General features: G+C 54.4%; 56 protein-coding genes and 13 pseudogenes. 48 read left to right on the top strand and 21 right to left on the bottom strand.

What is annotated here, in order from left to right:
- The 12 genes and pseudogenes from JCM15764_RS17910 to JCM15764_RS24975 form a co-directional block, all read right to left on the bottom strand.
- On the bottom strand, window positions 1-941 hold a 941-nt coding region (locus tag JCM15764_RS17910), incomplete at its 3' end, for an ABC transporter permease (protein WP_243689363.1).
- Entirely contained in the window at window positions 938-1624 is a 687-nt protein-coding gene (locus tag JCM15764_RS17915; RefSeq protein ID WP_054698170.1) for an ABC transporter ATP-binding protein, read from the bottom strand. The genes JCM15764_RS17910 and JCM15764_RS17915, both read right to left, overlap by 4 nt.
- 142 nt (window positions 1625-1766) lie before the next feature.
- Window positions 1767-2910 (bottom strand): annotated as a pseudogene (locus JCM15764_RS17920) (ABC1 kinase family protein).
- A gap of 14 nt (window positions 2911-2924) precedes the next feature.
- Window positions 2925-3212, bottom strand: a complete 288-nt coding sequence (locus JCM15764_RS28785; RefSeq protein ID WP_369412369.1) for a hypothetical protein — start codon at window positions 3210-3212, stop codon at window positions 2925-2927.
- A 53-nt stretch (window positions 3213-3265) separates the two neighbouring features.
- On the bottom strand, window positions 3266-4201 hold the full coding sequence (locus JCM15764_RS28790) for an AarF/UbiB family protein (RefSeq protein ID WP_369412370.1): 936 nt from the start codon (window positions 4199-4201) through the stop codon (window positions 3266-3268).
- The gene (locus JCM15764_RS28795) at window positions 4159-4458 is read right to left on the bottom strand and encodes an AarF/UbiB family protein (protein ID WP_369412371.1); all 300 of its coding nucleotides are present in this window, start codon (window positions 4456-4458) and stop codon (window positions 4159-4161) included. Before JCM15764_RS28795 ends, JCM15764_RS28790 begins: the two co-directional genes overlap by 43 nt.
- Complete coding sequence (locus JCM15764_RS28800; protein ID WP_369412372.1) at window positions 4443-4730, bottom strand: hypothetical protein; 288 nt, start codon at window positions 4728-4730, stop codon at window positions 4443-4445. Before JCM15764_RS28800 ends, JCM15764_RS28795 begins: the two co-directional genes overlap by 16 nt.
- Window positions 4720-4956 (bottom strand): TetR family transcriptional regulator C-terminal domain-containing protein, encoded by a 237-nt coding sequence (locus tag JCM15764_RS24965; protein WP_243689364.1) that lies wholly within the window; start codon window positions 4954-4956, stop codon window positions 4720-4722. Before JCM15764_RS24965 ends, JCM15764_RS28800 begins: the two co-directional genes overlap by 11 nt.
- A 137-nt stretch (window positions 4957-5093) precedes the next feature.
- Window positions 5094-5342 (bottom strand): TetR/AcrR family transcriptional regulator, encoded by a 249-nt coding sequence (locus JCM15764_RS24970; RefSeq protein ID WP_243689365.1) that lies wholly within the window; start codon window positions 5340-5342, stop codon window positions 5094-5096.
- Between the two features lie 143 nt (window positions 5343-5485).
- Window positions 5486-6841 carry an HDOD domain-containing protein gene (locus tag JCM15764_RS17935; RefSeq protein ID WP_243689366.1) on the bottom strand — a complete coding sequence of 452 codons (1356 nt, stop codon included), beginning with the start codon at window positions 6839-6841 and terminating at the stop codon, window positions 5486-5488.
- A gap of 92 nt (window positions 6842-6933) precedes the next feature.
- Window positions 6934-7374 carry a DUF502 domain-containing protein gene (locus JCM15764_RS17940; protein ID WP_243689367.1) on the bottom strand — a complete coding sequence of 147 codons (441 nt, stop codon included), beginning with the start codon at window positions 7372-7374 and terminating at the stop codon, window positions 6934-6936.
- On the bottom strand, window positions 7371-7523 hold the full coding sequence (locus tag JCM15764_RS24975) for a hypothetical protein (RefSeq protein WP_243689368.1): 153 nt from the start codon (window positions 7521-7523) through the stop codon (window positions 7371-7373). The genes JCM15764_RS17940 and JCM15764_RS24975 overlap by 4 nt, the downstream gene beginning before the upstream one ends.
- Before the next feature lie 151 nt (window positions 7524-7674).
- Between JCM15764_RS24975 and JCM15764_RS17945 the strand changes: the two genes are divergently transcribed.
- The 11 genes and pseudogenes from JCM15764_RS17945 to JCM15764_RS17990 all read left to right on the top strand — a co-directional run bounded on the left by JCM15764_RS17945 (window position 7675) and on the right by JCM15764_RS17990 (window position 17141).
- Window positions 7675-8112, top strand: coding sequence for a phosphate-starvation-inducible PsiE family protein (locus JCM15764_RS17945; RefSeq protein ID WP_054698173.1), 438 nt, complete (start codon window positions 7675-7677; stop codon window positions 8110-8112).
- A gap of 120 nt (window positions 8113-8232) precedes the next feature.
- Window positions 8233-9260 (top strand): annotated as a pseudogene (gene pstS, locus JCM15764_RS17950) (phosphate ABC transporter substrate-binding protein PstS).
- Window positions 9261-9407: 147 nt separating this feature from the next.
- Window positions 9408-10362, top strand: a pseudogene (pstC, locus tag JCM15764_RS17955) (phosphate ABC transporter permease subunit PstC).
- Entirely contained in the window at window positions 10359-11198 is an 840-nt protein-coding gene (gene pstA / locus JCM15764_RS17960; protein WP_054698176.1) for a phosphate ABC transporter permease PstA, read from the top strand. Before pstC ends, pstA begins: the two are co-directional and overlap by 4 nt.
- A gap of 14 nt (window positions 11199-11212) precedes the next feature.
- The gene (pstB, locus tag JCM15764_RS17965) at window positions 11213-11971 is read left to right on the top strand and encodes a phosphate ABC transporter ATP-binding protein PstB (protein WP_012647094.1); all 759 of its coding nucleotides are present in this window, start codon (window positions 11213-11215) and stop codon (window positions 11969-11971) included.
- Between the two features lie 213 nt (window positions 11972-12184).
- Window positions 12185-12856 carry a phosphate signaling complex protein PhoU gene (gene phoU / locus JCM15764_RS17970; RefSeq protein ID WP_054698179.1) on the top strand — a complete coding sequence of 224 codons (672 nt, stop codon included), beginning with the start codon at window positions 12185-12187 and terminating at the stop codon, window positions 12854-12856.
- Between the two features lie 304 nt (window positions 12857-13160).
- Window positions 13161-13655, top strand: coding sequence for an HAF repeat-containing protein (locus JCM15764_RS17975; RefSeq protein ID WP_054698182.1), 495 nt, complete (start codon window positions 13161-13163; stop codon window positions 13653-13655).
- A gap of 64 nt (window positions 13656-13719) precedes the next feature.
- On the top strand, window positions 13720-13881 hold the full coding sequence (locus tag JCM15764_RS24980) for a hypothetical protein (protein WP_243689369.1): 162 nt from the start codon (window positions 13720-13722) through the stop codon (window positions 13879-13881).
- On the top strand, window positions 13860-14396 hold the full coding sequence (locus JCM15764_RS17980; protein ID WP_279384546.1) for a hypothetical protein: 537 nt from the start codon (window positions 13860-13862) through the stop codon (window positions 14394-14396). Before JCM15764_RS24980 ends, JCM15764_RS17980 begins: the two co-directional genes overlap by 22 nt.
- A 525-nt stretch (window positions 14397-14921) precedes the next feature.
- Window positions 14922-16397 (top strand): Fic family protein, encoded by a 1476-nt coding sequence (locus tag JCM15764_RS17985; RefSeq protein ID WP_054698189.1) that lies wholly within the window; start codon window positions 14922-14924, stop codon window positions 16395-16397.
- Between the two features lie 102 nt (window positions 16398-16499).
- A complete protein-coding gene (locus JCM15764_RS17990) occupies window positions 16500-17141 on the top strand; it encodes a hypothetical protein (protein ID WP_054698191.1) in 642 nt (213 codons plus the stop codon).
- A 33-nt stretch (window positions 17142-17174) separates the two neighbouring features.
- Here the strand turns inward: JCM15764_RS17990 and JCM15764_RS17995 are convergent, their stop codons facing one another.
- The 3 genes from JCM15764_RS17995 to JCM15764_RS28805 form a co-directional block, all read right to left on the bottom strand.
- A complete protein-coding gene (locus JCM15764_RS17995) occupies window positions 17175-17480 on the bottom strand; it encodes a HigA family addiction module antitoxin (RefSeq protein WP_054698194.1) in 306 nt (101 codons plus the stop codon).
- A 9-nt stretch (window positions 17481-17489) separates the two neighbouring features.
- Window positions 17490-17771: a type II toxin-antitoxin system RelE/ParE family toxin gene (locus JCM15764_RS24985; RefSeq protein ID WP_243689370.1), complete on the bottom strand. Its 282-nt coding sequence runs from the start codon at window positions 17769-17771 to the stop codon at window positions 17490-17492.
- A gap of 164 nt (window positions 17772-17935) precedes the next feature.
- Entirely contained in the window at window positions 17936-18112 is a 177-nt protein-coding gene (locus JCM15764_RS28805) for an ArsR/SmtB family transcription factor (RefSeq protein WP_369412373.1), read from the bottom strand.
- A gap of 315 nt (window positions 18113-18427) precedes the next feature.
- On the opposite strand from JCM15764_RS28805, the gene JCM15764_RS18000 reads away from it, so the two are divergent.
- From JCM15764_RS18000 to JCM15764_RS18035, 8 genes and pseudogenes are all read left to right on the top strand, one after another.
- Window positions 18428-19087: a flavodoxin family protein gene (locus tag JCM15764_RS18000; protein WP_054698197.1), complete on the top strand. Its 660-nt coding sequence runs from the start codon at window positions 18428-18430 to the stop codon at window positions 19085-19087.
- 169 nt (window positions 19088-19256) lie between these two features.
- The gene (locus tag JCM15764_RS18005) at window positions 19257-19877 is read left to right on the top strand and encodes a TetR/AcrR family transcriptional regulator (protein ID WP_054698200.1); all 621 of its coding nucleotides are present in this window, start codon (window positions 19257-19259) and stop codon (window positions 19875-19877) included.
- Between the two features lie 85 nt (window positions 19878-19962).
- Entirely contained in the window at window positions 19963-22110 is a 2148-nt protein-coding gene (gene shc / locus JCM15764_RS18010) for a squalene--hopene cyclase (RefSeq protein ID WP_054698202.1), read from the top strand.
- Between the two features lie 84 nt (window positions 22111-22194).
- Window positions 22195-22443: a type II toxin-antitoxin system CcdA family antitoxin gene (locus JCM15764_RS18015; RefSeq protein WP_054698204.1), complete on the top strand. Its 249-nt coding sequence runs from the start codon at window positions 22195-22197 to the stop codon at window positions 22441-22443.
- Window positions 22443-22757, top strand: a complete 315-nt coding sequence (locus JCM15764_RS18020; protein WP_054698207.1) for a CcdB family protein — start codon at window positions 22443-22445, stop codon at window positions 22755-22757. The genes JCM15764_RS18015 and JCM15764_RS18020 overlap by 1 nt, the downstream gene beginning before the upstream one ends.
- Before the next feature lie 99 nt (window positions 22758-22856).
- Window positions 22857-23351, top strand: a complete 495-nt coding sequence (locus JCM15764_RS18025) for a class I SAM-dependent methyltransferase (RefSeq protein WP_279384547.1) — start codon at window positions 22857-22859, stop codon at window positions 23349-23351.
- A 165-nt stretch (window positions 23352-23516) separates the two neighbouring features.
- Window positions 23517-23597: pseudogene (locus tag JCM15764_RS30260) on the top strand (AbrB/MazE/SpoVT family DNA-binding domain-containing protein); the annotation flags it as partial.
- A gap of 166 nt (window positions 23598-23763) precedes the next feature.
- Window positions 23764-24087, top strand: a complete 324-nt coding sequence (locus tag JCM15764_RS18035; protein WP_243689372.1) for a type II toxin-antitoxin system PemK/MazF family toxin — start codon at window positions 23764-23766, stop codon at window positions 24085-24087.
- A 60-nt stretch (window positions 24088-24147) separates the two neighbouring features.
- On the opposite strand, the gene JCM15764_RS18040 is transcribed toward JCM15764_RS18035, so the two are convergent.
- Together JCM15764_RS18040 and JCM15764_RS24990 are read right to left on the bottom strand one after the other, a co-directional pair.
- Window positions 24148-24906, bottom strand: coding sequence for a M20/M25/M40 family metallo-hydrolase (locus tag JCM15764_RS18040; RefSeq protein ID WP_243689373.1), 759 nt, complete (start codon window positions 24904-24906; stop codon window positions 24148-24150).
- A gap of 8 nt (window positions 24907-24914) precedes the next feature.
- Window positions 24915-25256, bottom strand: a complete 342-nt coding sequence (locus JCM15764_RS24990) for a zinc-binding metallopeptidase family protein (protein WP_243689374.1) — start codon at window positions 25254-25256, stop codon at window positions 24915-24917.
- Between the two features lie 378 nt (window positions 25257-25634).
- Between JCM15764_RS24990 and JCM15764_RS18045 the strand changes: the two genes are divergently transcribed.
- The 15 genes and pseudogenes from JCM15764_RS18045 to JCM15764_RS27245 all read left to right on the top strand — a co-directional run bounded on the left by JCM15764_RS18045 (window position 25635) and on the right by JCM15764_RS27245 (window position 34789).
- The gene (locus JCM15764_RS18045; protein ID WP_012647085.1) at window positions 25635-25817 is read left to right on the top strand and encodes a hypothetical protein; all 183 of its coding nucleotides are present in this window, start codon (window positions 25635-25637) and stop codon (window positions 25815-25817) included.
- A gap of 276 nt (window positions 25818-26093) precedes the next feature.
- Window positions 26094-26773: pseudogene (locus tag JCM15764_RS18050) on the top strand (response regulator).
- A 98-nt stretch (window positions 26774-26871) separates the two neighbouring features.
- Window positions 26872-27900: a phosphate ABC transporter substrate-binding protein PstS gene (gene pstS / locus JCM15764_RS18055; RefSeq protein WP_054698213.1), complete on the top strand. Its 1029-nt coding sequence runs from the start codon at window positions 26872-26874 to the stop codon at window positions 27898-27900.
- A gap of 174 nt (window positions 27901-28074) precedes the next feature.
- A complete protein-coding gene (locus JCM15764_RS24995; protein WP_243689375.1) occupies window positions 28075-28422 on the top strand; it encodes a CBS domain-containing protein in 348 nt (115 codons plus the stop codon).
- 26 nt (window positions 28423-28448) lie between these two features.
- Complete coding sequence (locus JCM15764_RS25000) at window positions 28449-29174, top strand: PP2C family protein-serine/threonine phosphatase (RefSeq protein WP_243689376.1); 726 nt, start codon at window positions 28449-28451, stop codon at window positions 29172-29174.
- 102 nt (window positions 29175-29276) lie between these two features.
- Window positions 29277-30239 carry an ATP-binding protein gene (locus tag JCM15764_RS18065; protein WP_054698215.1) on the top strand — a complete coding sequence of 321 codons (963 nt, stop codon included), beginning with the start codon at window positions 29277-29279 and terminating at the stop codon, window positions 30237-30239.
- 58 nt (window positions 30240-30297) lie between these two features.
- Window positions 30298-30576 (top strand): STAS domain-containing protein, encoded by a 279-nt coding sequence (locus JCM15764_RS18070; RefSeq protein WP_243689377.1) that lies wholly within the window; start codon window positions 30298-30300, stop codon window positions 30574-30576.
- Between the two features lie 19 nt (window positions 30577-30595).
- Window positions 30596-30742 (top strand): hypothetical protein, encoded by a 147-nt coding sequence (locus JCM15764_RS25005; protein WP_012647079.1) that lies wholly within the window; start codon window positions 30596-30598, stop codon window positions 30740-30742.
- A gap of 28 nt (window positions 30743-30770) precedes the next feature.
- Entirely contained in the window at window positions 30771-31145 is a 375-nt protein-coding gene (locus tag JCM15764_RS18075) for a hypothetical protein (protein ID WP_054698219.1), read from the top strand.
- Window positions 31142-31516: a hypothetical protein gene (locus tag JCM15764_RS18080; RefSeq protein WP_054698221.1), complete on the top strand. Its 375-nt coding sequence runs from the start codon at window positions 31142-31144 to the stop codon at window positions 31514-31516. The genes JCM15764_RS18075 and JCM15764_RS18080 overlap by 4 nt, the downstream gene beginning before the upstream one ends.
- Window positions 31492-32043 (top strand): EAL domain-containing protein, encoded by a 552-nt coding sequence (locus JCM15764_RS18085; RefSeq protein ID WP_054698223.1) that lies wholly within the window; start codon window positions 31492-31494, stop codon window positions 32041-32043. The genes JCM15764_RS18080 and JCM15764_RS18085 overlap by 25 nt, the downstream gene beginning before the upstream one ends.
- A 69-nt stretch (window positions 32044-32112) precedes the next feature.
- Window positions 32113-32604: a hypothetical protein gene (locus JCM15764_RS28815; protein ID WP_369412374.1), complete on the top strand. Its 492-nt coding sequence runs from the start codon at window positions 32113-32115 to the stop codon at window positions 32602-32604.
- Entirely contained in the window at window positions 32571-32966 is a 396-nt protein-coding gene (locus JCM15764_RS28820) for a hypothetical protein (RefSeq protein WP_369412375.1), read from the top strand. The genes JCM15764_RS28815 and JCM15764_RS28820 overlap by 34 nt, the downstream gene beginning before the upstream one ends.
- Window positions 32950-33195 carry a hypothetical protein gene (locus JCM15764_RS28825; RefSeq protein ID WP_369412376.1) on the top strand — a complete coding sequence of 82 codons (246 nt, stop codon included), beginning with the start codon at window positions 32950-32952 and terminating at the stop codon, window positions 33193-33195. The genes JCM15764_RS28820 and JCM15764_RS28825 overlap by 17 nt, the downstream gene beginning before the upstream one ends.
- 2 nt (window positions 33196-33197) lie before the next feature.
- A pseudogene (locus tag JCM15764_RS27245) lies at window positions 33198-34789 on the top strand (GH3 family acyl-acid amido synthetase).
- A gap of 154 nt (window positions 34790-34943) precedes the next feature.
- On the opposite strand, the pseudogene pstS (JCM15764_RS18100) reads toward JCM15764_RS27245, so the two are convergent.
- The 4 genes and pseudogenes from pstS (JCM15764_RS18100) to JCM15764_RS25025 form a co-directional block, all read right to left on the bottom strand.
- A pseudogene (gene pstS, locus JCM15764_RS18100) lies at window positions 34944-35970 on the bottom strand (phosphate ABC transporter substrate-binding protein PstS).
- 13 nt (window positions 35971-35983) lie between these two features.
- Window positions 35984-36181, bottom strand: a complete 198-nt coding sequence (locus JCM15764_RS18105) for a hypothetical protein (protein ID WP_054698225.1) — start codon at window positions 36179-36181, stop codon at window positions 35984-35986.
- A gap of 473 nt (window positions 36182-36654) precedes the next feature.
- Window positions 36655-36903: a porin gene (locus JCM15764_RS25020; protein ID WP_243689378.1), complete on the bottom strand. Its 249-nt coding sequence runs from the start codon at window positions 36901-36903 to the stop codon at window positions 36655-36657.
- Between the two features lie 290 nt (window positions 36904-37193).
- Window positions 37194-37799 (bottom strand): annotated as a pseudogene (locus tag JCM15764_RS25025) (porin); the annotation flags it as partial.
- A gap of 204 nt (window positions 37800-38003) precedes the next feature.
- Here JCM15764_RS25025 and JCM15764_RS18115 point away from each other — a divergent pair.
- From JCM15764_RS18115 to JCM15764_RS25040, 14 genes and pseudogenes are all read left to right on the top strand, one after another.
- Window positions 38004-39346: pseudogene (locus JCM15764_RS18115) on the top strand (S41 family peptidase).
- A 7-nt stretch (window positions 39347-39353) separates the two neighbouring features.
- A complete protein-coding gene (miaA, locus tag JCM15764_RS18120) occupies window positions 39354-40226 on the top strand; it encodes a tRNA (adenosine(37)-N6)-dimethylallyltransferase MiaA (RefSeq protein WP_054698227.1) in 873 nt (290 codons plus the stop codon).
- A gap of 46 nt (window positions 40227-40272) precedes the next feature.
- Window positions 40273-41535, top strand: coding sequence for a glycosyltransferase family 2 protein (locus JCM15764_RS18125; protein WP_054698229.1), 1263 nt, complete (start codon window positions 40273-40275; stop codon window positions 41533-41535).
- Window positions 41536-41770: 235 nt separating this feature from the next.
- On the top strand, window positions 41771-42151 hold the full coding sequence (locus JCM15764_RS18130) for a response regulator (protein ID WP_054698231.1): 381 nt from the start codon (window positions 41771-41773) through the stop codon (window positions 42149-42151).
- Window positions 42046-42552 (top strand): GAF domain-containing protein, encoded by a 507-nt coding sequence (locus JCM15764_RS18135; RefSeq protein ID WP_369412377.1) that lies wholly within the window; start codon window positions 42046-42048, stop codon window positions 42550-42552. Before JCM15764_RS18130 ends, JCM15764_RS18135 begins: the two co-directional genes overlap by 106 nt.
- Entirely contained in the window at window positions 42549-43340 is a 792-nt protein-coding gene (locus JCM15764_RS18140; RefSeq protein WP_054698235.1) for a PAS domain S-box protein, read from the top strand. Before JCM15764_RS18135 ends, JCM15764_RS18140 begins: the two co-directional genes overlap by 4 nt.
- 20 nt (window positions 43341-43360) lie before the next feature.
- Window positions 43361-43804: a sensor histidine kinase gene (locus JCM15764_RS18145; RefSeq protein WP_054698237.1), complete on the top strand. Its 444-nt coding sequence runs from the start codon at window positions 43361-43363 to the stop codon at window positions 43802-43804.
- 97 nt (window positions 43805-43901) lie between these two features.
- Window positions 43902-44578 (top strand): annotated as a pseudogene (cysE, locus tag JCM15764_RS18150) (serine O-acetyltransferase).
- Window position 44579: 1 nt separating this feature from the next.
- Window positions 44580-45005 (top strand): Rrf2 family transcriptional regulator, encoded by a 426-nt coding sequence (locus JCM15764_RS18155; RefSeq protein ID WP_012647067.1) that lies wholly within the window; start codon window positions 44580-44582, stop codon window positions 45003-45005.
- Between the two features lie 48 nt (window positions 45006-45053).
- Entirely contained in the window at window positions 45054-46190 is a 1137-nt protein-coding gene (gene nifS, locus JCM15764_RS18160) for a cysteine desulfurase NifS (protein ID WP_054698239.1), read from the top strand.
- A 15-nt stretch (window positions 46191-46205) separates the two neighbouring features.
- A pseudogene (mnmA, locus tag JCM15764_RS18165) lies at window positions 46206-47311 on the top strand (tRNA 2-thiouridine(34) synthase MnmA).
- A 52-nt stretch (window positions 47312-47363) separates the two neighbouring features.
- Complete coding sequence (locus JCM15764_RS25030; protein ID WP_243689379.1) at window positions 47364-48098, top strand: radical SAM protein; 735 nt, start codon at window positions 47364-47366, stop codon at window positions 48096-48098.
- A 50-nt stretch (window positions 48099-48148) separates the two neighbouring features.
- A pseudogene (locus JCM15764_RS25035) lies at window positions 48149-48268 on the top strand (hypothetical protein); the annotation flags it as partial.
- A gap of 128 nt (window positions 48269-48396) precedes the next feature.
- Window positions 48397-48696: pseudogene (locus JCM15764_RS25040) on the top strand (hypothetical protein); the annotation flags it as partial.

A 48696-nucleotide genomic window follows, 5' to 3' on the forward strand; every position in this document is an offset into this window, starting at 1 on the left:
CCGATCACCAGCGCCTCCATGAGAAAGAGGGCCTGCACCTGCCGCGGCGTGGCCCCCAGGGCGCGCAGGGTGCCGATATCGCGACGCCTGCGGTTCACCGCCACGTTAAAGGCGTTGAAGATGAGAAAGGTACCGATACAAAGGGCAAAGCCGCTGGTAACATTGAAGCCCACCACGAAATTAGTTACCGTCTGCTCCATCTGTGCACCACGGCGGTCCGGCGTCTCCACGCGATAGGCCGGCCCAAGGGCCTTCTCAAGGGTTGCCGTCCCTTGGGCCACCGTTGTCCCCTCCGAAAGGCGCACATCGATGCGGTCGAAGCGGCGTCCCCGGCCGAACAGCTCCTGGGCGGCATAAACATCCACCACCATCAGGTTGCCGCCGAATGCCTCGGCAAAGCCCTTGGGAGACAAAAGCCCCCGCGCCGCAACCCGTTTTACCCCTGTCGGCACCCGCACGGGAATGGTGTCACCGATTTTGAGCCCTGCACGCCCAGCAAAGTCGCGGGTAAAGATGGCCGAGTCAGGCTGGGCAAGGAAAAGGAGCGGATCGTCCAGGTCGGCGTCCTCTCCCTCGAAGCCATATTCGCGCATCTCCCGGTCCCCCAGGAGGTCGATCCCGATCACCATCAGACTTCCCAGTTCCCCCCGTTCCGGCACCACGATCTGCTCGATGACCGGCGATGTGGCCCGGATTCCCGGAAGGGTCCGCACCTTTTCCTGTATCTCCTCCGGCACGCCCCCGGTCATGGTGATCTGCAGATGGGCCTTGCCGGCGACCCGATCCACGGTGGACCGTATTCCTTTGACGAGCGTTCCCTGGGCGCTCCGGATGGCGCTGAAGGTGGCAACGCCCACCACCACCCCCAAAAGGGTCAGCAAGGTCTTCATCAGGTGACGTCTGACGTAACTCAGGGACAGGGTGCGGAGCAGGAAATTCATTTCCCACCTCCGATGGCGCTGTCCCCTTCCACCCTGCCGTCCCGGAGCTTGATCAGCCGTTGACAGGCGGAAGCGGCATGGTGGTCATGGGTGACCATGACGATGGTAGTATTATGCTCCCGGTGAATGGTGCGGAGCAGGCTCAGTACCTCTTCGCCCCGAGCCGTATCCAGGTTGCCGGTGGGCTCATCGGCCAGAAGCAGCGGCGCATCGGTGATCAGCGCCCGGGCGATGGCGACGCGCTGGCGCTCGCCGCCTGAAAGCTCGTCGGGAAGATGATTGGATCGCGTTTCAAGCCCAACCTCTTGCAAGACACGGGCGACCTTCCGGGTAATCTCCCCGGAGGAAACGCCCGCCAGATGCAGCGGCAAAGCCACATTCTGGCTCACCTTCAAGGTCGGCATCAGGTGGTAGGCCTGGAAGATGTAGGATATTTTCGAGCGGCGAAACAGCGACCGGTCCTTCTCATTCTCCTTGGCCAGGTCCTGCCCCGCCACCACGATAGCCCCGGAGGTGGGAACATCCAGTCCTCCCAGCAAATTGAGCAGGGTGGATTTTCCGGAACCGGACGGCCCCATGATGGCCACCATCTCGCCCGGCTCAATAGTAAGCGTAATCCCTGTCAGGGCCGTCACTTCCGATTTTCCGTCATAGGTCTTGGTTACGTCGTGGAGCTTGAGCATTGTTAACTGTCTCCTTTTTGGGTGAAAAATTAACCCCTCCAAACCTCCCCTTGTCAAGGGAGGCTTAAAGGCTTCCCCCTGACAAGGGGGGATTGAGGGGGGTTAGTTTTAGATGTTCCAGGTATTAGGGGGAGCTAAGTCCCTACGCCGGATCCTGGCGGGCACAAGACGACTCCTGCAGAAAGATTTTCCTGAACTCGCAACGCCCTTTCAACTTGTAACAGAAGGCCCTCCCTCCGAACGTGAAACGGTTGGACCAGATGGTCATGGGCAGGCTTCGGGTGTAGCCTTTGCGAGTCGCTTCAATAGCGTTGTCAATGCCGCGCAGGAAGAAATCCCTGTCCCCGAAATCAAATACACCTTCCTGCTGCCATGGCTCCATAAACCAATAAAAGCCGTTCCGGATAACTTCCAGATGATCCGGTTCCATGTCGTCGGGGTTATCGAAGCGGCAGGCCCTGGCAATGGCGCGATTCAGGCTCGGCATATCCCGGTCGAGGGCCGCCTGGATCGCCACATTTGAAAAGAGCCACTCCTCGTCGCTTAAAGTCAGGGTGCAGCCGAAGTCGATCAGCCCGAGGCGGCCATCCGCCATGAAGATGAAGTTGCCGGGGTGCGGGTCTGCCGGGAGCCAGTGCAGACGGTAATAGAGCCGATAGGTAGCCACCGTCAGCAGGTGGGTAAAATGATCTCGCTCCCCCTGGCCGGGATCTGTCGCCAGGAAGTCGTTTATATGGCAACCATGCAGGTATTCGCTGGTCAGCACCCTGCCGGTGGAATATTCGTCATAAATCTGCGGCACAACCACCCGATCTGCGGCTGTAAATGCACTCCGGGCCAGCTTGCCGAACATGGCCTCCTGGCATAATCGGTCTCCATGAGGAGCATGCGCTCGATGTCGGCCAGCTTGGCGAGAGTGTCCTGCCAGTCTTTAGTCAGGCACAGCGGCTGGAGCAGAAAGCGGAGATTGCGCAGGTCGGCTTTGATGGTCCGGGCAATGCCGGGATACTGAATCTTTACTGCCACTTCCTCGCCTGTGTGCAGCCGGGCGCGGTGCACCTGGCCCAGGGAGCTGCGGCAAAAGCCTGCTGGTCGAAGGAGGCAAAAACCTCCTCCGGCTCGCGGCCAAACTCGTCGAGAAATACCTCGCGCACCATGGCAAAGTGCATGGGTGGTGCCTCGAAATGCAGTGCGGAAAGCACCTCGGCAAATTCCTCAGGCACGACTTCCGGCAGGTTGGCCAGCATCTGGCCGACCTTCATCACAGCCCCCCGCAGGTAGCCCATGGTTCCCAAAAGTTTCAGGGCTGCAGCAAGATGGGCCTCGCTTTTGAGCCGCTCTTTCTCGTCCGTGTCGGCAAAGCGGCTGTGGAGCCAATAGGCAGATAGCCGAGAGTAACTTTGGCCTGAAGGGAGCCCAAGGTCCAGATTCTGGAAAAGGAACTGGTTGGGACCCTTTTATCGGAGATGCTGGTGATGAACTTCGCCAACCGCTGTCCAGTCGGATCGGTATTTCTTTCCTTCGGCAGAACGTCGAGCAGAGCCCTCATATCCTGTGTTCCCGCGGTGGTTTTCTTCTCAGTTTGCATGTGCTTCTCCTGTGCCCGCTCCGACGGAAATCTTCTGGTACAGATGCGTATGGTTAGTCCGTTAAGTGCCGGTTTCCTTCTCGCCCGAACCAAACAGAAGATTCCTGCCGATGGATTGCTCTGAAGTCGCAGCGTCCCTTCAGGCGGTAGATGACGGCCCTCCCCCCGATAGTCAAGCGATTGGTCCAAAGGTACAAAGGAGAGCCGCGAGTGTATCGTTTGCGGGACAGGTTCATGAAACATTCGACACCGCGCCGGAAGAACTCCCGGTCGCCAAAATCGAAGAGGCCTTCTGCCTGATTCGGCTCCAACTGCCAGTCAACCCCTCGCCGAACCGTCTCCAGCCGGTCAGGTTCGATCTCTTCCGGATTTTCAAAGAGACAAGCCTGGGCGAGGAGCCGTTTAATTGCGGGTTCGTCCTGTTTCGATACCGCCAGCTCCAGGTCGCACATCAAACGCCATTCATCATCGGATATGGTCCGCGAACAACCGAAGTCGATAAGTCCGAGGCGGCCATCCTTCATGAATATGAAATTGCCGGGGTGAGGATCGGCTGGAAACCAGTGCAGCCGGTAGTAAATCCGATACACCGCTATGGTCATCAAGGTGGTGAAATAGTCACGATCCTCCTGGCTCGGATCGGCTGCAAGGAATTCATCCAGATGACAGCCGTCCAGATATTCCATGGTAAGCACCCGCTTGGTGCAGAAGTCATCGTATACCTGCGGCACGACTACCTGATCCACAGCTGTGAAGAGGCGACGGGCTTCCCTGGCAAAGCAGGCCTCTTGTTCGTAGTCGGTCTCCATGAGCAGCATCTGCTCGAGATCGGCCAGATTTTCGAGCATATTCTGGCCATCGCTGGTCAGACCTAATGGTTGGAGCAAAAGGCGGAGATTGCGCAGGTCGGCTTTGATGGTCCGGGCAATGCCGGGATACTGAATCTTTACTGCCACCTCCTCGCCTGTGTGCAGCCGGGCGCGGTGCACCTGGCCCAGGGAGCTGCGGCAAAGGCTTTTTTTTCGAAGAAGGCAAACACCTCCTCCGGCTCGCGGCCAAACTCGTCGAGAAATACCTCGCGTACCATGGCAAAGTGCATGGGAGGCGCCTCGAAGTGCAGTGCGGAAAGCACCTCGGCAAACTCTTCGGGCACGACTTCCGGGAGATTGGCCAGCAGCTGGCCCACCTTCATTACGGCTCCCCTCAGGTATCCCATAGTGCCGAACAGTTTCAGGGCCGCAGCCACGTGGGCTTCCTTTCTGAGCCGCTCTTTCTCGTCCGCATCACTGAAACGCTGCGCAGCCAGTAGGCGAAATAGCCGAGAGTAACCTTTGCCTGGAGAGAGCCCAGGTTCCACATTCGGGAAAAGGAGCTTACCGGCACCTTCCTGTTGGAGATGCTGGTGATAAGCTGCGCCAACTGCAGACCCGATGGATCGGCAGGATGTTTCTTCGGCAGGGCGTCGAGCAGAATGCTCATTTCGGCTGCCTCCCTGGTCTTTCCCTCCTCAACGTGCATGCGTTTCTCCCGTGTCCGCCCCGGTGCCGGAAATCAACTGCACGTAGTAGCGGATCGAATAGTCGATGAGTGCCCTGGTCGCTTCCTGATTTGTTGATTCATCATTGGTCCAGAAAGCAAGTATTCCCAGATAGAGGGACCAATACATGGTCACTGCCACATAGTCAGGAGCCTCGGTGAAGCCATGGCGGCCGATAATCTCCTGCACGGTGGCAAGATGTTCCAAGCGGGCAGCTTCACCCTCATGGCATATGGTTTTACGGGGAAAGGGACTTAAAGATCGCTCCAGAACCGGGCCGAGAAAAGGGCGCAATGGCCGCAGCCGCCTTAAGCCAGAGGCGATGAATAAAAAGAGATCCTCGGTCAGGTCCTCCGCACCGGTGCGACGACGCTGATAATCTTCGCGACCCTGGCTGAGTGCCTCGAAACCATGGTCATGGCCAGGGTTTCCTTGCTCGGGAAATAATTGAAGAGGGTACCTGTGGCCAGCCCCGCAGCCAGGGCAAGATCCCGAGTTGTGCAATCCTCGAAGCCCTTGGCGATGAAAAGCTCTGCCGCCTTTCCCAGGATACGGAGCCGGTTTTCCTGTTTAGTCTGTTCATTGATGCGCATTACTGTCTCCACAATATGACTGCGCTCATAATAGAGAACAAAAAAAGAGAACACAAGAATAAAGTGAGCGCGCTCACAAATTAATAAATAGGTGATGGGAGAAAATTAAGCACCGAGGACAAAAGGCCTCTGCACCAGCGTGATCAGACATGGGTTGAACAGGGGAGAATTGCCCTGTTGATATACGTGGTGACGGATAGGGGCAAAGGAGCCCGGCTATAAGCCTTTATCTGATTGAATGAAGCAATGGAGGTTTCATAGGTCTGGGTTAAAATTTCGGTGGGGATGGCCAGGGCAGCCAGGACTTCCGGATCGATGCCTTTTTCGGTACCGGTCTGGATGAAGTTGTCAGCGACCTGGACCAGGGCAATCATCCTGTTGACCATGCCGCCGAAGTTCTTTTTGTGATGGTAACGGATCAGGTTCTGGATCGACTCGGGATAATTCCATTTTTTGGCAATGAGGGAGCCGATCTGTGCATGCTGCTCGTTAAGCAGGTCATCCAGCAGGGCCTGATTGATGTTGAAGTCTTTTGCGACACTGAGGATTACCGTCTTCCCCAGGTCCAGGAGCAGCCCCCCCAGAAATGCCTCTTCCGGATCGAGCCGGCAGTGGCGGGCCAGGCCGCTGGCCATGAAAGCGGTCTTCAGGGCATCGTCCAGGATTGCCTGCAGCTTTTCCCTGGAAACATCGGTGAAATTGAGGGAATTGATCTGGATTGCGGTGACGATGTTCATGATCTCCCGCATGCCCAGGCGGACGATGGCGAACTGGATGGAATCCACCTGACCGGTGGCCGCATAAAACGGGGAGTTGGCGACTTTGAGGATCCTGGAAATGAGGACCTGGTCAGTCATGATGATCCGGGCCATATCCTGGAATGTGGATTTTTCGTCCTCCATTATGGAAATGAGCTGCATGAGCATGTTGGGCAGGACCGGCAGCTGGAAATCTTCCTCGTAGAGGCGTCGGCTGATCTTTTCTATGGACTCGTCCCGCTGCTGGCGGTCCCGGTTCAGCTCATCCAGCTTGCGCACGGCATCGAATACCAGCTGGCCGGTCTGCAGGTGGACCGGTCCGTTCAGGACAAAATCGGGGAGCGGAGACGTGACGGTTACCGAAGCCATGCCCACCTGAACAACTTCCATGAGCAGATCTTCCACCAGACTGGTGAAGACCTCGGTTAGAGCGGGAAGCCCTATTATCTTGTTGTCGGCCAGGTAACGGATAAGGGAGATACCGGATTTGCGGCTCTCTCCCAGGGTCTGGAGCACCCGGACCTCACTCAGGGCGCCTGTCTTTGCCAGATATTCCCCCAGACGAAAGCCCTTGTGCTGGGAAGCTGCATAAATAATGGTGCCATGCTCCATGTAGACGGTCATCTCCCGGTCGCCATCGAGAGTGATTGTCACCACGCAGGAGAGCCTGTTCATATCTATCCACTGCATAACATCGGGGACAGACATGAAATGAGTCTGTACCTGTAATAGCACACCCATACTGCGCTCCTTGACCCCCCTCAATCCCCCCGGTTTCATAGGAGGGAAGCGAACGAGAGTGAGCAGGGGGTAGGCATAAATAAAGATTTGAGTTAACTTACCACCATTCCACCGGAAACAACGAACTTGACCGCCTCCTCCACCGTCATTCCACTTTCGAAAACTTCATCCTGCTTGAAGAACAGGGCAAAGCCGGAAGTGGGATTGGGCATCGTCGGCACGTAAACCACTACCAGGGGCTCGCCGTCCCGCACTATTTCGGCGGTGACAAAACCGATGGCCCGCACTCCCGGGCGTGGCCACTCAACAAACACTGCCCGGCGATAGGAGGTTTTACCCTCTTTGAAGACTTTGGTGAGTTGTTTGCTTGATGTATATATCGACTTCACCAGTGGAATCCTTGAGAGCAACCTGTCCCACCATCTGAGAAGCTGGGTACCGAGCACGTTGGTTGCCAGGAGCCCGCAAAGATAAATGACCACTGCACCGGTAAGCATGCCGAGCCCGGGGAAGTGAATCTCCTCATCGGTCATGGCAGTGAAGAGGCTGTCCAGATAGGACCCGAGGATGCCGTCAGCGAAGTTGAAAAGGAAGATGAGATGAAGATGGTAATTCCCACCGGGACAACGACAAAAAGTCCGGCAAGGAATTTACCCTTCAGATGGTTCAAAAGTTTTTCCATGTTCACTCCCTTGCGCCAACTGAATGCCCAATTTAACTGACAGAAGATACCTTTTCCCCCGCTAATGTCAACAGTTTCCAATTTTTCACCGGAAGGTGACGGAATTGTAACATTAGCAGGCTATACTTCTTTCCCAAAAAGGAGAAATTATATGTGGAAAGAAGATGTAATAGATCTGAAATTGAGCCGCTTTTTCGAACAATCGGCACGGGTGCTCCTGAGTCTGCTGATCATTGCCATCCTGGCAGCGATCCTGGCGGGAGTTCTCTATACCTTTTACGATCTGCGGCTGATCATGGAAACGGATTTCCACGGGGCCTTCAGAACCATCCTCGTGGATGTGCTGACCGTTCTCTCCATTGTGGAGGTGTTGCGGACCGCTCTCGCCTATTTCACCGAGGGGAGGGTCAAGGTCACCTACATCATCGACACGGTAATAGTCACCGTTCTCACCGAGGTCATGGCCTTCTGGTACAGGGATATGGAATGGCAGGAACTGGCGATGGTAATTAGTCTCGTCCTGTCTCTGGCACTGGTCAGGATCATAGCCGTGCGATTTTCGCCCAGAAGTCATCGTGCAGAGCTGTAATCCAATGTTAGCCTGTTAAAATAACTGTATCGTCGTTTTTACCTGATCTTTCCCCCGTTGTAACACAGTTGTAACATTGCAGCGATATCAAGGTAGCCATCACTGAAAAGGAGGCATCCAATGTTCAACTTTGTTCGAAACATTTTCCTGACCTTAAGCATCACGGCGATAACGGCCATGACTGGTCAAGCTTCGGCTGCAACCCTCATCAACGGCGCCGGGGCAACCTTCCCCTACCCCCTCTATTCAAAATGGTTCACCGAGTATGCCAAGGTCGACCCCTCCGTTAAATTCAACTACCAGTCCATCGGCAGCGGCGGCGGCATCAAGCAGATCACTGCCCAGACCGTGGATTTCGGGGCTTCCGACAAGTTTCTCAACGACGACGAACTGAAGCGGGTGCCCGGCAAGCTGCTCCATATCCCGACCGTCATGGGCGCAGTGGTCGTAACCTACAATGTACCCGGCATAGGTAAGGGGCTGAAGCTTTCGTCTGAGAACCTGACCGATATCTACCTGGCAAGCTGACCAAGTGGAATGACCCCAGGATCGTCAAGGACAACCCCGGTCTCACGCTGCCGGCAAAAGCCATCATTGTCGTCCACCGCTCCGATGGCAGCGGCACCACCAGCATCTTCACCGACTATTTATCCTCAGTCAGCCGGCAATGGGGCAGCAAAGTGGGCAAGGGAAGCTCGGTAAAGTGGCCGGTAGGACTCGGCGGCAAGGGTAACGAAGGAGTCGCCGGACAGGTAAAAACCACCCAGTACACCATCGGCTACGTTGAACTGGCCTATGCCGTGGAAAACAAGCTGCCATACGCAAGCCTCAAGAACAAGAGCGGCGTCTTCGTCGAGCCGACCATCAAATCAACCAGTGCCGCCGCTGCCGGCGCCGCCAAATCCATGCCTGCCGATTTCCGCATCTCCCTGGTCAACCAGCCGAGCAAGGACTCCTACCCCATCGTCGGCTTCACCTGGCTCCTGGTTTACCAGGATCAGAAGGACAAGGCCAAGGGGAAAAAGCTGGTGGAGTTCCTCAACTGGGAACTGAAGCACGGCCAGAAGATGGCAGAAAAGATCCTCTATGCGCCGTTGCCGGCCAATGTGGCGAAGATGGTGGAGAAGACGGTTAAGACTATTAAGTAATTTTGCCCCCCCTCCCTTCATGTACCGGAAGCATAAAGGAGGGGGTAGGGGGAGGGCCTGTTTCCCCCTCTCCCCTGCCCTCTCCTTTAGGCCCTATGGGTCCACGATAGGGAGAGGGAATCGCCAAGTTAATTAACGGAGCATATAGTGTCTCAAGCAATACCCAACAGATGGAAAATAAAAACAGGCTTGAACGGTGATTTCATCTTCAAGGGAATCACCGTCATCTTCGCCTTCAGCATTCTCGCCATTCTCTTCCTCATGATCTACGAGATGGTCAACCAAAGCCTGCCGTCCATGGCCAAATCCGGCTGGAGATTCATCACCGGGCAAAACTGGGATGCCGTGCAGGAAGATTTCGGCGCCCTCCCCTATATCTACGGCTCGGTGGTTTCATCCGTTTTGGCCCTTGCCCTGGCCACCCCCCTCAGCGTCGGCAGCGCCGTCTTCATTACCGAGATAGCACCGAAAAAGTGGGCGCCGTGGTAGCCGCCCTGGTGGAACTTCTGGCGGCCATCCCCAGCGTTATCTATGGTCTGTGGGGGGTGCTGGTCATGGCTCCCTGGCTGCAGAAGACCGTTCAACCGTTTCTCATCGACCATTTAGCTTTCTCCCTTTTTTTGAGGGGGCGCCCTACGGGGTGAGCATGCTGGCCGCCATCTTCATCCTCATGATCATGGTGGTGCCGATCATTACCTCCATCAGCCGCGAAGTGCTGCTGGCCGTACCCCAGAGCCAGAAGGAAGCAGCAATAGCACTTGGCGCCACCCGCTGGGAAATGATCCGCATGGCGGTCCTCCCCTACGGCAAATCGGGCATTCTCGGCGCGGTCATACTCGGCATGGGCCGGGCCATCGGCGAGACCATGGCAGTAACCATGGTCATCGGCAACACGCCGCAGATATCACTGTCACTCCTTTCCCCCGCCTACACCATGCCCAGCGTCATTGCCAATGAATTTGCCGAAGCCACCTCCAATATCCATTCTTCGGCACTGATGGAAATCGGCCTTATCCTGCTGGTGGTGACCCTCGTCATCAACGCCCTGGCCAGGTTTCTCATCTGGAGCGTGACCAGAGGACAAAACGGAGGTGGCCGATGAAAAGCGTTGCCCTGCGCAAAACAACCAGCATGGCCATGACCGGCCTTATGCTTGCCGCAGCACTGGCGGTGCTGGTGCCGTTGATATTTATCTTCGTCCATATTGTAAAGATGGGCTTGAGTTCCATCAGTATCGACTTTTTCACCCAGATACCGAAACCGACCGGTGAAACCGGCGGCGGCATGGCCAACGGCATGGCCGGCTCAGCGGTAATGATTGGCATGGCATCCATAATCGGCCTTCCCGTCGGCATTTTCGGCGCCGTTTACCTGGCCGAGTTCGGCGGCAGCCGCATTTCTACCACCATCCGTTTTGCTGCGGACGTCCTGGCCGGCATTCCCTCCATCATCACCGGGATGGTTGCCTATACGCTGCTGGTGGTGCCCATGAAGGGCTTTTCCGCCCTGGCCGGCGCCGTAGCCCTGGCAATGATCATGATCCCCATTATCCTGCGCACCACCGAGGAGCAATTGAAGATGGTTCCCGGTACCTTGCGCGAAGCGTCTCTCGCCCTGGGCGTCCCCCTGTGGCGGACCAGCATCAAGGTCACCTTGAGAAGCGCCATGACCGGGGTCATGACCGGAGTACTACTGGCCATTGCCAGGGTGGCGGGTGAAACCGCACCGCTGCTCTTCACCGCCCTGGGCAACCAGTTCTGGAGCAACAAGCTTACCTCACCCATGGCTGCCATGCCGCTGCAGATCTTCAACTTCGCCATATCTCCCTATGAGGACTGGCATCGGCTGGCATGGGCCGGCGCACTGGTGCTGGTTACGATCATGTTCGCCCTGAGCCTCTCGGCCAGGTATTTCGGTAGAAGCAGACAGAAAAACTGATAAATGAGGTTTCAATGCAAAACAAGGTAAAACTCGAACAACTGAATGTTCATTTCGGCGCCAACCATGCCGTGAAAAGCGTTTCCATGGAATTTCCCGAAAACAGCGTCACCGCCATCATCGGTCCGTCCGGTTGCGGCAAATCAACGGTATTGCGGGCCATCAACCGTATGCACGATCTGGTACCGTCGGCCCAGGTAACCGGCAAGATACTTCTTGACGATACCGATATCTACGACAAGGGCGCCGACCCCGTCACCATCAGACGGCGGGTAGGCATGGTCTTTCAGAAGCCCAACCCTTTCCCGGCCATGTCCATCTATGATAACGTTATTGCCGGTTACAAGCTGAACGGCAGGATCAACCGGGCCGAGGCCGACGGCATCGTCGAATCGTCACTGAAAAGAGTGGCCCTCTGGGATGAGGTGAAAGACCGCCTTAGGGGCAATGCCATGGAGCTTTCCGGCGGACAGCAGCAACGTCTCTGCATTGCCCGGACCATCGCCGTCAAGCCGGAAGTTATTCTCATGGATGAGCCCGCCTCGGCACTGGACCCGATCTCCACACTGAAGATCGAGGAACTGATCGAGGAGCTGAAAGAGAAATACACCATCATCATCGTCACCCATAACATGCAGCAAGCGGCCCGGGTTTCCGACTATACCGCCTTTTTCTACTTGGGAGAACTGGTTGAGGACGGCGAAACGCGCAAGATTTTCACCACGCCGGACAAGAAACAGACAGAGGATTACATTACCGGAAGGTTTGGTTAACGCTAACTGCTGTTCTAAGTTCTACGTTCTACGTTCGATGTTAAAACCTAGAACCTAGAACCTGGAACCTGGAACCTGGAACCTGGAACCTGGAACCTTGAACCTGGAACCTTGAACCTTGAACCTTGAACCTTGAACCTTGAACCTTGAACCTTGAACCTTGAACCTTGAACCTAGAACATAGAACATAGAACATAGAACCAAGGGGTATAAATGGAACGAGAACATTTCAGTAAACACTATGATGCAGAATTGAACGCCATCCGGGAAAAGCTTCTGGAAATGGGTGGCAAGGTGGAATCGATGATCTCCAACGCCATGAAATCGGTCGTGGAAAGGGATACTCCGCTGGCGGAGCAGACCATCGCCTTTGACCACCAGATAAATGGTCTGGAGATGGAAATCGACGAAAAATGCCTGGAGGTCCTAGCCCGCCGTCAGCCGGCCGCCCGGGATCTGCGCTTCATCACCCTGGCATTGAAGATCGTCACCGATCTGGAACGGATCGGCGACCAGTGCACCAACATCTGCAAAAGGGCCAAGGAATTGAATGCCGAGCCGCCGCTGAAACCTTTCATCGACATGCCCCGCATGGCCCAGGCCGCGTCATTCATGGTAAAGGAATCGCTGGATGCCTTTGTCCGCGCCGATGCAGACTTGGCAATCAAGGTCTGCAAAGACGACCAGGTGGTAGACGACCTGAACGAGCAGATCCAGCGGGAGCTCCTTACCTTCATGCTCTCGGACCCCACCACCATCAGCCGGGCCATCAAGATCAACTACATGTCCAAGTGCCTGGAGCGCATCGCCGACCACGCCACCAACGTGGCTGAAATGGTCATCTTCATGGTAAAAGGCAAGGACATCCGCCACACCATCGCCTGATATTTCCCCTGTCATCGATCCTTCTCCCAGTGCATCCCCTGATTAAAATTCAGGGGATGCAACATTATTTTCTTCTGATACAACCATCCCATACCTCCGGGCTTTCCCCTTTGTTTTCCCGATCCATGGGCATGCCCCAAATGACGCCCCAAAGCCGGCAGTGTCACTGCACCTGCTACGTGCAAAAATTTCTAATCATGCACGCAGCGGGTTGTGGCGGGGCGAGATAACTTTGATATTTTCTTTCCAGCCATCCAGTGTGGATCAAAAGGAACGGACAACATCTAAAAAGGAGGAAGAAGACATGGTGGTCACAAAGGAAGTGGGAAATTGCTCAGTGTTCATGTTCTCCGGTTACTCAAAGATGAAGGGAATGTTCAAAAAGGTGGTGCCACAAACGCTTTTATCTTTAACAATGCTTTCTTTTCTGTCTTTCAATGCTGTTTGCTGGGCTGGGGATGGCGGTGATGAAGTTACTGCTTCGAGCGGAATCAAAGGGATAACTATTACGGATCTCGGGACACTCGGCGGAGATCGGAGTGCTGCCGGCGGCATCAACGAAAAGGGGCAGGTGATGGGGCGAAGCAGTACATCTTCGGGGGAGCCTCATTGCTTCTTCTGGGAGAACGGCGTAATGACCGACCTGGGGACGCTGGGTGGAGGGGATTATTGCGAACCACGTGCCATCAATAACAAAGGACAGGTTGTGGGCACAAGTGTGACGTCCTCGGGGGCCTTGCATGGTTTTATCTGGCAGGACGGTGTCATGACCGACCTGGGTACTCGGCGGTGGGTATAGCAGCGCTTATTACGTCAACAAAAGCGGACAGGTCGCAGGCTATAGTGGCACTTCCACAGGGGCCATGCATGCCTTCATCTGGCAGAACGGAGTAATGACCGACCTTGGAACGCTGGGTGGAGATTGGAGCCTTCCTTTCGGCATCAATGATAAGGGGCAGGTCATAGGCTATAGCGCATCATCCACGGTTCCCAGCATGGTTTCATCTGGAAGGACGGCGTCATGACCGATCTGGGAAACCTCGGGGGGGGCTATAGCGGCGCTTATGCCATCAACAAGAGCGGACAGGTGGTTGGCTATAGTGACACTTCTGCAGGGGCCATGCATGCCTTCGTCTGGCAGAAGGGGGTGATGACCGACCTGGGGACGCTGGGTGGAAATTGGAGCACTGCCTTCGGCATCAATGATAAGGGGCAGGTCATAGGCTATAGCGCATCATTCACGGGTTCCCAGCATGGTTTCATCTGGAAGGACGGCGTCATGACCGATCTGGGGATGTTTGCTGGAGGTCAAAACGGTGTGCTCGATGTCAACGACAAAGGACAAGTGGTGGGTTACCGTGCGGCGGATTTCGGCCCGATCAAGGCCTTCATCTGGCAGAACGGCGTAATGACCGACTTAGGCACGCTGGGCGGGAACAGCTGGGCCGTGGGCATCAACAATCATGGCCAGGCGGTAGGTTTCAGCGAGATCAGCTCGGGGTCGATGGCGAGGCATGCAGTTCTCTGGAGCATCAAATAGCCGCAGGGAAAACTGAGGAACCAATAGTGCCAGGCTTGCAGTTAGGGTCATAATTGCAAAACTGCAAGTCTGGCACCACCGCGGAGAGAGAAATCGACGGCTGAAATGCTCTATAAAGCAGGTACCACGACCGGATCATCAGCACCCGGCCGTTTTGTTTTTCCCTTCCCCTTCCGTTTCTTTTCATAGCCCTGGCCAATCTTTTTAATTTTCCAATTGAGATGACCACATTTTTGGTGTAGTGATGATGACAGCCTTGCTTGCCTAAGTGGAATCGGCGGCGCCTGGTAACAATGTGCAAGAGAAGCTGAGGCTGGTGCAGAATGCTCAGTTGCAGGCATTCCCGGATGCCCTAAAAAATGAGGCAACCCAAAGCCAACCCGCGCAGCCCTGGAGGCTATCTGTTTAGCTTTGTCCAGGCGTCCCATCATATAGTTGCCATTTAAGCCATATTCTTTTTATAGTTGCTAAAAATGTTATATTTGTGAATTATAGCAACAGTAATTACCAGATATGGGCCATCCAATGACAACTAGAAACAAAAATATCCTGCAGGAAGTTTTCCTCTCGGAGAGCGACACCTCGCGTACCGTCTCGAACATGGTCAGACGGGGTGCTGTCCGTAAAATCGGTCCACGGCTCTATACCCGTAACATGAGCGAGCCGGTGGAAGTCATCGTTGCCCGTAATCGCTGGCAGATTGTCGGCATGCTGGCGCCAGGCGGCGTAATCGGCTTTCGTACCGCCCTGGAAAGTCATCCTGCCGAAGACGGATCTGCCTTTGTCACCTGTAGTTACAAGAAGATTACTGAACTGCCAGGTCTGCGGATTGTCAGAATACCCGGCTCAGGTCCGGTCGAAGGTGACATGCCTTTTATCGGCGGGCTGCACATGGCATCGCCTTCACGGCTGCTACTGGAAAACCTGTCGCACACAAAAGCACGGGAGGGGGCAACCAAGGCCGCTGGACAGAAGGCTGTCGAAGAGAAACTTACCTCCATCCTGCAGATCAAAGGTGAGACTGAGTTGAACCGAATCCGTGACTTTGCACGCACCATAGCAGCGGATATCGGCCTTGAGAAAGAGTTTCGACTGCTCGACCGCCTGATCGGAAGCCTGCTGCAAACACGGGAAGCTGAATTGAGAAGCCATGTTGCACGATCATATTTCAGCGGCGAGCCGTATGACCCTGTCCGTCTGGAACAGTTTGAAGCCCTGCGCAGCGCACTTTCTCGCACTGTCCTGCCAAGCCGGAACCGCACTTATGAACCGGGGCCGGCATTTTACAACGAGAGCTTCTTCGACGCCTACTTTTCCAATTTCATCGAAGGAACGGAATTCGAAGTGGACGAGGCCTTGGGGATTGTATTCGCGGGAGTGATCCCCCAATCCCGACCGGAAGATGCCCACGATATCCTTGGCACTTGGCGTGTCGTCGGCAATCCTGTCGAATTACAACGGACACCATCGGATTTCGCCTCATTCATGGAACTGCTGCAAAGCCGGCATACGTCGATCCTGGAAGGGAGGCCGGACAAACGACCGGGGGAACTGAAGGAAAAGGGAAACAGGGCCGGGACTACCTACTTTGTCGCGCCGGAACTTGTAAAGGGTACGCTTGCCCAAGGCTTCTCCTTCTATAATTCACTGTCCGATCCACTGGCGCGAGCGCTTTTCATGATGTATCTCGTTTCTGAAGTTCATCCTTTTGACGATGGCAACGGCAGAACGGCGCGGGCGATGATGAACGCTGAACTTGTTGCGGCAGGTGTCTGCCGGATCATTATCCCGAGTGTCTACCGCAATGAATACATCGCATCATTGAAACTGCTCTCCCACCATAAGGCCCCTGCGGCATTCCTTCGCGTCATGGATGTGGCTCAGGATTTTGTCAGCAGGATAGATTTCGGCGATCTGGTGTCTGCCCGTCACATTCTGGAGCGGTGTAACGCCTTTGAACGACCTGCAGATACCGTCAAACTGATGATGCCGTCACCTTGAAGCGCATATATAAACTTATTTATAATATAGAAATTTATTTATACATCTATAAAGTCAGCGCTAACTGCTCAATAACTGGTTATCCATAAAGGAAATTCAACAATGACACCATGGTTTAGTTTTGCAATTTCTTGTTTGGCGCTTCTCATTTCGGGAGTGACAGCGTGGCTTACGTTTTTCCGCAAGGGAATGCTTTTGATGACTCAGCCAACAGTTGTTTTTTTTGGCCCCGATGGCACGAAATTTGACAGCAGTAAAAACAAGATATATCTACGTACTCTTTTATACAGTACTGCAAAACGAGGACAGGTTCTTGAGAGCCTACATGTATCGTTACAGCGAAATGAATCAAAGCAGAATTTCAATATCTGGGTGTACGGTGATAAAGGAAATCTAAAAAGAGGAAGTGGGCTTTTTGTACCTCAAGAGGGTATAGTTTTCGATCATCACTTTTTATTACCAGCGGATGGCGCTAATTTTAATTTTCTTTCCGGGACATATATTTTGGTTGTCTTTGCAACGCTAGTAGGTAGTAAAACAGCCCATAAGCTAGCCACAATAAATCTTTCGATAAAAGAAACGCAAGCAGCTCAATTGGTTGAGCCAAACACTGGCATTTACTTTGATTGGGGGCCAGATCAACAAAGTTATTATTCGCATATCGACAGAAGGCCTGAAAGTGACCAAAACATTGAGAAATTAATAGAAATTATGACTAGCAAGGCCGCTGGACCTGACCGATAAAGCCGTCAGGTCAGCGCACACTGTTGGCAAAGATTACGCATGAGAGGTGTTCACGTTCCACTGGTGAATAGCGGAAAGGCTCTCCGATTCAGAATTTTCAATTTCCTCAGTATCGTAATCGGCCTGAAGACCAAGCCAGAAACCAGCACTGGTGCCAAAGAAGCGCGCTAGCCGCACGGCAGTATCAGCAGTGATTGCCCGCTTGCCATTACAAATGGCGGAAATCCTTGGCTCCGGGACTCCAATTTCTCTTGCCAAACGATACTGGCTTATCCCTAACGGAATCAGGAATTCTTCCCGAAGAACCTCTCCGGGGTGAATATTTGGGAGTTTGTTCATGGCGTCACCTCAATGATAGTCGCAAATTTCGACACGGCTGGCGGTCCCTTCGTTCCACATAAAGCAAATCCGCCACTGGTCATTGATTCTTATGCTCCATTGTCCGTCACGGTCTCCAAACAGCTTCTCCAGCCTATTCTGCGGAGGGATACGGAGATCATCAATTCGACGGGCGTTATTTAACATACGTAGCTTCCGCCGCGCCACGGCCTGAATCTGGTTTGGTAGCCGACGGGAAAAATGGCCATCCCAAATCTTCTGAGTTTCGCTGTCATGGAACGAGGCAATCATAAGTCAAATACTAACGTAAGGCGGAAGTATAGTCAACGAGGAAATTGCAAAGACAACCAAGTTCAGAATAGGTGCCAACCCGCGGCGGCACACGGTCTTCGCTCCGCTCCGCCGGTGCGCCTCGGCCCCGTTATCGAAGGCAGAAAGACAAGAATAGCACCCCCCTATTTCCCTTGATATCTGTCTCCTGCCGCAATTATTGCGCTAATAACGCCTGGAAATCGTGCTTCCAGGTCATCAAATCGAATGGAGTTTATCAACACGTTACCCTCCCGCCTGCTGGCAACCACCCCTGATTCCCGTAGAACTTTAAAATGGTGAGACAAGGTGGACTTAGGCATCGGTATATCGAATGCACACAGGCGACTTGCCCTGCTCTGGCAATCTTGATGACGATTTCCATTCGCACCGGGTCACTTAGGGCATGGAGAACTTTGGGTAAGGTTATCTCGCCCCGTAAAGGTTGCTGTATCTCCTTAATATTGGCCATTTGTTGTCTCTTTCATTTTTTCTGCATCATATAGAAATAAGGTTGACATTGCAATGTTGTTCGACTATTTTCGAATTCACTTGTTCGAAAATAGTCGAACAACACTGCATCATCGCAAGCTGCTTGTCGGCAAGCGATTGCCAACCTTCACCAAAGGAGAACTAACATGAATGTCATCGGAATCAACGGCAGTCCACGGAAGAAATGGAATACGGCCACACTGGTGGCCAAGGCGCTGGAAGGAGCCGCAGCACAAGGGGCCACAACGGAACAGTTTCATCTTTACGACCTGGACTTTAAGGGGTGCACGAGCTGCTTCGCCTGCAAAATCCGAGGGGGTGAAAGTTACGGCAAATGTGCCCTAAACGACGATCTGGCACCGGTTCTGGAAAGGATAGCCGCTGCCGACGCCCTCGTCATAGGTTCGCCGATTTACTTTGGGGCAGTTACCGGTGAGACGCGCAGTTTTCTTGAGCGCCTGCTGTTTCCATACCTCACCTATACCGTACCGTATGGCACCTTGTTCCCGAAGAAAATCAAGACCGGATTTATCTATACAATGAATGTTACGGAAGAGCTGAGCAAGGAATCAGGATACGAACAGTTCTTCAAAACCAATGAGCGCTATGTGCAACTGCTCCTTGGCGCTGCTGAGACACTGTGTGCATATGACACATGCCAGGTAGACGATTATTCAAAGGTGGTGATCGAAAGCTTCGACCCGCTCCACAAAGCAAAGCGCCGTTCTGAGGTATTACCACTGGAATGTCAACGCGCCTTTGAATTGGGACAGCGATTGGCTGGTGCTGAGAGTGTAGCAGCGTAACTTTGGGAGTTGTAGTTGTGTAGTTAGGTCAGGCCTTGAAGATTTGAAGATTGGGAGTGTCATGGCACTAAAATGTGTCCACGATGTCGTGGCACTCATCAATTAACGTCTTGAATAATCTCCCCTCAACTGCTATAAATCTGAAAAACCAAAATTAACGGTGTTAAGTATGGGGCTGCAAGAGCGCAGACAAAGACATAAGGACGAATTCAAGGCCGAGATCCTGGAGGCGGCACTGGTGCTGTTTGTACAGGAAGGTTATAATGGGTTTTCCATGCGAAAGCTTGCGTCCCGCATCGAGCACTCCCCCACCACCATCTACCTCTATTTTCGCGACAGGGACGATCTGCTGCTACACATCTGCGAAAACTTCTATGCGAACCTGCTGCAGGAGCAGCTGCAGGGCATGACCGCGGACGCCCCACCGGAGCAGCTCCTGCGCCAGGCCTTTCTCAGTTATGTCGGTTACAGCCTGGAGCATCCGGAACTGTACAAGGTGGTCTTCTTTTCCAACCCGCAGCTGTACGGCAGGCCGGAGGATTACCTTTCCCGCGACACCATGTCACTGCGCTGCTGGAAGCGGTTCTGCGAAATGGTCGATAACTGCATCAAGAGCGGCTATTTCCGCCCCCTGGATTGCTACACACTCTCCACGGTATTGTGGAGCGCCATGCACGGACTGGTTACCAGTACCATCTTTACCAAGGATTTCCCCATGCCGGACCCGACCATTATAATGGAGATGATGCTGGACGGGCTGTTTTCAGGCTATCGGACAGCACCCCACTGAACGATTATAACGTTGCACGCAGCTTTTTTTTTGCTATTTTACTTAACAGCGTTAATGCAAATGATATGTGCTATGGAGGTTAACCATGAGTAGGAATAAAAGTACTTTCAATGTGATTGAAGGGTGTAAAACTACCCATGCCAAGGAAGGCGGAACCAGCACTTTTGGCATGAACCCAGCACAACTGGAAAAGGTGACCAAAGGGGCAGCCGCACTGCTGGCCGGGCAGCAACAGGACGACGGGCACTGGGTCTTTGACCTGGAGGCGGATGTGACAATCCCGGCGGAGTACGCCATGCTGCAACGATTCATAGGCCGCGAGATTGACTCCGGGATTGCCGAGCGGCTGGCCGTCTATATGCAGGAACGCCAGTTGCCGGACGGCGGCTGGCCGCTACATGCCGTAGACGGCAATGCCAATATCAGTGCCAGCGTTAAGGCCTATTTTGCCCTCAAGCTGCTGGGGCACGACAAGAACGCCCCCCACATGGTCAGGGCGCGCCAGCTGATCCTCTCCCTCGGCGGGGCGGCCAAATGCAACGTATTCACCCGCATTACCCTGGCAATTTTCGGCCAGATCCCATGGCATACCGTGCCGGCCATGCCGATCGAGATCATGCTGCTGCCGTGCTGGTTTTTCTTTCACCTGAACAAGGTAGCCTACTGGTCACGCACGGTGATTGTGCCACTGCTGATCCTCTACGCTACACAGCCGATCTGTCGTCTGCGATACAACGAGGGAATTGCCGAGTTGTTCACCACCCCGCCGGACATGCTGGTCCATCTGGATAAGTTCCGTCACCACGCCTGGCGCAAGAACGTCTTCATCGCCCTGGACCGGGTGCTGAAATGCAGCATGCACCAGATCCCCGGCCGGATCAAACAACATGCCCTGGCCGAGGCGGAACGCTGGACACGGGCCAGAATGCAGGGGGACGGCGGCATTGGCGCCATCTACCCGGCCATGGCCAATGCAGTCATGGCCCTGAAGACACTGGGGTGCAGCGATGACGATGCCGATTACCTGCGCGGCCTGGAGGCAGTCGATAACCTGATGGTGCACCGCAAGCTGAAGACAGGCGCCATCCCCATGGATGATGGCAACAGCGGCATTGCCATAGATAGCTCTTCAGCAGCGCCGGAACTATACCCAACCTACCTGACTGATACAGCCGGCAACATGGAGTTCAGTTTCTGTCAGCCCTGCAACTCACCCATCTGGGACACTTGCATGAGCTTGTCGGCCCTGTGTGAGGCAGGTTTTGCAGAAAACAACAGGGGCGTAATTGACAGGGGCATCAAATGGCTGTTCAGCCAGCAGATTACCACACCGGGAGACTGGTCGGAGAAATGCCCGGGGCTGGAGTCGGGGGGGTGGGCATTCCAGTATGAAAACAGCCGCTACCCCGATGTGGATGATACAGCCAAAGTACTGATGAGCCTGTTCCGTGCCGGGGCGCTGGAAAAACCGGAATATCGTGAAAAGATTGAACGGGCGATCAGGTGGGTGCAGGGGATGCAAAGCACGGACGGCGGTTGGGGGGCCTTTGATGTGGATAACGACTACTTCTACCTGAACGATATTCCCTTTGCCGACCATGGGGCCTTGCTGGATCCCAGCACCGCCGATCTGACCGGCAGATGTATCGAGATGATGGGGATGCTGGGGCACGGCCCGGATTACCCACCGATTGCCCGCGGCATCGCCTATCTGAAGAAGGAGCAGGAGCAGTTCGGCGGCTGGTTCGGACGCTGGGGTGTCAATTACATCTACGGCACCTGGTCGGTACTTTCCGGGCTGCACCAGGCAGGTGAGAACATGGATGCCCCCTATGTGAGAAAAGCGGCGGAGTGGCTGATCACCTGCCAGAACAGCGACGGCGGCTGGGGGGAAACCTGCGCCAGCTATGATGATCCATCCTTGGCCGGAAGCGGCGCCAGTACCGCTTCACAGACAGCATGGGCGCTGATGGCGCTGATGGCGGCCGGTGAGTGGCGTCACAGCGCCGTCAGGAACGGTGCGCGATACCTGACGGAAAGCTACTGCAACGGCTGGGATGAGAAACACTTTACCGGCACCGGTTTCCCGCGGGTATTCTACCTGCGCTACCACGGTTACAGCCTGTTCTTCCCGGTCTGGGCGCTAGCGGTCTATTCCAGGCACATAAACGGCAAGGCTACAGTTCAGGAAAAGGTACGGGAAAAACAGTTCAGACAGTGCCTGATGGTGTAGGATGCAGCTGAACTACAAAAAAATTGCACATAAGCATATGTGAGGGTATATTATGCGCATAAACAATGCGCATAGGAGATCTATATGCACACCAATTTTTACGATCCGAATGCCCCGAAAAAATCTACAAACCTCAGCATTAACAGCGACCTGCTTCGCCAAGCAAAGGAGCGCCGCATCAACATCTCACAAGCGCTGGAACTAAGGCTTGCCGAGTTGCTACGGGAGGAAAAGAGTCGCAGATGGAAAGAAGAAAACCGGGAGGCCATAGAAGATTATAACCGGCGGATTGAAGCTCATGGTACTTTCAGCGATGGCTTGAGGCGCTTCTGATGGCACAGTTCGATGTATATGAAAATCAAAACCCGGAGACAAAAGCCACAATCCCTTATTTGCTCGACTTGCAGGCGGACCTCCTTGACAACCTTTCAACCCGTGTAGTCGTTCCGCTGGTCACTGTTGCTGCCATGGGCAAAGCCGCCAGACATCTCAATCCTCAATTCAAGATAAAGCGAATCGCTGTCATCATGTCGACTGCCGAACTGGCTGGCGTTAATCGACATATCCTTGGAGATAAAGTCTCCTCCTTCAAAGAGCACAGGGCCGAAATCATTGCCGCCCTGGACTTCCTCTTCACCGGTTTCTAATACCAATATCCATGAGGACAAAATGCAAAAAAAACCCGTTGCTGCTGGAAAGAGCAGCTTTGATTTAATCAACCATCTGCGTTTTTTTCGAATATACATATCCAGCCGGGCGCCCAGATACTCGACGTGGCCTGCGGGGTGGGACGATACAGTCTGGAAATGGCAAAGCTCCTGGACCAGGGAGGGTTGATTAATGCCGTGGATCTTTGGGATGATGGGATCGAGAGTCTGCGAAACATCATACGGGAACAAGGCATTGCCAATATTCAACCCCTGCTGGCCGATATAACCAAGGGAATTCCCCTGAACGACGGGTCCATCGACTTCTGCCTCATGGCCACGATCCTTCACGACCTGTCACCGGAAGGGCAGGACGCAACGCTGAAGGAGATCAAAAGGGTTCTCAAGGATGATGGCGTGCTCGCCGTCATAGAATTCAAGAAAATCGATAAAGGGCCCGGACCTCCGGTAAGCATAAGAATGTCAGAACAGGAAACTGAAAAAACCCTCCGAAAACACGGTTTTCTCAAGACATACCTGGGAGAGGTCGGCGAATTCAATTATCTGCTGACTCTCAAAAAAAGAAGCGCATAAAGAGGGGAACAAACCTGCACATTTGTTGGCGGATGCTGTTGCCCTTGCTCCCACCGATGCTGCAAACCACAACCTCGTTTATCCCGAGAGCCACAAAAATTTATTGACCTCCGAAGAAAAGTAATTACAATGTATGTACGATTTTTTTTCGAAGAGGAAATGCCCATGCGCACAAACATAATTCGAATAGGAAATTCTCAGGGGATTCGGATTCCCAAGATTCTTCTTGAGCAAAGCAATCTGGGGACCGAAGTAGACCTGGAAGTGGAAGACGAGAAGATCATCATTCGCTCAGCTTCCCACCCAAGGCAGGGGTGGCCGATGCATTCAGGCTTATGTCTGAAAGCGATGACGACAAGATGGTCGATGAGGACGTGAGCGGACAGTCTGAATGGGACCGGGATGAATGGGAATGGTAGTCAAACGTTTCGATGTTTATCTGGTCAACCTTGACCCGACTGTCGGTAGTGAAATCCGCAAGGCACGACCATGCCTCATTATCTCGCCCGACGAAATGAATCGGTATATCGCCACGGTCATCGTTGCGCCGATGACGACCAAAGGCAGAAATTACCCCACACGGGTGAACTGCACATTCAAGGGCAAGGATGGACAAGTGGTCCTCGATCAAATCAGGACCGTCGATAAGACCCGGCTGATTCAGAGACTCGGTAAAATCCCTAAACCGACCCAGGAAGAGGTTTTGACGGTTCTTTCTGAACTGTTTGCCCCGTAAAACGGACCTGGGCAAGTTACTTTCTTTTCACTGTTACCACCCTAAGCACCATAAGAATATTCATTCCCCCGAAATAATCGCCACCACCCACTCGGCCAGGGAGGCCAGCTGGTCCAGGGCAATCCGTTCACCGGTAGTGTGGACCTTTTCGTAGCCGCAGCTCAAGACCACTGTGGGAATACCTCTGTTATTGAAATGGTTGGCGTCGGAACCGCCGCCGGTGGCCTTGAACCTGACCGGTAGATTTACCTGTCGGGCAGCTTCTGCCGCTCGCCTCGCCGGCTCTGCCCCTTGATCCAGGCGGTAGGATGGATAGCAGCTCTGCACCTCGATCTCGACAGTGCCCCCCATCTCGGCCGCAGCAGACTCCAGCGCCTTTACCATCCCCTCGACCTGAGCCCGCAGTTTTGCCGAATCCAGCGAACGGGCCTCCGCTTGCAGCTGACAGCGGTCGCAGATGATGTTGGTCGGGCCGGTGGCCTGGATGCTGCCGATGTTGGCCGTAGTTTCCGGGTCGATACGAAGGAGCTTCATGCGGGTTATGGCCAGTGCGGCCATCTGGATGGCGGAAATCCCCTCTTCGGGAGCGAAACCGGCATGGGCGCTCCGGCCATGGAAAACGGCATTGATCTTTGCCTGCTCCGGGGCCTGGATGACGATCTCTCCCACCGGGCCGCCGGCGTCAAGGATAAATCCACAGCGGGAAGTGATCTGGCTGCTGTCAAGGTGGCTGGAACCCAGCAGGGCCAGCTCTTCGGCAACGGTAAAGACAATTTCCAGCGGAGGATGGGAGAGGTTCTTTTCCCTGAGCACTTTCATCCCTTCGATTATTGCCGCCAGGCTGCGGCATCGTCGGCGCCGAGCACCGTTGTACCGTCGCTGACGATGAAATCCCCCTCAACGCGCGGCTTTACCCCCACCCCCGGCGCCACCCGGTCCATGTGGCAGGAAAAGAGCAGCGGCTGGTCCGGGGCAGTACCGTCAAGACGGGCAATGAGATTGCCTGCATTGCCGCCTATCTTCTCCCCGGTATCATCTTCATTCACCATGAAACCCAGCGCTGTCAGATCCTCCTTGAGCCTGTCCGCCAGGAGACGCTCGCTCTTCGGTTCCGAATCGATGGCGCATATTTCCATGAAGTACGCGTAAAGCCGCTCTCTGTTAATCATCTCATCCCCCCACCATTTTAAATAAAGTATCTGGTTTTCATCCGGAAACTCCGATGAGACATTAACAGTTTCCGATTCGGAAACGAGGGATTTTTTGTCCTGGCAAGGAAATCAAGGATTGCGCGGAGCGTACATCAGTACGCCGCACAAGCTATCCCGCAGATTGACACCGCCAGGGCGAAAAATAACCGTTTCCGGACGGAAACTATCTAACATGCCTATCAATCCCAGTCTACAACAAAAAAGGAGTACTGCAGCAACCTGCAACGAACGGATTGCACAGGCAAAATATACAGCAGGAGTTGCAAAGGGCTTTTTCTCCTGCTAGAATTAGCAATTATTGTCGAAGTCAAGTTAATTTACTCAGGAGGAAAAGCGATGAAAGTTGATGAAGTCAAGGAAATAGCCAAACAGCGCGGCATCAAAGCCGGCAAGTTGAATAAGACCGATCTGATCAAGACCATCCAGGATACCGAAGGAAACGACCCCTGCTTTGCCAGCGGCAAGGCTTCGGAATGTGGCCAGGAAAGCTGCCTCTGGCGGCAAGACTGCCCGAAATAAAGCCGCTCCCGTCGATCCTCTACCGAACTCGACCGGAATTTTGCATTTGCGGGCGGATGCCTTGCCGCCAATAGCGACAGGGCATCCGCCTGTCTCCCATCCGATCCCGCCCCAACAAATACCTCCCCTTGCCAATCGTCTGAAACGCTCAGGATTTTAACTTCCTGCCATAGCAGTTTATAACCTTCTTTTTACAGATCTGTAACATGAATGCAACCTGAACTCCGTACCATGGTCACCAATCGATCGGCAGGCTGCTAAGGAAAGAACGTAACGATGCATACGATATTGGTAATCGAGGATGAAAGGGACCTGGCAGAACTGATTGCCTTCAACCTGGAAAAGGAAGGGCACCGGCCGCTTATTGCACTTGATGGGCTTGTCGGCCTCGAAGCAGCGCGCAAGAACCCGCCCGACCTTGTTCTGCTGGACCTGATGCTTCCCGGCATGGCAGGCACCGAGATCTGCAAAATCCTGAAGGGCAATGGGAAAACCGCCTCCATACCGGTTATCATGCTGACCGCCAAGGGGGAAGAGATAGACCGTGTCGTCGGTTTCGAAGTGGGCGCCGATGATTACATTGTCAAGCCCTTCTCCACAAGGGAACTCATGTTGAGGGTAAAGGCACTGCTGCGTCGTACACTGCCTGAACAGCCACGGAAAAAGGTCTTCGGTGTCGGGCCGGTCTCCATCGACACGGAACGTCATCTGGTAACCGTTGCCGATAAAGAGATCCTCCTCACCACCATAGAGTACAAACTGCTTCTGGATCTGGCGGAGCGGGCCGGCAGGGTTCAAAGCAGGGACATCCTGCTGCAGACGTCTGGGGCTACAATTATGTGGGGGACAGCAGAACCGTCGACACCCATGTGACGCGGCTGCGAACCAAGCTGGGGACTGCCGGGGACATGATCAAGACCGTGCGTGGCTTCGGCTACAAGATTGAGGAAGAATAGGATATCTACCCAATCTTTGCCCTTCGGTAACAACGTTGTAACAAAAGCAGTTCACTATAACCCGTATCAAAGCAACATCCACAAAAAGGAGGAAACAAATGTCGGTATTTTTTCGCAAAAAACTTGCAGCAATGCTGCTCCTGGCGCTGACCGCCACTGCCGGGGCGGCTTCGGCCGAAACACTCATCAACGGCGCCGGGGCGACCTTCCCCTATCCCCTCTATTCAAAATGGTTCACCGAATACGCCAAGGTCGATCCGTCGGTCAAATTCAATTACCAGTCCATCGGCAGCGGCGGCGGCATCAAGCAGATCACCGCCCAGACCGTCGATTTCGGCGCTTCCGACAAATTTTTGAGCGATAGCGACCTGAAGGCCGCTCCAGGTAAGCTGCTCCACATCCCGACGGTAATGGGTGCGGTGGTCGTCACCTACAACATTCCCGGCGTAGCAAAAGGCTTGAAGCTCTCCTCCGAAGATGTGGCCGATATCTTCCTGGGCAAGATCACCAAATGGAACGACCCGAAAATTGCCAACGATAACCCCGGCATCAACCTCCCCAACCAGTCGATCATGGTCGTTCACCGCTCCGACGGCAGCGGCACCACCAGCATCTTCACCGACTACCTCTCCTCTGTCAGCCAGGAATGGTCCGGCAAAGTGGGCAAGGGAAGCTCGGTAAAATGGCCGGTAGGTCTTGGTGGCAAGGGTAACGAAGGGGTCGCCGGACAGGTAAAAACAACCCAGTACACCATCGGCTACGTTGAACTGGCATATGCCGTGGAAAACAAGCTGCCATACGCAAGCCTCAAGAACAAGAGCGGCGTCTTCGTCGAGCCGACCATCAAAACCACCAGTGCCGCCGCTGCCGGCGCCGCCAAGTCGATGCCCGCCGATTACCGCATCTCCCTGGTCAACCAGCCGGGCAAGGACTCCTACCCCATCGTCGGCTTCACCTGGCTCCTGGTTTACCAGGATCAGAAGGACAAGGCCAAAGGCAAGAAGCTGGTGGAGTTCCTCAACTGGGAACTGAAGCACGGCCAGAAGATGGCGGAAAAAATTCTCTATGCTCCCCTTCCCGCAAATGTGGCAAAGATGGTTGAGAAGACCATCAAGACCATCAAGTAAAACCTGTCCATCTTGAGTATCCGGAAAGGGCACACGGCAGTGTGCCCTTTCTTTGTTCCAGTCTTTCCAACCAGAAATTATCTTCCTTCATTGAACATTTATCCGCCTGTAACATCATCTTAACGCTTCGCTCCTATGATAGGTACAAAGTTAATGAGAGAGAGGCGGATGAAGATGACATACTGCCAGCATATCATTCCAACGTTAGGTGAAATTCTCAAGAAACAGGAACCAATCTCCCCCCAATTACCGGTATCGGAGGTAGTGGAGATTTTCCAGAAAAACCCCTCGCTGCTGGCCCTGCCCATATTAGCGGAAGGGATATTTACCGGCATTATCAGCCGGAGAGCTCTTTTTTACAACCATCTGGGGCGTCCATTTGCCATGGAACTCTTTGGCAAAAAGCCGATCATGGTTCTTCAGGAAGAAGACTGCATGACAATGGAAGCGGACCTGGACGTGCATGGGGCACTTTCGCGATTACTGGACTTTGATCCCTCCTTGAGACGGATTGCTTCGTAGTCACTGAAGCACAGCGGTACGCGGGGATGGTTTCCGTATCGGATCTGATGATGACCATCTCCATGACACAGGCATCACTGGTTCAAACCCTGGAAAGTCTCGGCGAACGTATTCAGAGTGAGGTAAAAAAAGCCGGTGAAATACAGCAGGCACTGCTTCCCGTTTCCGAATTCAGCTTCGAGGGATTGACCGTCAGCGGAGAAATAACCACTTCCTCGGAAATAGGCGGAGACTATTTCGATTATTTTCAGCTGGATAAAGACAGAATCGGTTTGCTGGTCGCCGACGTCAGCGGCCATGGTGTCCAATCGGGCATGGTCACCACCGCGGCCAAGGCGAGCCTGCACTGCCTCATTTCCCAAGGGGTTGACACCCCTGCCGGATTATTGTTCGGCATGAATAATGCCATTCTGGCCACCGCCCGCCAGACACTGCTCATGACCTGCCTCATAGCCGTCATAGACACCAAAAACGGCAAGGCTACCTTTGCCAATGCCGGCCATAATTTCCCCTATATCCACCGGTCCGGTTCAGGTTTGCTCATGATGCTGGACAGCGTCTCCGGCTTTCCCCTGGGATTCGAAGAAAATAACAGCTACGGAGAATGTTTAACCTCTTTTGAATATGGCGACACCATGCTGCTGTATTCCGACGGCATTGTGGAATGTACCGACCAGGCAGGGGAGGAATTCGGTTATGAACGCCTGTCAGCATCCCTGGCGAAAAATATCCATTTAAAGCCAGCGTATTGAAAAGAAAGCTGCTGCGGGAGGCAGAGCTTTTCACCGGCAGCGAATCGTTCCCCGATGACGTGACTATATTCATCGCCTCTTCGACAGTTAAAGGAGCCCCCCATGCAGCAGAATAAAACCATTCTCGCGCTTTTCGCCGACAATGCCGATGCTGAGGCCATGAGCAGCTGTTTCTTCCATGTCCCTGAAGTTATCAGCGTCATAGCCGACCGCTTTCTCAAAGTAACCCTGGGCGAAATTGCCTCTGCCCGGATAGAACCCGGACTGGCAGTTATTTCAAGTGCTCTCTATCCGGGGAAAAGGCCACAGCTGGTGGAAGAACTGCGCGGTTACTTCCCAGGGCTGGAAATACTGATCCTTGCGCCGGCATCAATGCCGCCTCCTTCACTGGAAAGGTTCATGCTCGACCAGGTGCGGCATCTGATCATAGAAAACCGGCAGGAAAAGGCAGCGACCGGCGATGGAGATCAGCCCCTGTCCGTCGCCATTGGTAATCTCATCTTGAAAAGGCAGTGGCGCCTTGGCCAATATGTGAAAAAGGGGACAGAAATTCAGGAATTCCAACTCTCATTTTCGGAAGAGAAGGAACAGATCATCAAGGCACTTGAGGATTCCATCGTCGGAGACTCAATGGAATACGAGATGCTCCGCCAAAAGGGTGCGCTGCTGGCGGATGAAATGCTGGAAAATGCTTTCTACGGCGCGCCCAAGAGCGATGACGGTATGAAAATCTTCCGCAAGGGGGAAAGAAGACAGATTCTGCCGGATGAGGGGATAGTTTTCCGCTTCGCCTTTGATGGAGAAACCCTGGCCATGGAAATTAAAGACGGCTGGGGCACGCTCGGCGCCGACATGGTGCTTGAATATCTGGCAAAAAATTCGGCGGACATGGGAGCGGCAGATGATGCAGGTGGAAGAGGACTTTTCATCATCTGGCGTTTTCTGGATCATTTCCATGTTTGCGTTAATCCGGGCAAAGAGACTTTGATCGGCGGACATCTTAAAAAGTCATCACAGGTCCCGCCGGAAACCATACACGGCTTTCACATAACAACCACCGGTTGAACAAAAAAGGAGGAGAAAGAACAATGGATGCATCATTCAAGATCGTGCCCCACCCAAGGTGCTGTGCAATTATTTCTCACTGGCAGGGAATATAGACGCCCAGGCCGAGACGCAGCTCATGGCGCTGCCGGCAAAGGTGAACCAGCAACTGGTAAAATTCGACTTCGGCAATGCAGGTCGGATAAACTCCATGGGCATAGCCCTGCTTCTACGTTGCTTCAAGCGTATCAAGGAGGAGAAGCGGGCCGAGATACAAGTGTTGCAAGTTAACGCAACCAACACCATGCTTTTCAAAATGACCGGCATTTTTCTGCTGGCGGCAGCAGCCAAAGACTGAGGCCTCAAAAGGAGGAACTGTGAAATCATTTATTTTCAGATTTCTTGGTGTGGATTTTTCGGAACTGGACCGGCAGATAGACAAGCTGAGGGAGCTGCGGGACTCCTACCGCGAAGCCAACATCCGCCACTACGGCAGCGAACTGGCTGCACTGCTCAATGATTGACGACCTGGCCAAAAGCCAAGGAGGCCCCATGAACAATCTGCAACTGAAACCCCTTTACCTTGCCCCGGACCAGCGGCGCATTCCCAGGCTGGAAAACTCCTTCTCCGACTGCAGCTACCTGTTTCTGAAATTCAAGGAACATCTTAAAAGAAGCGGTCATGCGGCCATTGTCGCCCTCAAATTCGTAGAACCGGTTCATACAAAGATTGGCAAGTCCATTGCCCTTTTTATCAGAACCATGGACAGAAAGCTGTCAGGTCGCATCGAAGGGGGATACAAAGCCAGCGAAGGAGAATTTTTCCTGCTCATCGTGCCGGACAGGGATTACCGTGAAACTGATTTTCAAGGAGACCTGGCAACCATCCGCACGAGCTGTGCCGTTATTTCTCCCTGCCACACATGAGCAGGAACTTTAGCGAGAGACAGGCAGAAGATCTCTTCACCATCTATGGCGTATTTCTTGCCAATAATGGAGGGGAAAACGCGGATAATACCTTGTTTCGCGCCTTCCAGCAGCTGTTCAGCGGCTCTACATCCACAAGCACGGTACAACTCCATGAACGACAGGAAATTGAAGATATTATCTCCGGTGGCTTGATAACTCCTGTCTTTCAACCCATCTTTTCCCTGGGTGAAGGCGCCGTCCATGGCTACGAAGCACTGAGCCGGGTCGCAGACCCAGCCCCTTTTCCGATCCGGAATTGCTCTTTGCCAAGTCCGCTGAACATGGACTCACCTTTCAGCTGGAGATGCTCTGCCGCAGGAATGCGCTGATCCGGTCAAAGGAGTTGGGCATCTCCGAACGGCTTTTCCTCAACGTCTGCCCGAGCCTCCTCCAGGCCAACGATCACGAACGGGGCGTCACCGCTGCACTCCTTGAAGAACTGGGCATTGAGCGCTCGAATATCACCTTTGAGCTTACGGAACGGACACTGATCGAAGATTACGGCCTCTTCAACCGGGTCCTTTCCTATTACCGGGAGCAGGGCTATTCCATTGCCATAGACGACCTGGGTTCCGGTTACGCCGGCCTGAAAATGCTCGCCCAGCTGGAACCGGAATACGTGAAGCTGGCCCGTTTCCTGGTCAGTGACATCGACACCTCGGCAACCAGGCAAGCTTTGGTGGAGGCGCTGGTGACCTTTTGCGGCAAGATAGGAGCAAAAGTCATTGCCGAGGGCATAGAACGCAAGGAGGAATTGGATCTCCTTACGCAAATGGGAGTATCTTTCGGCCAGGGATACCTGCTGGCAAGACCTTCCAACGCACCAGTTTCCTGCAGTTCCATTCTCCACAGATAATTTCCCGAACCGCAACACGTCCGTAACCATTCCCGTTCATAATGGTGCAAACCCTTAGGGAGGAACATTATGAACGGATCAGTCATCCCCTTTGTCCGGAAAAATTTCACCAGGCATCCCGCCCTGCTGGGAGCAGTGACAACTGCCACCGGCTTGCTCCGGCACATGGCTCTAAAGCCCTTCACTCCACGGACCCGGCGACGGGAATTCCAGCTCAGGGACAGCGTTGCCAGCATCCTTGCCAATCGCTCTCAAATTTTCAAGGAAAAGGGATATGGCAGCACCCCCACCATCGTTATCGGCGGTTTCGTCCCCGACGCCACCGAGCTGGTCGAATTCCAACGGGATGTCTTCAGGCAATACGGCAGCATTTATTATATGAACTATCCGCGCAACGGGTTCACGTCAGAATTATTCTTTGCCCAGCTGGCCGATCTCATCGAAGATATAAACAACCATGCAACAAGCCGGTCATCTTCAGCGTCAGTTTCGGCTCGGGTCTTCTGGCACGGTTCCTCCAGGAATGGATGGAACCCGAGAAACTGGGCATCAAAGGTATAGTAATGGCCAGCCCGGTGCTCTGCACCGAGGATCTGATCAGGCCGGAACGGGATAAGTCAGGCGGCATCAGGATGCTTGAGATCAATCTGAAAAGGATTCTCAAGGCCGATCCATCTGCCGAAGAAGATGTAAACAGGCAGATTGACCGCGCCCGCCGCTGTTTCAAGGCACTCTTCGAAGCAGGTGCGGAAAACCGGCAGTTATCCGGCCGACACCTGACCATCAGGAAAAAAATCATGGATGTCATTGAGAGGACCTCGGGCTGCGGGGGGCTATCAGCGGGTATTGGCGCTCAAAGGGTTTTCCAGGCCCCTCCCCCATCGGCCCATTTTCAACGGCCCGGCATTGACGCTTCTGGCTGAACAGGAAGGCGACCTGCTCGTCCCCAATTCGCCGACCATGGCAGCACTGCGTACCCCCGATACATGCAGACAACTGTTCCCGCGGGGCAAGGTACGGGTTGTCTGCTCCGGTTCTGCAGGAGATAGCGTCGCCCATGCCTCGCTCATATTCCACCATTCGCACTATAATCCCATCATAAAGGCCTGGTATGACAAGCTGGTTGCGCCAGTGCTGTTTGCGGTGGTTTAGATATGGAAATTTCCAGCTACCTTGCTAATCCCCTTTTTGATAAAATTCTCAAATCCGGAGCCTCCATAGCGGCGAGGAAATTCCTCAAACGCGATCCTGTGGCAGCCCAGGAAAAAATATTTTCCCAACTGCTTGTTCGCGGCAGTAAAGCCCGCTTCGGCATGGACTACGGGTTTCCGGAACTTACACGCCTTCCCTTTGCCCAGGCTTATCACCTTTATCGGGAGAGGGTCCCCATCAGAACCTATGACGATTTCCGCAAAGACTATCTGGCCAAGGCTGGCAGGTGCAGGAAGGGCGACGGCAACTGCTGCTGAAAGACCAGACCTGGCCGGGAAAGATTCCCTTTTTCTGCGAAACCTCCGGCACCACCGCGCCGAGCAAATATGTTCCCTTTTCCATGGAGATGTTTGCCGCCAACCGGCGGGCAGCCCTCGACCTGACGGCCATGTACCTGCATCAGAACAGGGAGAGCCGCCTATTCAGAGGGAAACTGCTCTACATGGCCGGCAATACCCAGCTGAATGACATGGGGAATGGCATCAAAAGCGGCGACATGAGCGCCATCACCCTGAGCCACCCTCCTTTCTATCTTAATCCGTTCATAGCACCCGACGCAGCCACCGCCGCCCTCCCCTGGGAAGAGAAACTGGAGCGCCTGGCCCAACTGCTTCTCAGGGACAGGAACATCAGGGCCATCTCCGGCGTCCCCCCATGGATTCTGCTCCTATTGAAGCGTTGTACAGAGCTGGGAAAGGCGCCGCTCCACAGCTTGCTGCCAAACCTGGAGCTGATCATTCACGGTGGCACCAGTATTGCCCCTTACCGGCTCGAATTTGCAGAACTGTTCCAGGAACACCCTCCCCACTTCCTGGAGGTTTTGCCATCCTCGGAAGCCTTCATGGCATTCCAGGTGCACGGCGAACCCCAGATGCGGCTGGCCCCATACTACGGCGCCTTTTTTGAATTTGTTCCCTTCGAACATCTGAATGACCGCGGCATCCCGCCGGCCGATGTGGCTGCAGTACCGTTGGCAGAAATAGAAACAGGCCGGCGCTATGCCGTAATACTTTCCACCTGTGCCGGACTCTGGCGCTACCACATCGGCGATACCATCCGCTTCACTGCTCGCGACCCTTTGTTCATTGAATTCACCGGCCGTGACAAATTCCTCGACCGCTTCGAAGAGAAGGTGACCCAAGGGGAAGTTGAAGCTGCCGTCGCCGGACTTAACAGCTACTCAGGATTGAACATACGCGAATTCATGGTCGGTCCGCAAATTGCGGAGAGGCGCCACCTGTGGATACTCGCGGTTGGGGATGGAAATGTGAGCGGCATTAATCCGGCAGATCTGCTTGACAAGGCATTGACCGCCCAAAACGACGACTATGCCACCTTTCGCAGCCAAGGCAGGATCAAGGAACCGGTCGTTATCCAGGTTGAGGCAGGACTGATCTATCGGTGGTCGAAAGAGGTGCGGGGCAAGCTCGGCGGCCAAAGCAAGATTCCCCATATTGACCCGACCCTGGAGGGAGAACTGGTGAGGAGCCTGGTCGAGTTCAGCAGGCAGCATTGCACAATCGTGCGCCCATAAGAAAAGTGAAAGGCCATATCCCTGGGGAAAATGGCCTTTTTTCAAGCTATTGATCTGATGTAGGGGCGCTGCTTGCCGCGCCCCGATTGGGCGGAGCAAGCGCCGCCCCTACCATTCATATGTTTAGTCGCCGGTTTAAACAATACCGGGTGTTTCAGTAACTGATGCTCCGGATCGCCTGGTCCACCATCCCGCCCAGCTTTTCCGGAAGGGGTGTATAAAAGAGGGTCGAGGTCATCTTCTCTGCCTTCTTCAACTCCCAGTTCAAAAACTCCACCAGCGCCTTTCCCTTCACCGGGTCTTTCTGTTCCTGATAGACAAGCAGCCAGGTCAGGCCGACTATGGGATAGCGTCTTTGCCCGCCTGGTTTACCAGTGATACGCGGTAATCACTCTTCACGTTTTTTATGGCATCAACCGCCGCCGCCTGATGGAGCGCATGGTCGGGTTGACAAAGCGGCCGGCCTTGTTTTTCAGCACGGCTGTGGGGAGATTATTGACCATGGTATAGGCATTTTCCATATAAGCGATGGAAAAGGGCACCGTTCTGATGTGCTCGACCATCTCCTTGCTCCCCTTGCCGCCTATGCCGACCGGCCATTGGACGGTGTTTCCCTTGCCTACCTTCCTGGCCCATTCGCTGCTGACACTGGAAAGGTAATCGGTAAAGATGCTGGTGGTGCCGCTGCCGTCACTGCGGTGGACAACAATGATTTTCTGATCTATGGTCTTCAGCTCTTTGTTCAGAGCCACCAGCCGGGAATCGTTCCAGCGGCTGATTTCGCCCAGATAAATGGCACTGACGGCCTCCGGGGTAAGTTTCAGTTCCGAATGCAGGCCCGGAATATTGTAACTCAGCACTACTGCCCCCATTACTGTCGGGATCTGCAGGAGTTTTCCCGGGGCGGCTGCCAGTTCCTCATCGGTGAGAAAGCGGTCGCTTGCGCCGAAATTCACCGCCTGAGCCATGATTTGTTTTACTCCACCGCTGCTGCCGATGGCATCATAGGTAAATGCCACGACCGGATCGACCTGGGCGTAATCCCTGAACCACTTGCTGTACAGAGGATACGGAAAGGTTGCTCCTGCCCCCTTGAGCACTGTCTCGGCAAAGGACTGACCGGCTGAAAGGGCCATGACTGCCGTCAGCAGGACAAAGATTCTGTGTATTTTTTTGATCATCGGCTGGTACTCCTCAGATGGCAGGGGTTGCAAGTGTCGTGGTGAAATCGGCGATTACCTTTGCCACCGCATTGGTGGAAAGGGGAAAGGTGCGGTGGCAGCAGCCGCAGGCCACTTCTTTGGCATCGATTCTTGTCCAGAGCGTCATGTTGCGCGAGTCGCACCATTCGCAGTACCAGACGTAATAATCTCCCATGGGCATCAATTGCATATTCGTTCTCCTTTTATCGTTTCTTTTTCGACAAGGGTATCGTGGAATGATGCCGGTTGTGTTACAGAACCGTTAAAGGTGGGTAAAAAAAGAACGTCCGAGAAACTGAAATATTCCATCCGGGGATCCCGGTGAAAAAGAAGGCAGTCGCGACGTCGTCCGTTCGCTCTGTCGCCACAGCTGCGGACCCTGCGGTGCCGCCCGCGTAATGCCGCATGAAGCGTTAACAGGCGAACCTCCCTCCGCTCCACGTGCGGCGGGCGTCCGCTTGCCGCTGTGGCTCGTCGCTCACTCCCGACGCACGATTGCCTTCCCCGGAAATGTCTGAAGAATCAAAAAAAAAGGCCCGCCGGGAGGCGGACCGATAACAATGAAGGAGGCTTATCAAGCTGGGTAGCCTGATTAGAAGATAATCTGTGCCTGCAAACGGTACTGCATGTCGTCTGAACGAGCCGGCTGTTTGTGAATATTTGTCACATCAGCTGCAGCTTCAGGTTGTGCTTGTTGAAGTAGTAGGAAACGGCCCCGGCGGTTTCCGTCTGAATGTTGTCGGCCTTGTCCCGGTCAGGGTCCACAAAGGAGTAACGGGCTGCCACTTCCAGGTGCTTGGGAATGATGAAATAACCGGCCTGGGTATAGAGACCGTGGGCGCGGAGGGTCTTGTCTGAAGTCTGACCGTTGGCATGGCCGAGGAAGTATTCACCCTGAGCGGAGAAGCCCATCCATTTGAAAGCGGCATCGATGCGACGCTGTTGGTATCGATCTTTTCAGTGCCGAATTTGCCCAATCCTTTACCCAGCCAGCCGTTGGACCCGGCAAAGGTCAGGTTGTTGCTCTCCAGGGCTGTGGCGCTGGTTTTTGCCAGGGTATCCATGAAGTAGCCGGCGCCAATGGACAGGAGCGGTTTCTGGCTATTGTCCAGATCCCCTTCAGAATAGGCCATGTCGCCGAAAGGGTTGACGGCGACCCTTGCGGCAAAGGCGTTGTTGGTGAATTTGCGCTGGGTGTTCTGGCCTACCCCGCCGTAAACGCCCAGGTTGTAGTTGAATATCCCTTTGGCAATCTTGCCGTGGACCATGAGCCCGGTATCGCGTCCCATCTTGAAGGTATCGGTGGCATTGGAGCGGTCGACGAACTGCTGGGAGCCGGAAGAGGTGATTTCCTGACGGGCGAACTGGACTTTTTCCTGTCCGACCAGAAACTGTGCCTCGTCCACGAGCCGGTAATTGAGCCAGGCATCCTCAAGAAGCTTTCCCGAGTCGGCAAAATTCACCTGAAGCTTATAGGTGAGGTCTTTGCTGTAGGCATAGCCGTTCATGAACAGCTTCATCCGGCGGACCCTGAATTCGGAAGTATTCTGGCCGCCATCGCTGTCGGTAAACGTATAACGGCTCTGGAGGCGAGCCCCCAGGGACATCTGGAATTTTTCATCGGGAGAGGTAAAGGTAAATCCTTTCCCGAGCTTGTAATCCAGGGGCTTGCTCTTGGTCACGGCCTTGTAGTCTTCCTCGGTTATGACGCCTTTCTCCTTGAGCACATCTTCCAAGGTCTTGGCCATTGCTCCCTGGCTCATAAGAGCGGCGGTTAATAGTGCCACTGCTGCAACTCCTGCTTTCATTTTCTCCTCCTTTAGATTGCCGGATAACCCGGCTTTAGATTCGCGGATCGTTTGACTGGGCACATCCTAAATGTACTATGTGGCATTGGTGTTACAGGCAAATTAAAAGATGGTTAAGGGGAAACTGCTTTGAAGTTGACAATTTGCCGGCGTGAATCTAAATTAAGCCGTTCGGCTTATTCACAGAATGGAGGCGCGTCCCGCATGGGCAGAAGCAGAAAAATAATCCTCTCCCTGATCCTGATCATCATTATCCTGGCTTCAGCCATCATCGGCATCATCAACACCCGGAAAAGCATCACCCGGACAGACGACCAGGACTACATCCGATTGTTCGTCGAGGTTGTTGCCATCGTCAAAAAACATTACGTTGAAGAGGTGGAGAGCAAGAAGCTCATGCAGAACGCGGTCAAGGGAATGCTCGCCTCCCTCGACCCCCACAGCGAATACCTCGCGGCTGAACCGTTCAAGGAAATGCAGGTGCACATGTCCGGCTCCTTCGGCGGGTTGGGCATCGAGATCAACATGCTGGACGGCAAGCTGGTGGTGGTCTCCCCCATCGAAGACACTCCTGCCTTCAAGGCCGGCATCAAGCCGGCGGACCACATCTGGAAGATCGACGACAAGCTGACCAGGGGCATGAACATCTCCAAAGCGGTCAGCCTGATGCGGGGCGAGAAGGGAACCAGCGTCACCCTTACCATCCTGCGCAACGGCTCCAGCACCCCGTTGATCTTCCCGTTGGTACGGGACACCATCAAAACCAAAAGCCTCAAGGCAAAAACCCTGGAGCCGGGTTTCGGCTATATCGGCATTGCCGAGTTTCAGGCGAGGACCGGTGAAGACTTCACCAATGCCCTGAAGAAGCTGCGGGAGGACAATGGTGGCACATTGCGCGGCTTGGTGCTCGATCTTCGTTTTAATCCCGGAGGGCTGGTGGATTCGGCATTCATGGTGGCTGACCGCTTCATCGGCGAAGGGCTCTCCAACGGCCTCATCGTCTACACCGAGGGACGTGAGCCGTCGGCCAAAAGAAGCTGGACCGCTATGTGGGGGAAAAGGAACCCCGCTACCCGATGGTGGTGCTGATCAACGGCGGCAGCGCCAGCGCCTCGGAAATTGTCGCCGGAGCCCTGCAGGACCACAAACGGGCCATCATCATGGGCACCCAGAGCTTCGGCAAGGGATCGGTTCAGAGCGTGCTGCCCCTGAAAAACGGCGACGGCCTCAAACTCACCACTGCAAAATATTATACCCCCAATGGTCGATCCATCCAGGCCAGGGGAATCACCCCCGATATCGTCGTCAGCATGATGAAACCGAAGAATGGAGAACCGGACAAGGACCAGGCCATCAGGGAAAAAGACCTGGAGAACCATTTTGAGGGAAAAGGGGAAGCAACGGAGCAGAAACAGGAACAGAAGCAGGAAAAACCTGCCCCCATGGCCGCTGCCGACAAGTCGAAAAAGGATGACTACCAGCTCTCAAGGGCACTGGACCTCTTGAAGGGGATCGACATGCTGTCCCAGTTGAAGATGAAGAAGTAGTTCCTCGATGCTCTTCAACCTTCTTGTCATACTTGGTCCGACCGCCTCGGGCAAAACCAGGCTGGGGGTGGAGCTGGCCCGGCGGTTTTCCGGCGAGGTCATCTCCGCCGATTCCAGGCAGGTCTATCGGGGCATGGACATCGGCACCGGCAAGGACTTGTCCGAATATGGGGAAGTTCCCTATCACCTGATCGATATCGTCGATCCCGGTTATGAATTCAGCGTCTTTGAGTTCCAGCGCCGCTTCGAGCAAGCCTACAACGATATTACGGAGCGCGGCAGGTTGCCGGTGATGGTTGGGGGGACCGGCATGTACCTGGAATCGGTGCTGAAGGGGTACAGACTGGTAGAAGTGCCTGAGAACGCCCAGCTGCGACGGCAACTGGCCGGTCTTTCCCACGAGGCTCTCATGGAGCGCCTTGGAAACGCCAATCCCCGTCTCCACAACTCCACCGACCTCCTTGACCATCACCGCCTTGTGCGGGCCATCGAAATCGCCGAATATGACGCTCCCCCGCAGGCGCCGTTCCTTCCCGGCCTGTCCCCCCTGATCTTCGGCATCCAGTGGGACCGTCCGATCCTTCGCCGACGCATAACCGAGAGGCTGAAACTCAGGCTCGACCAGGGGATTATCCAGGAGGTGGAACGGCTGCACGACGCCGGCATCCCCTTCGAGACACTTGAGTTCTATGGACTGGAGTATCGCTTCATTGCCAGGCACCTCAAGGGGGAACTGAGCCGCAACGACATGTTCCAAAAATTGAACAGCGCCATCCACGACTTTGCCAAGCGCCAGTGCACGTGGTTCTCCCGCATGGAACGGCACGGCACGGCCATCCATTGGTTGGACGGCGCCGCAGCCCCCCTGGCGGAAGCCTGAAGATCCTTTCCCATCAAAAAACCCAGTCCACTCCATCTTGCCGACCATGATTCCCACCCATGTCTCGGATTATCTCCGTAAACGAGGTGTACGCGCCTGGTCCATTTCCGGCAGGAGGGAAACCCTCCATGCCGGAGCAGTCATCATCCCGGCTTTGGCAGAGAGTCCCCGCCTTTTCGCCACATTGAGGTCGTTGGCAAAGAATCCGCCCGAGCTACTCGACCGGTTCCTGGTGCTGGTGGTGGTCAATCACCGGGAGGATGCGCCGCCAGAGGACAAGACGGATAACGATGCTACGCTGAAGATGCTTGAATCGGGTGATGCCGAGCTGTCCATGCTGCATCTGGCATGGGTTGATGCTGCCTCGCCCGGAAGTGAAATGCCCGTCAAGGGGGGCGGAGTAGGCCTTGCACGTAAAATCGGCGCCGACCTGGCCCTCCCCTGTCTCGATTATGTCAGCTGCAGTCCTCTTCTTATCTACCTTGATGCCGACACACTGGTCGAGCCCGATTACCTCCATGCAATTACCCGCCACTTCCAGTATTCGACGGCAGGGGGCGCCGTCATCCCCTTTCGCCACCAGCAGCCGGCAACATCTGCGGAGCAGCAGGCGATCGACACCTATGAGCTTTTTCTCCGCTGTTATGTGCTGGGCCTGGAGATTGCCGGGTCCCCCTATGCCTTCCACACGGTAGGGAGCGCCATGGCCTGCCGCGCCGTGGATTATGCCCGCATGGGCGGAATGAACAGCCGTGCCGCCGGCGAGGACTTCTATTTCCTTCAGCAGATGCACCGGGTTGCCGGAGTTTCGCAGCTGTGCGGCACCGTGGTACATCCTTCCCCTCGCGCCTCCCATCGGGTGCCGTTCGGTACCGGCAGGTCCATGTCCCGAGCGCTGGCCGGCGAGCCGAATGCCATCGTCTTCCACCAGAGCGAATGCTTTCTGATCCTTAAGGAATGGCTGAAGCTGGTCGCCGGCAACCTTGGCTCCGAAGCAGCACAGCTAATGGAGCTAGCCGAAGGAATATCGCCGGAATTAACTGTTTTTCTTGATCAGACAGCGTTTTCACCCACCTGGGACAAGCTGCGGCAGAACAACAAGGACCACAGGTCTCGGCATAAGGCTTTTCATGACTGGTTCGACGGCCTGAGGACCATGAAACTGGTCCACCACCTTTCCGCTACGGCCTTTCCCTGCTGCAGTCCCCATGAATGTGTCCCGGAACTCCTCCGCCTGGCAGGCGAGGCCCCGGCTGAAAGGGTGGCGGACCAGCTAAAAACACTGCAAAAGCGCCAGTTTGCCCCATAGAAACGTGATTTAACCAAACAACACCCTTTCACCACCGATCTTGTTACCACCTCAACATTCAAATCCGCTCATATATCGGTTTTCTGAAATGAAATCTGCTGATATGGGTTTAGCGGATAACCCGCCAGAATCCCTGCTTATCATCTAGCCCGCCCATTGACCGCGACTAGCCACGCTTCAGAACTGATGCCCCTGCTGGTATGTTATTTGCTGCAATGACAAACCGGGTGGTACGATGAAAGCGAATAAAATTCTCATTGTAGATGATCAGAAGTATGCCAGGCAGATGTTGCGCGACATCCTGGCCCCGCTTCAATTTGTAATCGAAGAGGCCGGTGACGGCCGTGAAGCCGTCATGAAGACAAAGGACTTCCGCCCGGATATCATTCTCATGGACCTGATGATGCCCGACATGAGCGGCATCGAAGCTTCCCGCCTGATCAAAAGCGATCTCCAGACAGCTCCATTCCGATCCTCGTCATTACGGCAAGCAAGGAAAAGAACAACCTGCTGTCCGCTTTTGCCGAAGGAGTCGATGATTACATTACCAAGCCCTTCTCCACCAATGAGCTCCTGGCACGGGTCCAGGCGAACCTTTACAAACGTGATGCACTGATCCTGGTGGAACAGAAGAAAGTCGATGCCGGGATCATCCTTGATCTCTCCCTCGCCATTGCCTCTACGCTCAATGCCGCAAAGATTCTGCAGATCATTGTCGCCAGGATTGCTGAACACGTCAACATGAGGCGCTGCTCCATCGTCAGATTCAGCGACAGTAGCCATGGTCATGTTCTCGCCTCCAACGACGACCCCTCGGCAAAGGGATTAAGAATCGAGTTGTCCCGTTATCCCGAACTACAGGAGATGATCCGCACCGGCAGGGCTTTTGTCGTCAAAGATGCCAAGCGCCATCCACTTCTGGCTGAGGTCAGGGAATACATTGAAGATATCGATTTCGACACCATCCTCGTCATCCCCATACACCACGAACAGGAGATCATCGGCGCCTTATTTTGAGAACAAAGGGTGGGGAAAATTCGTTCGGCAGTCGCGAGCTTGCTTTCTGCCAATCGATCGCCGATGCCGCAGCAAATGCCATAAAAAATGCATCTCTTTTTGAGAAAGTTCTTGAGGAATCGGACGAACTGCGGGAGACGAAAGAAAAGCTGGAAAAAGAACTTAGAGAGAAGACGGTTTATGAAGGTCTCTTCGAACATGCCTCTGAAGGGCTGATGGTATTGAATGCGGCAGGACAGCCGCAGTATGTCAACAGAAGCGCTGCTGAAATGCTCGGTTACACTGGAAAGCAGATGCTGAAAATGTCGTTGAAGGATTTCCTGGCAGAAGAAAGCCTGCAGGTGGGCATGGAAAACCACATCAACTTCTTCCTGGGGCGTGAATTTTCCAGAAAATACGACGTCCTTTTCAAGACATCCTCAGGGGAAAAACGTTGTGTCGCCGTCTCGGTCAGTAATCATCGCCTGGAAGGAAACTACGCCATCCTTGCCCTTATTGATGTGACCCGGGAAAGAATGGACCAGCACCTGCTGGCCGAGGCAAACGAGCGACTGAAGGCCCTTGACCTGCTCAAGTCGGAATTCATCTACACGGCCACCAACGACCTGCGTCTGCCGGTAGCGGTCCTGCACAGCAATTGCCTGCAACTGAGAGAGTCGGACACGGACAACCTTACGGAAACACAGGGCGAGCATCTGGACGCCGCCATTGAAAGCTGCGACCGGCTCATGGACCTTATCGAGAACTGCTGGACAGTTCCAGGTTCGATCTCAAGGATTATGCCCTGACCATAGGAAAACAGAACATAATGGATCCCATCCGGGAGGTCTATACGGTCCTCGCTCCTTTTGCCAGCTGCAATGGGGTGCAGATGACCGTAACCCCCCTACAGAGCGATACTTTTGGCTCCTTTGATGGCGGTAAGATCAAATGCGTCCTTACCAACCTGATCGGCAATGCTATCAAATTCACCCCCCGGGGCGGCGAGATCGGCATTTCGGTGGATGCGGACGATCTTGAGCTGAAGATTTCCATATCGGACACAGGGGAAGGAATTCCGGAAGCTTACGTGACCAGGATCTTCAATGAATTTTACCACTTGAAATCAGCCAAGGGCTCCCTTAAAAAAGGAAGCGGTCTGGGGTTGGCCGTCAGCAAAAGGATAATCGATGCCCATAACGGCCGCATCTGGGTCGAAAGCTCAGAGGACAGAGGAACCACTTTCTCCTTCGCCATCCCCCTGACACGCTGAAATTTCCCCGATTTAATCCCTCACATAATAATTGACTGAAATAGTAAGGTATGGTTTAATCTGGCTTAACTTTTATGAGACCATGAAAGGGAGAGCCATGTTTTCAAGGTTACAAGAGGATATCAAGGCAGTATTCGACAGGGACCCTGCAGCAAGAAGCAAGCTGGAGGTGTTTTTCTGTTATCCGGGTCTTCATGCCATCTGGTTTTACCGGGTTTCCCACTGGCTTTGGCAACACGAGCTGTTCTTTCTCGGCCGTTTCTGCTCCCACTGGGGAAGATTTTTCACCGGCATAGAAATTCACCCCGGCGCCAGGATCGGCAAGGGCTTCTTCATAGATCACGGCATGGGGGTCGTAATAGGCGAAACTGCGAGATCGGCGACAACGTCACCCTTTACCATGGCGTAACTCTTGGTGGAGTCAGCTGGGAGAAGACCAAGCGCCATCCCACACTGGAAGACAACGTGGTGGTAGGCTCGGGGGCCAAAGTCCTTGGACCGTTTACCGTGGGCAGGGACAGCAAGATCGGCTCCAATTCAGTCGTCGTTAAGGAAGTCCCCCCCAATTCCACCGTTGTCGGCATACCTGGCCGGGCCGTAATGGCCGCTGAAAAACCCGCGGAAAAAATAGATCTGCAGCATGGCCAGCTTCCGGATCCTGAAGCCAAGGCCATTTCCTGCCTGTTCGACCAGATCAGGGAATTGGAACGCAAATTTTCCGCTCTCACCCTTGAGCATGAGCAATTGAAAAAGCGGATCGAAGAAGGAAAGTAGCATGCGCTTATCAACAAGGGCTCAATATGCAGTAAGGGCAATGGTTGATCTTGCCCTTTACTCTACCAGCAAGCCTGTATCGCTCAAAGAAATAGCCCAAAGGGAAGAAATCCCCCTGAGTTATCTGGAACAGCTCTTCTTCCGCCTGAAAAACGGCGGCATCGTTACCAGTATCCGTGGGCCCGGTGGGGGCTACATCCTGGCCAGGGAGAGTTCACTCATCAAAGTCGGAGAGATCGTCGTCACCGTGGAAGAGCCGCTCAGTCCGGTGGCCTGCATGGATGAGGGCAGTACCGGCTGTTCGCGAATCTCCCAGTGTGTCACCCACAATATCTGGAAAGGGCTGGGAGAAAAAATCCGGGGATTTCTCGATGGGATTACCCTGGAAGACCTGGCCCAGGAAGCGCGACGCAACCTGGAAGCCTGATTTGCCACCTGCCATTACCTTCAAAATTTTACACACTTACAGGTCAAAATGATTTACATGGATTACAACGCCACAGCTCCGGTCCATCCGGAAGTTCTTGAGGCGATCCTCCCCTTTTACCGGGAGCAGTTCGGCAATCCCTCCAGCATCCATTGGGCAGGCAGGATGGTCAAGGGCGCGGTGGAGGAAGCCCGTGAAGAGGTGGCCCGGCTGGTGGGCTGCGCACCATCCGAGGTGATCTTCACCTCCTGTGGCTCCGAGTCGGACAACATGGCGATCAAAGGTGTCGCCGCCGCCAATCGCAGCAAGGGCAACCATATCATAACCACATCAGTTGAGCATCCCGCCGTGCTCAACAGCTGCCATTATCTGGAACATGAGGGATACCGGATTACCAGGCTGCCGGTCGATAGAGATGGCCTCGTGGACCCGCAGGAGCTGAAGTCGGCTATCGGCGACAAAACCATTCTTGTATCGGCCATGTTTGCCAACAATGAAACCGGCGTCCTTTTCCCTGTTCGGGAGATTGGGGCCATCTGCAGGGAACGCGGAGTTTATTTCCACTGCGATGCCGTGCAGACGGTAGGCAAGGTGCCAGTCGACTGCCGTGGCATGGACATTGGCCTGTTATCCCTCTCCGGCCATAAGATTGGCGCCCCCAAAGGTATCGGTGCACTGGTGGTCAGAAAGGGGATCAAACTGCATCCCCTGCTGCACGGCGGCGCCCAGGAGCGTAACCGGCGAGCCGGCACGGAGAATGTCGCAGGGATTGTCGCTCTGGGCAAAGCATGCCAGATCGCCAAGGAGGAGATGTCTTCCGAGGCTGCAAGAGTGCAGCAGTTGCGTGACCGACTGGAAAAGGGTGTCATGGCCATCTTTCCACAGGCAAGTCTGAACGGCCATCGTGAAAACCGCCTGCCGACCACTGCCAACATATCTTTCACAGGACTTGAGGCAGACTCACTGCTCTTGAACCTGGATCTGCAAGGCATCGCCGTCTCGTCCGGTTCCGCCTGCAGCTCCGGAACCCTCAAGGCATCACCGGTCCTTGCTGCCATGGGGGTCGATCCTGCCTCGGCCAAAGGTTCCGTTCGTTTCTCGCTGGGCAGGACAAATACCGAAGAAGAGGTAAATTACTTACTGGGGGTCCTGCCGGAGATCCTGCAGCGGCTTCAGCAAAAATAGAGACAGATAAGGCTCATGCATAAAGAAAACAGCAAAAAACGTGTCGTCATCGCCATGAGCGGTGGCGTCGATTCATCGGTTTCGGCAGCCCTTCTCCAGGAGCAGGGCTTTGAAGTGATCGGCATTTCCATGCAAGTCTGGGACTATGGCAAATTTACTGCCGCCGAGGACGAAAAATTCGACACCTGCTGCTCCCTGGACGACATCCATGACGCCAGGCGGGTGGCGGAGCAATTGGGTATTCCCTTTTATGTAGTCAACTTCGAGGAAGAATTCGAGAACCTGGTCATCAGGGATTTTGTCGATGAATACCTGAAGGGCCGTACTCCCAATCCCTGCGTTCGCTGCAATCAATGGATCAAGTTCGAACTGCTCCTGAAAAAGGCCAGAGGGCTCGGCGCCGATTTTATCGCCACCGGCCACTACGCCCGGACCTTTCGGGATGACAACGGCCGTTTCCATCTCCTTAAGGGAGTGGACCAGACCAAGGACCAGTCATATTTCCTCTTCACCCTCACCCAGGAACAGCTGGCCATGACCCTTTTCCCCCTGGGGGAAATGACCAAGACGCAGGTGCGCGCCCTTGCCGCCAGGTATAACCTGCGGGTAGCGGAAAAGGGTGAAAGCCAGGAGATCTGCTTCGTACCCGACAACGATTACGTACGTTTCATCGAGGAAGAGCGGGGCAAGGAGCTGTTGCCCGGCAATATCATCGACCGGAGCGGCAAGATCCTCGGCAGGCACCGGGGCACCTACCGCTATACCATCGGCCAACGCAGGGGGTTAGGTATTGCCCATCCCGAACCGCTCCATGTCCTTGAATTGAACGCCGAAAAAAAAGAGGTGGTGGTAGGGCCGAAGGATGCCCTGTTCAGCCATGGCCTTGTTGCGGCCAACATCAACTGGATCAACCGGCGCCTGAGGCTGCCATCGAGGCAACATGCAAGATCAGGTACCGGCACCAGCCCGTCTCCTGCACCATTAAGCCACTGCCATGTAACCGGGCCGAGGTCATGTTCGCCGAGCGGGAAAAATCGGTCACCCCCGGACAGGCGGTGGTTTTTTATGACGGGGACACTGTGCTGGGCGGCGGCTGGATTGAAAAGGCAGTGAATAGTTGATGGTGATTGGTGATTGAAAAAGCAGATGGTACCCATAAGCAGTGGATGGTTGATGGTGAATAAACAAAAACAGACGGTGGCCATAACCACCCTGGGCTGCAAGATAAACCAGTTCGAATCGGCCGCCATGGCCGAAACGTTGGGCAAGGAAGGCTTCTCCATCGTCCCCTTCGATGATGCTGCAGATATCTACGTCATCAATACCTGCACCGTCACCTCCAAAACCGACGCCGAGTCGCGCCGCCTAATCCGCCGCGCCTCGCGGCAGAATCCATCGGCAAAGATCGTCGTCACCGGCTGTTACGCCCAGGTCGCCTTTGAAGAACTGCAGGACATGCCGGGGGTCAACCTCATCCTCGGCAACAGCGAAAAAAAGGGCATTGCCCAGATGCTCAGTGACCTGGGGGACAGCCGGCAGGTGCTGGTCTCGGATATCGCCCAGGAGCAGCATGCACGCGGCACGACGCTGGAAACTTTTGCTGAGCACACCAGGGCCTTTCTTCAGGTACAGAACGGCTGCGATGCCTTCTGTTCCTACTGTATCGTCCCCTATGCACGGGGCAGAAGCCGAAGCGTCTCCCTGGAAGAAGCTTTGGCCGGTATCGGGACCTTTGCCGAGCGCGGCTTTAAGGAAGTGGTCCTTACGGGAATCCATCTGGGCGCCTATGGGCTGGATCTGGCTCCGCCTCTGTCGCTGCTCGATCTACTGGCCGCCGCAGAAAAAGAGCGGCTGGTGGGAAGGCTCCGCATTGGCTCGGTGGAACCCACCGAGGTTTCGGATGCCTGATCAGCTTCCTTGCCAAATCAGCTACAGTATGTCCCCATCTGCATATCCCGCTGCAGAGCGGCCACGACCGGGTGCTCAAGGCCATGAACCGCAACTACTCCACCGCTGACTTCCGCACGGTAATGGAGAAGCTCGATACCGCCCTCCCCTCCATCTGTATCGGCACCGATATCATCACCGGCTTCCCTGGCGAGACCGATGATGAATTCCAGGATGGCTACCGGTTCCTGGAATCCCTGCCACTTGCCTATTTCCACGTTTTCCCATTCTCTCCCCGCTCGGAACCCCCGCCGCAACAATGGAAGGTCATGTCCACAGCAGTGTCATCAAAGAGCGGGCCAAGGCCCTGCGCAAGCTGTCCGAAGAAAAGAAAAAAGCCTATTACCGCAACTTCATCGGCAGAGAACTGCAGGTATTGGTCCAGACCCGGGAAGGCGACCTGCTCAAGGGGCTGTCCCGCAACTACATCCCGGTTTTCATGGAGGGGGATGATGACCTGTTGAAGACGGAACAGCTGGTAAGAATAACGGGAGTGGAACGGGAAAAGGTAACGGGAGAGGTAATCCCCATGGTGCAAGGGCCTACCCCTTCCGTCCTC

This window comes from Geotalea toluenoxydans JCM 15764 (assembly GCF_001311985.1).
Taxonomy (GTDB): domain Bacteria; phylum Desulfobacterota; class Desulfuromonadia; order Geobacterales; family Geobacteraceae; genus Geotalea; species Geotalea toluenoxydans.

Coding starts and splice junctions, on each gene's coding strand:
- JCM15764_RS17990 (WP_054698191.1), top strand. CDS start 16,500: ATGACACCATGGTTTAGTTTTGCAATTTCTTGTTTGGCGCTTCTCATT.
- JCM15764_RS18020 (WP_054698207.1), top strand. CDS start 22,443: ATGGCACAGTTCGATGTATATGAAAATCAAAACCCGGAGACAAAAGCC.
- JCM15764_RS18045 (WP_012647085.1), top strand. CDS start 25,635: ATGAAAGTTGATGAAGTCAAGGAAATAGCCAAACAGCGCGGCATCAAA.
- JCM15764_RS17985 (WP_054698189.1), top strand. CDS start 14,922: ATGACAACTAGAAACAAAAATATCCTGCAGGAAGTTTTCCTCTCGGAG.
- JCM15764_RS28785 (WP_369412369.1), bottom strand. CDS start 3,212: ATGCAAACTGAGAAGAAAACCACCGCGGGAACACAGGATATGAGGGCT.
- JCM15764_RS18125 (WP_054698229.1), top strand. CDS start 40,273: ATGATTCCCACCCATGTCTCGGATTATCTCCGTAAACGAGGTGTACGC.
- JCM15764_RS18105 (WP_054698225.1), bottom strand. CDS start 36,181: ATGCAATTGATGCCCATGGGAGATTATTACGTCTGGTACTGCGAATGG.
- JCM15764_RS17915 (WP_054698170.1), bottom strand. CDS start 1,624: ATGCTCAAGCTCCACGACGTAACCAAGACCTATGACGGAAAATCGGAA.
- JCM15764_RS18000 (WP_054698197.1), top strand. CDS start 18,428: ATGAATGTCATCGGAATCAACGGCAGTCCACGGAAGAAATGGAATACG.
- JCM15764_RS17945 (WP_054698173.1), top strand. CDS start 7,675: ATGTGGAAAGAAGATGTAATAGATCTGAAATTGAGCCGCTTTTTCGAA.
- JCM15764_RS24970 (WP_243689365.1), bottom strand. CDS start 5,342: ATGCGCATCAATGAACAGACTAAACAGGAAAACCGGCTCCGTATCCTG.
- JCM15764_RS18005 (WP_054698200.1), top strand. CDS start 19,257: ATGGGGCTGCAAGAGCGCAGACAAAGACATAAGGACGAATTCAAGGCC.
- JCM15764_RS18085 (WP_054698223.1), top strand. CDS start 31,492: ATGCTCTGCCGCAGGAATGCGCTGATCCGGTCAAAGGAGTTGGGCATC.
- nifS (WP_054698239.1), top strand. CDS start 45,054: ATGATTTACATGGATTACAACGCCACAGCTCCGGTCCATCCGGAAGTT.
- JCM15764_RS28805 (WP_369412373.1), bottom strand. CDS start 18,112: ATGCCTAAGTCCACCTTGTCTCACCATTTTAAAGTTCTACGGGAATCA.
- JCM15764_RS17940 (WP_243689367.1), bottom strand. CDS start 7,374: ATGACCGATGAGGAGATTCACTTCCCCGGGCTCGGCATGCTTACCGGT.
- JCM15764_RS18145 (WP_054698237.1), top strand. CDS start 43,361: ATGGATCCCATCCGGGAGGTCTATACGGTCCTCGCTCCTTTTGCCAGC.
- JCM15764_RS24975 (WP_243689368.1), bottom strand. CDS start 7,523: ATGGAAAAACTTTTGAACCATCTGAAGGGTAAATTCCTTGCCGGACTT.
- JCM15764_RS28800 (WP_369412372.1), bottom strand. CDS start 4,730: ATGCACGTTGAGGAGGGAAAGACCAGGGAGGCAGCCGAAATGAGCATT.
- JCM15764_RS24985 (WP_243689370.1), bottom strand. CDS start 17,771: ATGATTGCCTCGTTCCATGACAGCGAAACTCAGAAGATTTGGGATGGC.
- shc (WP_054698202.1), top strand. CDS start 19,963: ATGAGTAGGAATAAAAGTACTTTCAATGTGATTGAAGGGTGTAAAACT.
- JCM15764_RS24980 (WP_243689369.1), top strand. CDS start 13,720: ATGCATGCCTTCATCTGGCAGAACGGAGTAATGACCGACCTTGGAACG.
- JCM15764_RS28815 (WP_369412374.1), top strand. CDS start 32,113: ATGAACGGATCAGTCATCCCCTTTGTCCGGAAAAATTTCACCAGGCAT.
- pstB (WP_012647094.1), top strand. CDS start 11,213: ATGCAAAACAAGGTAAAACTCGAACAACTGAATGTTCATTTCGGCGCC.
- JCM15764_RS17975 (WP_054698182.1), top strand. CDS start 13,161: ATGGTGGTCACAAAGGAAGTGGGAAATTGCTCAGTGTTCATGTTCTCC.
- phoU (WP_054698179.1), top strand. CDS start 12,185: ATGGAACGAGAACATTTCAGTAAACACTATGATGCAGAATTGAACGCC.
- JCM15764_RS24995 (WP_243689375.1), top strand. CDS start 28,075: ATGACATACTGCCAGCATATCATTCCAACGTTAGGTGAAATTCTCAAG.
- pstA (WP_054698176.1), top strand. CDS start 10,359: ATGAAAAGCGTTGCCCTGCGCAAAACAACCAGCATGGCCATGACCGGC.
- JCM15764_RS18155 (WP_012647067.1), top strand. CDS start 44,580: ATGCGCTTATCAACAAGGGCTCAATATGCAGTAAGGGCAATGGTTGAT.
- JCM15764_RS25020 (WP_243689378.1), bottom strand. CDS start 36,903: ATGGGCTTCTCCGCTCAGGGTGAATACTTCCTCGGCCATGCCAACGGT.
- JCM15764_RS18065 (WP_054698215.1), top strand. CDS start 29,277: ATGCAGCAGAATAAAACCATTCTCGCGCTTTTCGCCGACAATGCCGAT.
- JCM15764_RS18040 (WP_243689373.1), bottom strand. CDS start 24,906: ATGAAAGTGCTCAGGGAAAAGAACCTCTCCCATCCTCCGCTGGAAATT.
- JCM15764_RS28820 (WP_369412375.1), top strand. CDS start 32,571: ATGGAACCCGAGAAACTGGGCATCAAAGGTATAGTAATGGCCAGCCCG.
- JCM15764_RS18075 (WP_054698219.1), top strand. CDS start 30,771: ATGAACAATCTGCAACTGAAACCCCTTTACCTTGCCCCGGACCAGCGG.
- pstS (WP_054698213.1), top strand. CDS start 26,872: ATGTCGGTATTTTTTCGCAAAAAACTTGCAGCAATGCTGCTCCTGGCG.
- miaA (WP_054698227.1), top strand. CDS start 39,354: ATGCTCTTCAACCTTCTTGTCATACTTGGTCCGACCGCCTCGGGCAAA.
- JCM15764_RS18080 (WP_054698221.1), top strand. CDS start 31,142: ATGAGCAGGAACTTTAGCGAGAGACAGGCAGAAGATCTCTTCACCATC.
- JCM15764_RS18015 (WP_054698204.1), top strand. CDS start 22,195: ATGCACACCAATTTTTACGATCCGAATGCCCCGAAAAAATCTACAAAC.
- JCM15764_RS17995 (WP_054698194.1), bottom strand. CDS start 17,480: ATGAACAAACTCCCAAATATTCACCCCGGAGAGGTTCTTCGGGAAGAA.
- JCM15764_RS18130 (WP_054698231.1), top strand. CDS start 41,771: ATGAAAGCGAATAAAATTCTCATTGTAGATGATCAGAAGTATGCCAGG.
- JCM15764_RS18035 (WP_243689372.1), top strand. CDS start 23,764: ATGGTAGTCAAACGTTTCGATGTTTATCTGGTCAACCTTGACCCGACT.
- JCM15764_RS25000 (WP_243689376.1), top strand. CDS start 28,449: ATGGTTTCCGTATCGGATCTGATGATGACCATCTCCATGACACAGGCA.
- JCM15764_RS24990 (WP_243689374.1), bottom strand. CDS start 25,256: ATGATTAACAGAGAGCGGCTTTACGCGTACTTCATGGAAATATGCGCC.
- JCM15764_RS25030 (WP_243689379.1), top strand. CDS start 47,364: ATGGTGAATAAACAAAAACAGACGGTGGCCATAACCACCCTGGGCTGC.
- JCM15764_RS17935 (WP_243689366.1), bottom strand. CDS start 6,841: ATGGGTGTGCTATTACAGGTACAGACTCATTTCATGTCTGTCCCCGAT.